General features: G+C 74.8%; 52 protein-coding genes and 1 pseudogene (2 of these 53 cut by a window edge). 24 read left to right on the top strand and 29 right to left on the bottom strand.

The window, feature by feature from the left end; all coding sequences use genetic code 11:
- Positions 1–31: the 3' portion of a type II 3-dehydroquinate dehydratase gene (aroQ, locus tag WCD41_RS00525; protein WP_337711414.1), read on the top strand. It extends 431 nt beyond the left edge of the window; only the last 31 of its 462 coding nucleotides appear in the window; its start codon lies beyond the left edge, outside the window; it ends in the stop codon at positions 29–31.
- On the opposite strand, the gene WCD41_RS00520 is transcribed toward aroQ, so the two are convergent.
- Entirely contained in the window at positions 22–972 is a 951-nt protein-coding gene (locus tag WCD41_RS00520; RefSeq protein WP_337711413.1) for an alpha/beta fold hydrolase, read from the bottom strand. The two genes, aroQ and WCD41_RS00520, sit on opposite strands and share 10 nt — an antisense overlap.
- A 5-nt stretch (positions 973–977) precedes the next feature.
- Positions 978–2,345 (bottom strand): NAD(P)/FAD-dependent oxidoreductase, encoded by a 1,368-nt coding sequence (locus WCD41_RS00515; RefSeq protein WP_337711412.1) that lies wholly within the window; start codon positions 2,343–2,345, stop codon positions 978–980.
- On the opposite strand from WCD41_RS00515, the pseudogene WCD41_RS31080 reads away from it, so the two are divergent.
- The 4 genes and pseudogenes from WCD41_RS31080 to WCD41_RS00490 all read left to right on the top strand — a co-directional run bounded on the left by WCD41_RS31080 (position 2,329) and on the right by WCD41_RS00490 (position 5,224).
- Positions 2,329–3,656 (top strand): annotated as a pseudogene (locus tag WCD41_RS31080) (SDR family oxidoreductase). The gene WCD41_RS00515 and the pseudogene WCD41_RS31080 overlap by 17 nt on opposite strands.
- Before the next feature lie 25 nt (positions 3,657–3,681).
- Entirely contained in the window at positions 3,682–4,539 is an 858-nt protein-coding gene (locus WCD41_RS00500; RefSeq protein ID WP_337711410.1) for a glutamate racemase, read from the top strand.
- 73 nt (positions 4,540–4,612) lie between these two features.
- The gene (locus WCD41_RS00495; protein WP_337711409.1) at positions 4,613–4,843 is read left to right on the top strand and encodes a three-helix bundle dimerization domain-containing protein; all 231 of its coding nucleotides are present in this window, start codon (positions 4,613–4,615) and stop codon (positions 4,841–4,843) included.
- Between the two features lie 21 nt (positions 4,844–4,864).
- The gene (locus WCD41_RS00490; RefSeq protein WP_337711408.1) at positions 4,865–5,224 is read left to right on the top strand and encodes a PRC-barrel domain-containing protein; all 360 of its coding nucleotides are present in this window, start codon (positions 4,865–4,867) and stop codon (positions 5,222–5,224) included.
- A gap of 89 nt (positions 5,225–5,313) precedes the next feature.
- Here the strand turns inward: WCD41_RS00490 and WCD41_RS00485 are convergent, their stop codons facing one another.
- Positions 5,314–6,072 (bottom strand): lytic murein transglycosylase, encoded by a 759-nt coding sequence (locus WCD41_RS00485; RefSeq protein ID WP_337711407.1) that lies wholly within the window; start codon positions 6,070–6,072, stop codon positions 5,314–5,316.
- Between the two features lie 275 nt (positions 6,073–6,347).
- Between WCD41_RS00485 and WCD41_RS00480 the strand changes: the two genes are divergently transcribed.
- On the top strand, positions 6,348–7,295 hold the full coding sequence (locus WCD41_RS00480; RefSeq protein ID WP_337711406.1) for an alpha/beta hydrolase: 948 nt from the start codon (positions 6,348–6,350) through the stop codon (positions 7,293–7,295).
- On the opposite strand, the gene WCD41_RS00475 is transcribed toward WCD41_RS00480, so the two are convergent.
- Positions 7,296–8,024: a beta-ketoacyl-ACP reductase gene (locus tag WCD41_RS00475; protein ID WP_337711405.1), complete on the bottom strand. Its 729-nt coding sequence runs from the start codon at positions 8,022–8,024 to the stop codon at positions 7,296–7,298.
- Between the two features lie 240 nt (positions 8,025–8,264).
- On the opposite strand from WCD41_RS00475, the gene WCD41_RS00470 reads away from it, so the two are divergent.
- The 5 genes from WCD41_RS00470 to WCD41_RS00450 all read left to right on the top strand — a co-directional run bounded on the left by WCD41_RS00470 (position 8,265) and on the right by WCD41_RS00450 (position 13,979).
- Positions 8,265–9,545 (top strand): alpha/beta fold hydrolase, encoded by a 1,281-nt coding sequence (locus tag WCD41_RS00470; RefSeq protein WP_337711404.1) that lies wholly within the window; start codon positions 8,265–8,267, stop codon positions 9,543–9,545.
- A 177-nt stretch (positions 9,546–9,722) separates the two neighbouring features.
- On the top strand, positions 9,723–10,901 hold the full coding sequence (locus tag WCD41_RS00465; protein ID WP_337711403.1) for an acetyl-CoA C-acetyltransferase: 1,179 nt from the start codon (positions 9,723–9,725) through the stop codon (positions 10,899–10,901).
- 288 nt (positions 10,902–11,189) lie between these two features.
- Positions 11,190–12,278, top strand: a complete 1,089-nt coding sequence (locus tag WCD41_RS00460; RefSeq protein WP_337711402.1) for an S-(hydroxymethyl)mycothiol dehydrogenase — start codon at positions 11,190–11,192, stop codon at positions 12,276–12,278.
- Positions 12,275–12,919: an MBL fold metallo-hydrolase gene (locus WCD41_RS00455; protein ID WP_337711401.1), complete on the top strand. Its 645-nt coding sequence runs from the start codon at positions 12,275–12,277 to the stop codon at positions 12,917–12,919. The genes WCD41_RS00460 and WCD41_RS00455 overlap by 4 nt, the downstream gene beginning before the upstream one ends.
- The gene (locus WCD41_RS00450) at positions 12,873–13,979 is read left to right on the top strand and encodes a gamma-glutamylcyclotransferase family protein (protein ID WP_337711400.1); all 1,107 of its coding nucleotides are present in this window, start codon (positions 12,873–12,875) and stop codon (positions 13,977–13,979) included. Before WCD41_RS00455 ends, WCD41_RS00450 begins: the two co-directional genes overlap by 47 nt.
- Here the strand turns inward: WCD41_RS00450 and WCD41_RS00445 are convergent.
- Positions 13,966–14,229 (bottom strand): hypothetical protein, encoded by a 264-nt coding sequence (locus WCD41_RS00445; protein ID WP_337711399.1) that lies wholly within the window; start codon positions 14,227–14,229, stop codon positions 13,966–13,968. The two genes, WCD41_RS00450 and WCD41_RS00445, sit on opposite strands and share 14 nt — an antisense overlap.
- A gap of 86 nt (positions 14,230–14,315) precedes the next feature.
- Here WCD41_RS00445 and WCD41_RS00440 point away from each other — a divergent pair, with 86 nt between their 5' ends.
- Entirely contained in the window at positions 14,316–15,287 is a 972-nt protein-coding gene (locus WCD41_RS00440) for an ABC transporter ATP-binding protein (RefSeq protein WP_337711398.1), read from the top strand.
- On the top strand, positions 15,284–16,477 hold the full coding sequence (locus WCD41_RS00435; protein ID WP_337711397.1) for an ABC transporter permease: 1,194 nt from the start codon (positions 15,284–15,286) through the stop codon (positions 16,475–16,477). The genes WCD41_RS00440 and WCD41_RS00435 overlap by 4 nt, the downstream gene beginning before the upstream one ends.
- On the opposite strand, the gene WCD41_RS00430 is transcribed toward WCD41_RS00435, so the two are convergent.
- On the bottom strand, positions 16,474–17,430 hold the full coding sequence (locus WCD41_RS00430; protein WP_337711396.1) for a TauD/TfdA dioxygenase family protein: 957 nt from the start codon (positions 17,428–17,430) through the stop codon (positions 16,474–16,476). The genes WCD41_RS00435 and WCD41_RS00430 overlap by 4 nt on opposite strands.
- A gap of 101 nt (positions 17,431–17,531) precedes the next feature.
- On the opposite strand from WCD41_RS00430, the gene WCD41_RS00425 reads away from it, so the two are divergent.
- A complete protein-coding gene (locus WCD41_RS00425) occupies positions 17,532–18,518 on the top strand; it encodes a glycine betaine ABC transporter substrate-binding protein (protein ID WP_337711395.1) in 987 nt (328 codons plus the stop codon).
- Between the two features lie 79 nt (positions 18,519–18,597).
- Here WCD41_RS00425 and WCD41_RS00420 read toward each other — a convergent pair whose 3' ends face one another.
- From WCD41_RS00420 to WCD41_RS00400, 5 genes are all read right to left on the bottom strand, one after another.
- Positions 18,598–19,968 (bottom strand): cryptochrome/photolyase family protein, encoded by a 1,371-nt coding sequence (locus tag WCD41_RS00420; RefSeq protein WP_337711394.1) that lies wholly within the window; start codon positions 19,966–19,968, stop codon positions 18,598–18,600.
- 44 nt (positions 19,969–20,012) lie between these two features.
- Positions 20,013–20,762 carry a phosphotransferase gene (locus tag WCD41_RS00415; protein ID WP_337712309.1) on the bottom strand — a complete coding sequence of 250 codons (750 nt, stop codon included), beginning with the start codon at positions 20,760–20,762 and terminating at the stop codon, positions 20,013–20,015.
- Between the two features lie 63 nt (positions 20,763–20,825).
- On the bottom strand, positions 20,826–22,130 hold the full coding sequence (locus tag WCD41_RS00410) for a citrate synthase (RefSeq protein WP_337711393.1): 1,305 nt from the start codon (positions 22,128–22,130) through the stop codon (positions 20,826–20,828).
- A gap of 218 nt (positions 22,131–22,348) precedes the next feature.
- On the bottom strand, positions 22,349–23,287 hold the full coding sequence (locus WCD41_RS00405) for a carbohydrate kinase family protein (RefSeq protein ID WP_337711392.1): 939 nt from the start codon (positions 23,285–23,287) through the stop codon (positions 22,349–22,351).
- Positions 23,284–24,183, bottom strand: coding sequence for an aldose 1-epimerase family protein (locus WCD41_RS00400; RefSeq protein WP_337711391.1), 900 nt, complete (start codon positions 24,181–24,183; stop codon positions 23,284–23,286). The genes WCD41_RS00405 and WCD41_RS00400 overlap by 4 nt, the downstream gene beginning before the upstream one ends.
- Positions 24,184–24,270: 87 nt before the next feature.
- Here WCD41_RS00400 and WCD41_RS00395 point away from each other — a divergent pair, with 87 nt between their 5' ends.
- Entirely contained in the window at positions 24,271–25,719 is a 1,449-nt protein-coding gene (locus WCD41_RS00395; RefSeq protein ID WP_337711390.1) for an NAD(P)/FAD-dependent oxidoreductase, read from the top strand.
- Here WCD41_RS00395 and WCD41_RS00390 read toward each other — a convergent pair.
- On the bottom strand, positions 25,617–26,975 hold the full coding sequence (locus WCD41_RS00390) for an MFS transporter (RefSeq protein WP_337711389.1): 1,359 nt from the start codon (positions 26,973–26,975) through the stop codon (positions 25,617–25,619). The genes WCD41_RS00395 and WCD41_RS00390 overlap by 103 nt on opposite strands.
- 18 nt (positions 26,976–26,993) lie before the next feature.
- Positions 26,994–27,659, bottom strand: a complete 666-nt coding sequence (gene pdxH, locus WCD41_RS00385; protein WP_373695056.1) for a pyridoxamine 5'-phosphate oxidase — start codon at positions 27,657–27,659, stop codon at positions 26,994–26,996.
- A 228-nt stretch (positions 27,660–27,887) separates the two neighbouring features.
- Here pdxH and WCD41_RS00380 point away from each other — a divergent pair, with 228 nt between their 5' ends.
- From WCD41_RS00380 to sepH, 3 genes are all read left to right on the top strand, one after another.
- Positions 27,888–29,009, top strand: coding sequence for a citrate synthase 2 (locus WCD41_RS00380; protein WP_337711388.1), 1,122 nt, complete (start codon positions 27,888–27,890; stop codon positions 29,007–29,009).
- A 128-nt stretch (positions 29,010–29,137) separates the two neighbouring features.
- Positions 29,138–30,274, top strand: coding sequence for a phosphoserine transaminase (serC, locus tag WCD41_RS00375; protein ID WP_337711387.1), 1,137 nt, complete (start codon positions 29,138–29,140; stop codon positions 30,272–30,274).
- 183 nt (positions 30,275–30,457) lie between these two features.
- Positions 30,458–31,537, top strand: a complete 1,080-nt coding sequence (gene sepH / locus WCD41_RS00370; RefSeq protein WP_337711386.1) for a septation protein SepH — start codon at positions 30,458–30,460, stop codon at positions 31,535–31,537.
- A 19-nt stretch (positions 31,538–31,556) separates the two neighbouring features.
- Here the strand turns inward: sepH and WCD41_RS00365 are convergent, their stop codons facing one another.
- Positions 31,557–32,228 (bottom strand): DUF2537 domain-containing protein, encoded by a 672-nt coding sequence (locus WCD41_RS00365; RefSeq protein WP_337711385.1) that lies wholly within the window; start codon positions 32,226–32,228, stop codon positions 31,557–31,559.
- A gap of 24 nt (positions 32,229–32,252) precedes the next feature.
- A complete protein-coding gene (locus tag WCD41_RS00360) occupies positions 32,253–33,065 on the bottom strand; it encodes a TrmH family RNA methyltransferase (RefSeq protein WP_337711384.1) in 813 nt (270 codons plus the stop codon).
- A gap of 180 nt (positions 33,066–33,245) precedes the next feature.
- On the opposite strand from WCD41_RS00360, the gene WCD41_RS00355 reads away from it, so the two are divergent.
- Positions 33,246–33,803 carry a bifunctional nuclease family protein gene (locus WCD41_RS00355; RefSeq protein ID WP_337711383.1) on the top strand — a complete coding sequence of 186 codons (558 nt, stop codon included), beginning with the start codon at positions 33,246–33,248 and terminating at the stop codon, positions 33,801–33,803.
- A 243-nt stretch (positions 33,804–34,046) separates the two neighbouring features.
- Complete coding sequence (locus WCD41_RS00350) at positions 34,047–35,561, top strand: glutamate-cysteine ligase family protein (RefSeq protein ID WP_337711382.1); 1,515 nt, start codon at positions 34,047–34,049, stop codon at positions 35,559–35,561.
- On the opposite strand, the gene WCD41_RS00345 is transcribed toward WCD41_RS00350, so the two are convergent.
- The 3 genes from WCD41_RS00345 to WCD41_RS00335 form a co-directional block, all read right to left on the bottom strand.
- The gene (locus WCD41_RS00345) at positions 35,507–36,811 is read right to left on the bottom strand and encodes an MFS transporter (RefSeq protein WP_337711381.1); all 1,305 of its coding nucleotides are present in this window, start codon (positions 36,809–36,811) and stop codon (positions 35,507–35,509) included. The two genes, WCD41_RS00350 and WCD41_RS00345, sit on opposite strands and share 55 nt — an antisense overlap.
- A 127-nt stretch (positions 36,812–36,938) precedes the next feature.
- Complete coding sequence (locus tag WCD41_RS00340) at positions 36,939–37,157, bottom strand: dodecin (protein WP_337711380.1); 219 nt, start codon at positions 37,155–37,157, stop codon at positions 36,939–36,941.
- A 96-nt stretch (positions 37,158–37,253) separates the two neighbouring features.
- Positions 37,254–37,877 carry a TetR/AcrR family transcriptional regulator gene (locus tag WCD41_RS00335; RefSeq protein WP_337711379.1) on the bottom strand — a complete coding sequence of 208 codons (624 nt, stop codon included), beginning with the start codon at positions 37,875–37,877 and terminating at the stop codon, positions 37,254–37,256.
- 65 nt (positions 37,878–37,942) lie between these two features.
- Between WCD41_RS00335 and WCD41_RS00330 the strand changes: the two genes are divergently transcribed.
- On the top strand, positions 37,943–39,328 hold the full coding sequence (locus WCD41_RS00330) for a molybdopterin-dependent oxidoreductase (protein WP_337711378.1): 1,386 nt from the start codon (positions 37,943–37,945) through the stop codon (positions 39,326–39,328).
- Positions 39,328–39,807: a hypothetical protein gene (locus WCD41_RS00325; protein ID WP_337711377.1), complete on the top strand. Its 480-nt coding sequence runs from the start codon at positions 39,328–39,330 to the stop codon at positions 39,805–39,807. The genes WCD41_RS00330 and WCD41_RS00325 overlap by 1 nt, the downstream gene beginning before the upstream one ends.
- Positions 39,808–40,216: 409 nt before the next feature.
- Here the strand turns inward: WCD41_RS00325 and WCD41_RS00320 are convergent, their stop codons facing one another.
- The 5 genes from WCD41_RS00320 to WCD41_RS00300 form a co-directional block, all read right to left on the bottom strand.
- The gene (locus WCD41_RS00320) at positions 40,217–41,026 is read right to left on the bottom strand and encodes a methyltransferase domain-containing protein (protein WP_337711376.1); all 810 of its coding nucleotides are present in this window, start codon (positions 41,024–41,026) and stop codon (positions 40,217–40,219) included.
- Positions 41,023–42,633 (bottom strand): AMP-binding protein, encoded by a 1,611-nt coding sequence (locus tag WCD41_RS00315; RefSeq protein WP_337711375.1) that lies wholly within the window; start codon positions 42,631–42,633, stop codon positions 41,023–41,025. The genes WCD41_RS00320 and WCD41_RS00315 overlap by 4 nt, the downstream gene beginning before the upstream one ends.
- Before the next feature lie 85 nt (positions 42,634–42,718).
- Positions 42,719–43,111, bottom strand: a complete 393-nt coding sequence (locus WCD41_RS00310) for a VOC family protein (protein ID WP_337711374.1) — start codon at positions 43,109–43,111, stop codon at positions 42,719–42,721.
- The gene (locus WCD41_RS00305; protein ID WP_337711373.1) at positions 43,108–43,392 is read right to left on the bottom strand and encodes an ArsR/SmtB family transcription factor; all 285 of its coding nucleotides are present in this window, start codon (positions 43,390–43,392) and stop codon (positions 43,108–43,110) included. Before WCD41_RS00305 ends, WCD41_RS00310 begins: the two co-directional genes overlap by 4 nt.
- A gap of 81 nt (positions 43,393–43,473) precedes the next feature.
- Positions 43,474–44,745 carry an IS110 family RNA-guided transposase gene (locus WCD41_RS00300; RefSeq protein WP_337711372.1) on the bottom strand — a complete coding sequence of 424 codons (1,272 nt, stop codon included), beginning with the start codon at positions 44,743–44,745 and terminating at the stop codon, positions 43,474–43,476.
- 327 nt (positions 44,746–45,072) lie between these two features.
- Between WCD41_RS00300 and WCD41_RS00295 the strand changes: the two genes are divergently transcribed.
- Complete coding sequence (locus tag WCD41_RS00295; protein ID WP_337711371.1) at positions 45,073–47,877, top strand: AAA family ATPase; 2,805 nt, start codon at positions 45,073–45,075, stop codon at positions 47,875–47,877.
- On the opposite strand, the gene WCD41_RS00290 is transcribed toward WCD41_RS00295, so the two are convergent.
- The 3 genes from WCD41_RS00290 to WCD41_RS00280 all read right to left on the bottom strand — a co-directional run bounded on the left by WCD41_RS00290 (position 47,874) and on the right by WCD41_RS00280 (position 51,256).
- Positions 47,874–48,308, bottom strand: a complete 435-nt coding sequence (locus WCD41_RS00290; RefSeq protein ID WP_337711370.1) for a YybH family protein — start codon at positions 48,306–48,308, stop codon at positions 47,874–47,876. The genes WCD41_RS00295 and WCD41_RS00290 overlap by 4 nt on opposite strands.
- 114 nt (positions 48,309–48,422) lie before the next feature.
- Positions 48,423–49,553, bottom strand: coding sequence for a dimethylsulfone monooxygenase SfnG (gene sfnG, locus WCD41_RS00285; RefSeq protein ID WP_337711369.1), 1,131 nt, complete (start codon positions 49,551–49,553; stop codon positions 48,423–48,425).
- Positions 49,554–49,810: 257 nt separating this feature from the next.
- Positions 49,811–51,256, bottom strand: coding sequence for an NCS2 family permease (locus WCD41_RS00280; protein WP_337712307.1), 1,446 nt, complete (start codon positions 51,254–51,256; stop codon positions 49,811–49,813).
- A gap of 79 nt (positions 51,257–51,335) precedes the next feature.
- Between WCD41_RS00280 and WCD41_RS00275 the strand changes: the two genes are divergently transcribed.
- Positions 51,336–51,605: a DUF2530 domain-containing protein gene (locus tag WCD41_RS00275; protein WP_337711368.1), complete on the top strand. Its 270-nt coding sequence runs from the start codon at positions 51,336–51,338 to the stop codon at positions 51,603–51,605.
- Here the strand turns inward: WCD41_RS00275 and WCD41_RS00270 are convergent.
- From WCD41_RS00270 to WCD41_RS00260, 3 genes are all read right to left on the bottom strand, one after another.
- Complete coding sequence (locus WCD41_RS00270) at positions 51,602–54,295, bottom strand: helix-turn-helix transcriptional regulator (protein WP_337711367.1); 2,694 nt, start codon at positions 54,293–54,295, stop codon at positions 51,602–51,604. The genes WCD41_RS00275 and WCD41_RS00270 overlap by 4 nt on opposite strands.
- A gap of 47 nt (positions 54,296–54,342) precedes the next feature.
- Positions 54,343–55,176: an NmrA family NAD(P)-binding protein gene (locus tag WCD41_RS00265; RefSeq protein WP_337711366.1), complete on the bottom strand. Its 834-nt coding sequence runs from the start codon at positions 55,174–55,176 to the stop codon at positions 54,343–54,345.
- Positions 55,177–55,241: 65 nt separating this feature from the next.
- Positions 55,242–57,083, bottom strand: the 3' portion of a protein-coding gene (locus WCD41_RS00260) for a sacsin N-terminal ATP-binding-like domain-containing protein (RefSeq protein ID WP_337711365.1). Its footprint extends 1,212 nt past the window's final position; 1,842 of the gene's 3,054 nt are visible here — the last part of the coding sequence; the start codon falls outside the window, past its right edge — the gene reads right to left on this strand; the stop codon is at positions 55,242–55,244.

Raw genomic sequence — 57,083 nt, 5'->3', positions numbered from 1 at the left:
CCTCGCCGAGCGGATCGTGCGTCAGGCCTGAGCGAGCCCCGCCCGGCCGGCCAGCGCCGCCAGCTCGCCGGCCAGGGCGTCGGGGAACTGCAGCGGCAGGAAGTGCGAGCCCGGCAGGCGCACGAGCCGGGCGTCGGGCAGCGCCGCCGCGAAGGCGGCCATGTCGGCGGGCGGGGCGAGGGTGTCGTAGTCGCCCGCCACGACCGTGACGGGCATGGTCAGCGCGCGCAGGGCGTCGTCGTCCGGGGCCTCGTGGCCGGCGGCGGCGAGCACCATGCGCGAGAACCACGTCCAGTCATGGCGGGCGAACTGCCGGGCGACCTCGGCGAGCGTGATCATCGGCGCGGCGGAGCCGGTGGGGTCGAACGCGGCGGGATCGACGCCGGCGCGGCCGAACGCCTCCCGTCCGGCGTCCATGCTGCGCGGGAGCAGGTCGATCACTCCGGAGATCGGCGGCCCGACGACGCGCAGCAGCCACCCGCCGAGCTGAGCGGCCCGCCGGTGCACGCCCTCGGGGACCCCGATCCCCGGCACGGCGCCCGGGAACGCGGGCAGCACGCGGAAGAGCCCGGTGGCGACGCCGCCGAGGGCGAGCAGGCCCGCGACGCGGTCGGGTGCGCGGCGGGCCGCCTCCACCGCCACCGCGACGCCCACCGACCAGCCGACGACCAGCGCGCGCTCCATGCCCGCGGCGTCCATGACGGCGAGCAGGTCGTCTGCGTGGTCGCCGATCCCGATGCGCGTCTCGTCGTCGGGACGGGCCGAGCCACCCAGGCCGCGGTGGTGCCACGTCGTGGCGTGGTAGCCGCAGCCCGGCCCGTGCAGGAACGGCCAGGCCGTCGGGCTCGCCCCCAGCCCGTTGGACAGCACGACCGGCACCCCCGCGGCGTCGTTGTCCCAGCGCCGCAGGAGCGTGCCGTCCGCGGTGAGCAGGTCCTCGACGTGCCCACCGGGACCCTCGGCGGTCGTCACGCCCTTCAGGATGCCGCAGCGGCCCGCTTCTTCATGTCCTCCTCGGAGAGGTAGTCGCGCGTCTCCTCGAACGACGACGTCTCGCTCTTGCGGCCGTGCAGGAAGCCGATGCGGATGAAGTCGTCGCCGCCGAAGAGGTGGAGGATCCAGTTGAAGACGACGCGGGCGCGCGTGCGGGTCTGGGGCAGCGCGTAGAGGTGGTAGCCCCGCGTCACGATCTGGGCGACGAAGCCCGTGAGGCGCAGCTTCAGCGGGTGCGCCACCGCCTGGGTGCCGCCGAGGTCGACCACGAGGCCCAGGTCGTGGTGCTTGTACTCGCGCAGCGGCTGGCCGCGCAGCGAGGCGACGACGTTGTCCGCCGCGATGACCGCCTGCCGCGTCGCGTGCTGCGCCGTGGGCGGGCAGATCGTCGACCCCGGCGGGGTCGCGGTCAGGTCGGGGACGGCGGCGGCGTCGCCGAGGGTGAAGACGTCCTCGTACCCGTCGAGGCGCAGGTCGGTGCCCGTCTTGACGCGGCCGCGGACGAGCTCGACGCCGAGCGTCTTGACCAGCGGGCTCGCCGTCACGCCCGCGGTCCAGACGAGGGTCTTGGTGGGGATGACGGTGCCGTCGGTGAGGGTGACGCTGTCGTCGGTCACCTGCTCCACGCCCGTCTCGAGGCGCACGGAGATGCCGCGGCGGCGCAGCAGGTCGAGGGCTTCCTCGCCGAGGCGCTGCCCGAGCTCCGGCATCAGCCGCGGCGCGATGTCGATGAGCGTCCACCGGACGAGCGTCGGGTCGAGGCGCGGGAAGCGCTTCATCGCCGCGTCGGTGAGCAGCTCGAGGCTCGCGGCCGTCTCGGTGCCCGCGTAGCCACCGCCGACCACGACGAAGCTGCAGCGGGCCGCGCGCTCCTCGGGGTCGGTCGAGGCGTTGGCCAGCTCGAGCTGGGAGAGCACGTGGTCGCGCAGGTAGGCGGCCTCGCCGAGGTTCTTCATGCCCAGGCCGTGCTCCTCGAGCCCGGGGATGTCGAACTGGCGGGTGACGCTGCCGGCCGTGATGACCAGACGGTCGTAGGGTAGGTCGACGACGGCCTCGTCGATCTTGCGGACGACCGCCACCTTGCGCTCCAGGTCCAGGCCGACGACCTGGCCCGGCAGGCGCTGCGCCCTCTTGATCGCCCGGGGCAGCGGCACGGTGACCGACTGCGCGGTGATCACCCCGGCCGCGACCTGGGGCAGCAGGGGCAGGTAGAGCATGTAGTCGTGGGGGTTGACCACCACGATCTCGACCTCGCCGCGCGACAGCTCGTCCTTGAGCTCACGTTCGAGGCGCTGGACGCACTTCAAGCCGGCGAACCCGGCGCCGACCACCACGATGCGTTGCGCACTCATTGTCGACCTCGTCCCTCCTGTCGCGCATGACGTCCTGCGGAGTCTGCCCTGGTGGCTCCGCCGCGACACCTTCCCGCGTCGACCCGTCCGGACCCATGACGGCGCTCACACGACCCGTCACCCCGAATCACGCAGCGCGACCGCGCCGGTTCGTGGTCTCCTCCCGGGCACCCGAAGGGGGCGGACCCCTCGGCCCGACACCGAGGAGACCCCCATGTCGAGGACCGTGCTGTTCACCGGTTTCCCCGGGTTCCTCGGCAGCGCGCTGCTGCCGCGCACGCTGCGCCGCTCCCCCGACGCCGCGGCCGTCGCCCTGGTGCAGGAGCGCTGGCTCGACCAGGCGCGCCGCACGCTCGAGCGCCTGGAGACCGCCGAGCCGGAGATCGCGGGGCGCACGCGTCTCGTCGTCGGCGACATCACGCGGCCCGACCTCGGGCTCGACGCCGCCGAGGCCGACGCGCTGCGGGCCGGGCCGCTGGAGATCTTCCACCTCGCCGCGGTGTACGACCTGTCGGTGCCCGCCGACCTCGCCTGGTCGGTCAACGTCGACGGCACGCGCCACGTCGTCGACCTGGCGCGGTCGGCGGGCGAGCTCGTCCGGCTGCAGTACGTCAGCACTGCTACGTCTCCGGGCGCTACGACGGGATCTTCGCCGAGGACGACCTCGAGCTCGGGCAGACGTTCTCCAACCACTACGAGCACACCAAGCACGAGGCCGAGCGCATCGTCGCCAAGGCGCGCGAGGCCGGTATGCCGGTGACGATCTACCGGCCGTCGGTGGTCGTGGGCGACAGCCGCACCGGCGAGACCCAGAAGTACGACGGGCCCTACTACGCGCTGCAGCTCATCGCGCGCCAGGGACGGATCGCGGCGATGCCGCTGCCCGGTGACCCGTCGCGCGTGCAGTTCAACCTCGTGCCGAGCGACTTCGTCGTCGACGCGATCGCCGCGCTCGCGCCGCACCCGCCCGCCGAGGGGCGCACCGTCGCGCTCGCCGCCCCGCACCCGCCGACCGTGCTGGAGATGTGCCGGGCGTTCGCGGCGCACACCGACAAGAAGCTGCGCGTCGTCCCGGTGCCGACGGGCCTGTCGCGGTTCGCGATCGATCACCTGCCCGGGGTGTCGGCGCTGTTCAAGCTCCCGTCCTCGACGCTCGACTACCTCACCCACCCCACCGTCTACGACGTCACCGCCAGCACGGCGCTGCTCGACGAGGTGGGCGTGCGGTGCCCGCCCTTCGCCGAGCACGTCGGCGCGATGGTCGCCTTCCACCGCGAGCACCCGGACGTGGGCAGCGCCGCGATGGTCTGAGAACGGGCGTCCTAGACTCGTCACGATGTCCCGTCGCGTGGCGCTCATCGACTCGGGGTGCGGTCTGCTGCCCACCGCCGGGTGGCTGCGCCACCTGCGCCCCGACCTCGCGCTCGACCTCTACCTCGACCCCGAGGGCATGCCCTGGGGCTCGAAGCCGTCGGAGTGGATCGTCGACCGGGTCGTCGGCACCGGCCGCCGCGCCGTCGCCCGTGGTGCCGACGCGATCGTCGTGCCGTGCAACACCGCGTCGGTGACGGCGGTCGTGCCGCTGCGGGCGGCCGTCGAGCCCGAGCGGCCCGTCGTGGCGACGGTGCCCGCGGTGAAGCCCGCCGGCGCGACCGGGCTGCCGTTCGCGGTGTGGGCCACCGAGCGCACCACCGCCAGCGCCTACCAGGCCGACCTGCTCGAGCAGTTCGCCGCGCCCGGCCAGGCCGACGCGGTCGCGTGCCCCGGGCTCGCGACGGCCGTCGAGCACGCCGACGCCTCTGCCGTCCGCGACGCGATCGCCCTCGCCGCGGCGCGGACCCCGGCCCGCGCCCGGTCGGTGGTGCTGGGCTGCACGCACTACCCCCTGGTCGTCGACGACATCCTCGCCGCGCTCCCGCCGGGCACCGGCCTGCACGACAGCTCGCGGGCCGTGGCCGGGCAGGCGCTGCGCCGCCTCGGCCTGCCCGAGGATCCCGCCGCCGAGCCCGCCGAGGTCCGCGTCCACCTCGGGGGCGAGGAGGGCCCGCTCCCGGCGGCGGCGCTGTCCTACCCGATCGGCCGGGCGCTGGCCCGCGGCGGGCGGATCGCGCGGGCCGAGCTCCCGGCCACCGACGAGTCCGGGCGCGGGACCGACCCGGACACCGCGGAGCAGCCGGCGCTGCGGGGAGTGTGACCTTCTCGGTCGGGGGTGTGAGCCTCTGATCATCGAGCTGCGCAACCGCTTGCGCCAGTGGTCGACTCGCACCATGACCACCACGCTCGACACGGCCGTCGGCGCCCGTCGTGACGCTTCGGCCGACACCGCGCTCGCCGACACCGAGGCCCGCCTGGTCGACCGCTGGACCGCCCAGGGCGTGCCCGCCGAGCACGTGCACCACCTCGTCGCCGACGCCCGCGAGCGCCTCGCCGGGGCCCGCATCCACGCCTTCCTCCCGATCCTCGTCGAGCGCGCGGTGCGCAACGCCCTGGCGGTCTGACGACCCCCTAGGGTCCTCGGTGTGATCCCCGCCGAGAACATCCGCGACTGGCGCGGCCGTCCCGTCGTCGACGTCGAGGAGACGAAGATCGGCACGCTCGAGGCCGTCTACGTCGACACCCTCGGCGACGAGGCGGTCTTCGTGACGGTGAAGCTGTCGTCGCTCTTCGGCAAGGCGCGGCTGGTGTTCGCGCCGCTCAAGGGCGCCGTGGTGACCCCCGAGCACCTCAAGGTGGCGTTCCCCCGAGATCTCGTGCGCGAGGCGCCGGGGATCGACACCGACGGCGAGCTGCACGCCGCCGACGAGCCGGGGGTGTTCACGCACTACGGGTTCGAGTACCGGACGGGGTCGCTGGGCGAGCGGCGGCTGGCGCGGCGCTGACCTCGCCGCGCGGCGACCCGCCCCGCGATCGCTGTTCCGGTGACGATCGCACTCACATCTGACATCGATCGTCACCGAGACGGCGATCGTCAGCTGACCCCCTCCGCCGCCCCCACCGCCTCGCGCCGCACGCGGTCGACGTAGGCCTGGGACCGGTTGTAGGCGAGCACCGCGGTGCGCCAGTCGTCGCCGCGGCGCAGGTCGCGGTCGTCCTCGCACAGGTAGCGGGCGGCGGCGAGGGCCGCGTCGTCGAGGTCGTCCGGGTCGCTCACGCCGTCGCCGTCCCCGTCGGCCCCGTAGAGCGCCCAGGTCGACGGGATGAACTGCAGCGGCCCGACGGCGCGGTCGTAGGTGGTGTCGCCGTCGAGGCGGCCGCCGTCGGTGTCGCGGATCTCGCGGTTGCCGTTCGTGCCGTCGAGCTCGGGACCGCGGATGGGGTCGACGGGCCGCCCGGCGTCGTCGAGCGCGGTGTTCCCGAACCGGCCGTGGTTCGACTCGACCCGCCCGAGGCCCGCGAGCGTCACCCATGACAGGCCGCACTCCGCCAGCTCGCCGCGGGCGGCGACCTCGGCGCCCGCGTAGGCGAGCAGCGCCCGGGCCGGCACGCCCGTCGGGCCCGACGCCGTCTGAGCCCACGGCGTCCGTGCCGCGGCGTCGGCCGGCACCGGCCCGGCGGCGGGCTGCGCGTAGGCGGGCAGCGCGTCGGGTCCTCGACGACTCACCGCCACGACCCCCGCGATCCCGGCCCCGATGATCAGAACGAGCACCACCGCCGCGACGAGCAGGTTCTCGAGCTGCCGGGCGTCCGGCCCGGCGCGGTCGCGGGACTCGGTCGGCGGCGTGCTCACCGTGCGGACGCTACGGAAGCGCCCGTCGGGGTCCGGTGGGGCGGGCGCCCGACCGCCGCCGACCGGAGCAACCGCCCGCCGGTGGGGTCGGGGGTGTCGTCGACGCGACACGCGCGTCACCCGCTCGTCCTCGTGCGACGGGAGCCGGTCACCGACAGGACCCGATCGATGCTCCGTTCGGGGCGCATCGGCCAGGGCTGATCGTGCAGGCTGTCGCCCTCCGCCGGGCGGCGTGGCCGGCGGGGGTCGCAGGAGGGCTCGCGGGAGGGGGCGCCATGGACATCGACGTCCGGCTGCGCGTGTTCACGTGGTTCGCCGACGTGTCGGGGGCCGTGGCGGTCAGTCGCATGGGTCCCGACGAGATCTCGCGGGCACGCTCGCGGCGCCTGAGCCACAACGTCGTCACCTCACGGGTGTTCGGGCCGATGCCGCGCGGGGTGTTCGTCACCGACCGCGTCGCCGACACCGACGTCGGGCCCCGCCCGGTGCGGCTCTACCGCCCGCACACCGCCCGCGCCCTGCCCGTCGTCGTCAACTTCCACGGCGGGGGCGGCACGCTCGGCAACCTCGACCAGTCCGACTGGCTGTGCGCGCACGTGGCGGCGCGCGTCGGAGCGCTGGTGGTGTCGGTGGACTACCGCCTGGCCCCGGAGCACCCCTACCCCGCCGGCCGCGAGGACGGGTACGCCGCCGTCAGCTGGGCCGCCCGCCACGCCGACGCGCTGGGCGCCCGCGCCGACCGCCTCGCCGTCATGGGCGACAGTGCCGGGGGCAACCTCGCGGCGGTCGTGTGCCTGCTGGCGCGCGAGGCCGGGCCGGTGATCGACGCGCAGGTGCTGCTCTACCCCGTGCTCGACCTGACCTTCGAGCGCGCGTCGGTCGACCGCTTCGCGAGCGGCCCGGTGCTCACCCGCGCCGACATGGACGTGTTCCGGGCCCACTACCTCGGCGAGGACGGCGACGCGACCGACCCCATGTGCTCGCCGCTGCTCGCCCCCGACGTCGGCGACCTGCCGCCCGCCCTGATCGTCACGGCGGGCGTCGACCCGCTGCACGACGACGGCGTCGACTACGCCGGGCGGCTCGAGGAGGCCGGCGTGCCCGTGCGGCACACCGACCACCCCCGGGCCGTGCACGGCTTCCTGTCGTTCCCCGGCGTCTGCCGGGCGTCGGCGGTCGCGCTCGACGACGTCTGCGCCGAGCTCACGACCCGTCTCTCCTGACTACATGTGCAGGCCACCGTTGACCGAGTAGACCTGCCCGGTGATGTACTCCGACTCGGGGTCGGCGAGGAACTCCACCACGCGCGCGACCTCGTCGGGCTGGCCGAGGCGCTTCATGGGGATGCCCGAGACGATCTTCTCGATGGCCTTCTCCGGCACCGCGGCCACCATGTCGGTCTCGATGTACCCGGGCGCGACGCAGTTGACGGTGACGCCCTTGCGGGCGCCCTCCTGGGCCATCGACATCGTCATGCCGAACAGGCCGGACTTCGTCGCGGCGTAGTTGACCTGGCCGGCGTTGCCCGCCTCGCCGATCACCGAGCTGATGTTGACGATGCGGCCGCTGCCCCGCTCGGCCATCTGCAGGTAGGCCAGCTGAGCCATGTAGAACGTGCCCGAGAGGTTGACCTGGACCACGCGGTCCCAGTCGTCGACCTCCATCTTGGCCACCATCTTGTCCGCGGTGATGCCGGCGTTGTTGACCAGCACGTCCACCCGGCCGTGAGCCCGGACGACCTCGTCGAAGACGCGCTCGCAGTCGCCGCGCTCGCCGATGTTGCCCTGGTGGATGGTGATCAGGTCGGGGAACTCGGCCTGGAGGTTCTCGGCCGACGTCGGGTCCGACGAGTAGCCGACGCCGACCTTCATCCCGCGCCTGGCGAGCCGCGTGCTGATCGCCCGTCCGATCCCGCGGGCCCCGCCCGTCACCAGGGCCACCTGTCCGGTCATGTCTCCCATGCGTGCTCCCTCGCTCGATGGTCCGCGTCGGGACTCTCTCTACCCGGACGGTGGCCCGCACCACACGACCCGGTGGCCATCGAAGTCGGGTTCTGCCGCCACCGGAAGGCCAGGACGCCTCCTACTCGTGGGTAGGACGTCGTTGCGAAACATCCCAAGCGGCCCGTACGGTCCATGCAGCACCCAACGCCGGGTGCAGCGAGCGCCCGCAGGGGCGCGAGGAGGTGCGCCATGACGGCCCCCACCGACGAGCACGCCGCCGACACCCCGGCCGACACCACCGCCGGCGACCCCATCGCGGCCCAGACCGAGGCCCCTTCCCCCGACCCCGCCGCGTACCTGCGCGGTTACCACGCCACGGCCGCTGTGCGCGGTGCGGCCGAGCTGACCAAGGGGGCGGGCTACGTGCTGCGCCGCGCCCTGGAGCAGTCGGCCTCGCCCGGGCGCAACACCCGCGACGCGCAGCGCTGGTGGCGACACGTCCTCACCCGGCGGCGCCCGCAGTGGCACAACGACCACGAGATCGTGTTCGAGACCCCGATCGCGCGGCTCCGGGACTTCTCTGGGCCTTCTCCCACCCACCCCGACACCGACGACGTCGTCCCGACGCTCGTGCTGCCGCCGCAGGCCGGGCACGACTCGTGCATCGTCGACTTCCAGCCCCGCCAGTCGCAGATGATGGTCATCCGCGAGGCCGGCCTGACCCGCGCGTTCACCCTGGATTGGGTCGGCGCCACCCGCGCCACCTCGGGCACGACGATCTCGGACTACATCGCGGTGGTCGACCGCGCGGTCGAGCACTGCGGTGGGCACGTGAACCTCGTCGGCGACTGCCAGGGCGGCTGGCTCGCGACGATCTACGCGGCGATCCACCCGGAGAAGGTCAACACGCTGACCCTGGCCGGCGCGCCGATCGACTTCCACGCCGGCGAGACGCCCATCGGCGCGTCGTCGCGGGTGATGACCCAGCGCTTCGGCCAGCTGCCCTACCGCGCGATGGTCGCCGCGGGCGGCGGCAACATGCCGGGGTCGTTCGTGCTCGGCGGCTTCATCGCCATCCGCCCCGAGGCGGAGATCGCCAAGCACGTCGACCTGCTGCGCAACCTCGACGACGCGGGCGCGATCGCCCGCTACGAGGCGTTCGAGGACTGGTTCAAGCACACGCAGGACGTGCCCGGCACGTTCTACCTGTGGCTGGTCGAGCACCTGTTCGCCGGCAACGAGCTGATCAGCGGCGAGCTCGAGGTCGACGGGAAGCGGGTGGACATGCGGAACATCGCGTGCCCGCTGTTCCTGCTCGGCGGGGCGACCGACCACATCACGCCGCCGGTGCAGGTCTTCGCCGCCGCCGACCACGTGTCGACCCCGGCCGACCAGGTCACCCGGCGCACCGCCCCGGGCGGGCACCTGGGTCTGTTCATGGGCAACCAGGCGCTGCGCCACGAGTGGCCGCCGCTGATGGCCGCGGTGGCCGAGCACTCCCGGTCGACGGGGGCGCGCCGCAGCGCTTGACCGATCGAGCACGACGGTGACGGGGCGCGCCCGACCCTGGGTATCGCCCCGTCACCCCGGGTACTTTCCGACCATCCGGCGCTGCGCACCGCAGTCGCCTGCCCGCGGGTCACCGGCGCGGTGACCCTCCAGGTGTCCCGGCCCATCGTCGGGCCCATCCGCGACCAGGAGGACCCCATGCCCGGTTCCGTCATCGTCTCCGGCGCCCGCACCCCGATCGGCAAGCTCTCCGGCGCGTTCGCCGGCCTGCCCGTCCAGACGCTCGGCACGGTGGCGATCAAGAAGGCCCTCGAGCAGGCCGGGCTCTCGGGCGAGCAGGTCGAGTACCTGATCATGGGTCAGGTCATCCAGGCCGGCGCGGGCCAGAACCCGGCCCGCAAGGCCGGCACCGACGCGGGCCTGCCGATGTCGACGCCGTCGTTCACGCTCAACAAGGTCTGTCTGTCGGGCCTCGACGCCATCGCCCTGGCCGACCAGATGATCCAGGCCGGCGAGTACGACATCGTCGTCGCGGGCGGCATGGAGTCGATGACCGAGGGCCCGTACCTGCTGCCGAAGGCGCGTCGCGGCTTCAAGTACGGCGCCGGCACGGTCGTCGACGCCACCGAGTACGACGCGCTGACCGACGTCTACGACCACGAGTCGATGGGCGCCTCCACCGAGCGCTTTTCGAAGTCGATCGGCCTGTCGCGCGAGGCGATGGACGAGTTCTCCGCCGCGTCGCACCAGCGCGCCGCCGACGCCGCCAAGAACGGCCGCTTCGACGCCGAGATCGCCCCCGTGGAGATCCCCCAGCGCAAGGGCGAGCCGATCGTCGTCACCGAGGACGAGGGCGTCCGCGGCGACACGACCGCCGAGGGCCTGGGCAAGCTGCGCCCGGCGTTCGACAAGGAGGGGGCCATCACGGCGGGCTCCTCGTCGCAGATCTCCGACGGCGCCGCCGCCGCCGTGATCATGTCGGAGAAGAAGGCCAAGGAGCTTGGCCTCGAGGTCCTGGCGACCATCGGGCACCACGGCTGGGTCGCCGGCCCTGACAACTCGCTGCTCTCGCAGCCCTCGAACGCAATCTTCAAGGCCCTCAAGCGCGAGGGGAAGAGCGCCACGGACCTCGAGATGCTCGAGATCAACGAGGCGTTCGCGGCCGTCGCGCTGCAGTCGACCACCGAGCTCGGCGTGGACCCGGAGCGCGTGAACCCCGACGGCGGCGCCATCGCCCTCGGCCACCCCGTCGGCGCCAGCGGCGCGCGGATCGCGGTGCACCTCGCGCACGAACTCCGTCGCCGCGGCGGCGGCATCGGTGCGGCCGGCCTCTGCGGCGGCGGCGGCCAGGGCTCGGCGCTGATCCTGCACGTCTGACCGGACGTCCGTCTCTTCACCCGACCACGGCGACGCGGCGGTCACCTCCCGAGGTGGCCGCCGCGTCGTCGTCACCGGATGTTCCCGCTGAGGGGAACCGTGGCGCGCGCCCGTGCGTCGAACCCGGTACGGGGCCGTGGCCGGTGGGAGGAGCCGGGCACGGCCCCGCCTCCCGATCCGCCTTCATGATCATGCTGACGGCGGTGACCATGGTCGGGTGCGCATGCCATGGTGGTCGTCCGGGCACAGGTGACCGGGAGCACATCCTCAGAACACGGAGGCCAGCACATGCCGCAGGAGGTCCGGGGCGTCGTGTCCCGGGAGAAGGGCAAGCCGGTGACGGTCGAGACGATCGTCATCCCCGATCCCGGTCCGGGCGAGGCCGTGGTGAAGGTCCAGGCCTGCGGGGTCTGCCACACCGACCTGCACTACCGCGAGGGGAACATCGAGGACGCCTACCCGTTCCTGCTCGGCCACGAGGCCGCGGGCACGGTCGAGGCCCTGGGCGAGGGCGTCCAGGGGCTCGAGGTCGGCGACTACGTGATCCTCAACTGGCGCGCGGTCTGCGGGGTCTGTCGCGCGTGCCGGAAGGGCAAGCACCACCTCTGCTTCGACACCCACAACGTCGCGCAGGCGATGACGCTCAAGGACACGGGCGAGGAGCTCAAGCCGGCTCTGGGCATCGGGGCGTTCGCGGAGAAGACGCTGGTGCACTCCGGGCAGTGCACGAAGGTCAACCCGGACATCGATCCGGCCCAGGCCGGGCTGATCGGCTGCGGGATCATGGCCGGCGCGGGTGCGGCGATCAACACGGGCGAGGTCAAGCGCGGCGAGACGGTCGCGGTGATCGGCTGCGGCGGCGTCGGCGACGCGGCGATCGCGGGCGCGGCGCTCGCCGGGGCGACCACGATCATCGCGGTCGACACCGAGGACCGGAAGCTCGAGTGGGCCAAGGGCTTCGGCGCCACCCACACGATCAACGCCAAGAACACCGACCCGGTGCAGGGCATCCGCGACCTCACCGACGGCTTCGGTGCCGACGTGGTCGTCGACGCCGTGGGCATCCCGGCCACGTGGAAGCAGGCCTTCGAGGCCCGCGACCTCGCCGGCCGGCTCGTCCTGGTCGGCGTGCCGTCGCCGGACATGAAGCTCGAGGCGGACTTCCAGCCGTTCTTCTCCCACGGCGGGTCGCTGCGCTCGTCCTGGTACGGCGACTGCCTGCCCAGCCGCGACTTCCCCATGCTGGTCGACCTGGCCCTGCAGGGCCGTTTCCCGCTCGACAAGTTCGTCACCGAGCGGATCTCGCTCGACGACGTCGAGCAGTCCTTCGAGAAGATGCATCACGGCGACGTGCTGCGTTCGGTGGTGATCCTGTGACGGCCGAGAAGATCGGCAACGGCGTCGAGCACCTCACGACGTCGGGCAAGTTCGAGATCGACGGCAATTCCTTCGACGTCGACAACAACGTCTGGATCATCGGTGACTCGTCCGAGGTGGTCCTGCTGGACGCCCCGCACGACGCCGAGGCGATCAAGAAGGCGGTCGGCGACCGCAACGTCGTGGCCATCCTGTGCACCCACTCGCACAACGACCACGTCAACGCCGCCCCGGCGATCGCGGCGGCCTACGACGCGCCGATCCTGCTCAACCCGGAGGACCGGGTCGTCTGGAACCTCACCTACCCGGACCGCGAGCCGGACGGGGAGATCCACGACGGCGAGACGTTCACCATCGGCGGGATCGACCTGCGGGCGATCCACACGCCGGGGCACTCCCCCGGCTCGACGGTGTTCTACGCGCCCGACATCGGCACGCTGTTCTCCGGCGACACCCTGTTCAACGGGGGGCCGGGGGCCACCGGGCCGTCGTACTCCGACTTCAGCGTGCTCATCGAGCAGCTGGCCGACAAGGTCTTCTCGCTGCCCGGCGACACCATCGTGCGCACCGGGCACGGTGACACGACCAAGGTCGGTGACGAGGCCGCGCGCCTCGAGGAGTACCGCGAGCGGGGCTACTGAGGTCCTGACCGCACATCCGGACGACGAGTACCCGGCCGACCCCTACCCCGGGGTCGCGCCGGGTTTCTCGTTCGTGCACCTCGACGCGGCGAGCCACCGGCTCGAGCCCTCCGACCGCGCCGCCGGCTGGACGGTCGACGGTGAGGACCTCGACCGCTGGCTCGCCGGTCGCGGGGCCGTGCCGATGACCGGCCGGGTGCCGGTGCTGGCGTTCGGCTCCAACCGCTGCCCCGGGAAGCTGACGTGGCTGCGCGAGCACCTCGGCCTGCGCGGGCCGGTCGTGGTGCTGCGCGCCCGGGTCGAGGGCCTCGCCGCGGTGTGGGCCGCGGGGCTGCGGGCGCGCGACGGGGCGCGGCCGGCGACGCTGGCCTCGGCACCGGGCGCGGTCGAGACCCACGCGGTGTGGATGGCGACGCCCGACCAGGTCGCCGTCCTCGACCGGTGCGAGGGCCGCGGGGAGCGCTACGACCTGGTGCGCCTGCACACCGGGCGCGTCGTCACCGAGGACGGGGCGCGCCTCGACGGCGTCTGGACCTACTGGGCCGGCGACCCGGTGCGCGCGCCGTTGCTCGTCGACGGCGTGCCGGTGCCGGTCGCGACGCTGGACCAGGCGCTCGCCCGCGACCTGGTCGGTACCCCGGCGGCACCCACCCCGGACCTCGTCACCGTCGAGCACGGCCGCCCCGACCCGTCGTCGTGGCCGGACCGCGTCTTCGTCTACGGGACGCTGCTGCCGGGCCGGTCGGCGTGGTCGTTGATGGCTCCCCACGTCCGCGGCGAGCCCCTCGAGGCGTCGCTGCCCGGCCGGGTGCACGACACCGGTCTCGGCTACCCGGCGCTCGTCCGCGGCGGTCCGGGACGGGCGCGCGGCGCGGTGCTGACGCTGGCCGACCCACCCCGCGCCCTGCCGCGCCTCGACGAGTACGAGGGGCCCGACTACCGGCGCGAGCGGGCGGTCGCCCACACCCCCGCCGGCCCCGTGCCCACGTGGGTCTGGACCTGGCCGGGGCCGGTGCGCGGGGAGCCGCTCGGGGAGGCCTGGCCCGCTACCGGACCGTGACGGCGATGCCCGGACGCACCGTGGCGAGCGGCGCGGCCGGCGCCTCGACGGGCGTCTCGCCACGGCGCCGCTCCGACCGGCCGAGCGCGAGCAGCGCCAGGCCGACGACGAACGCCGTCCCGGCCAGGACGAGCACGCCCAGGGCCACGAGCTCCGGGATGCCGTGCAGCCGGGGCACACCCGGCACCGCCAGGGGCACCGCACCGAGCAGCAGGACCACCGTCACCGCCGACACCACGAGCACCCGCACGTCCCGACCCCCCGTTTCCGTGGATCTCCATCGTCCTCCGGTCGTCGCGCCGATGACCAGCGCTCGTTACCCCTGTCGGGGTCACGATGCGGTTCCGGTCCGGCTCCGACATCCTGATCACCTGCCCGAGGACGGGGGAGAAGATGCTCGAGATCGACGGGGTGTCCAAGCGGTTCGGGGCCACGGTCGCGCTGGACGGGATGTCGTTCACCGTCCGGCCCGGCGAGCTCTACGGGTTCGTCGGCGCCAACGGGGCGGGCAAGACCACGACGATGCGGATCGCGCTCGGCGTGCTCGCCGCCGACGCCGGCGAGGTCCGGCTCGGCGGGCGCGCGCTCGACGCGGCGTCGCGCCGCCGGATCGGCTACATGCCCGAGGAGCGCGGCCTCTACCCGAAGATGGCCGTCGGCACCCAGCTGCGCTACCTCGCCGAGCTGCGGGGCCGCTCGGCCGCCGACGCCCGCGAGGCCGCCGACCGCTGGACCGAGCGCCTCGGGCTCGCCGAGCGCCGCGGCGAGGAGGTCCAGCGCCTGAGCCTCGGCAACCAGCAGCGCGTCCAGCTCGCCGCCGCGCTCGTCGCCGAGCCCGACGTCCTGGTGCTCGACGAGCCGTTCTCCGGGCTCGACCCGATGGCCGTCGACGTCATGACCGAGGTCCTGCGCGAACGCCGTGACGCGGGCGCGCCCGTGGTGTTCTCCTCGCACCAGCTCGAGCTCGTCGAGCGCCTCTGCGACCGCGTCGGGATCGTGCGCGCCGGGCGCCTCGTCGCCGAGGGACCGGTCGCGGAGCTGCGCGCGGCGTCGGCGGTCGAGGTCGTCGTGGACGCGCCGCACGCGCCGCCGGGGTGGGCCGACGCCGTCCCGGGCGTCGCCCGCTCCCGCGACGCCGACGGGGGGACGGTGCTGACGCTGTCCGACGCGTCCGAGGTGACGCTCGGCGCGGTCCTCGACGCCGCCCGCCGTTCCGGGCCGGTGCACGAGTTCCGGCGCCGCCGCCCGAGCCTCGCCGAGATCTACCGCGACGCCGTCTCCGACCAGCACGCCGGGGCGGCGGCGTGACCGGGGGCCTGCGCCCGGTCGGGCTGATCGCCCGGCGGGAGTTCGCCTCGCGGGTCAAGGGGCGGGCGTTCGTCTTCGGCACCCTCGCCGTGCTCGTCCTGCTCGGCGTCTACGCCGCGGTCCTCGCGACGATCGCGTCCGGCGAGGACACCGCGCGGGTCGGCGTCACCGGCCCGGCCACCGCGCTCACGGGCCCCCTCGAGCGGGCCGCGCCCACCGAGGGCCTCGCCCTCACCGTCGTCCCGCAGCCGGACGTCGCCGCGGGCGAGGCGGCCGTCCGCGCCGGGGACCTCGACGCCCTCGTCGGCGGCGACCCGGCGCGTCCGCGGGTGTTCGTCGAGTCCGAGCCCGACGCCGCGCTGGAACGCGTGATCGTCGACGCGACGACCTCCGTGGCGCGGGACGGCTACCTCTCCGGTCGCGGTGTCGACCCGGCGACGCTGGACGCCGTGGTCGCGGAGTCCGGACCGGTCGTCGTCGCCGCCGAGCCCCCGGACCCGCAGGCGGGCCAGCGGCTGGGCCTCGGGCTGACGGGGGCCTTCCTGCTGTTCTTCTCCATCCAGAGCTACGGCGCGATGGTCGCCCAGGGCGTCGTGGAGGAGAAGGCGAGCCGGGTCGTCGAGATCGTCCTGTCGTCGGTGCGGCCGTGGCAGCTGCTGCTCGGCAAGGTGCTCGGGATCGGCGCGGTGGGCCTGCTGCAGCTCGTGATCCTCGGCGGGGCCGGCCTCGCCGTCGCCGGCGCGGCCGGGGTGCTCACCGCCGGCGCGGGGGTGATCACGACCCTCGTCTCGGTGCTGGTCTGGTACCTGCTCGGGTTCGCGCTCTACGCGACGATCTTCGCCGCGGCGGGGTCGCTGGTGTCCCGGCAGGAGGACACCCAGAGCGTGCTCTCCCCGGTGACGATCACCGTGCTGCTCGGGTTCGTCGTCGGCTTCAACTTGCTGACCTCCGACCCGCGCGGCACCGGGATCACCGTGCTCTCGCTGCTGCCGCCGTTCAGCCCGCTGTTCATGCCGGCGCGCATCGCGCTGGGCGTCGCGCCCGCGGGCCAGGTGGTGCTCGCGTTCGTGCTGACGGTCGCGTTCACCGGGGCCGTCCTGGCCCTCGGCGGGCGCATCTACGCGAACTCGGTGCTCCGCACGGGTGCCCGGGTGTCGCTGCGCGAGGCGCTGGGGCGCGCGCGGGGCTAGAAGGGCCGGTCCCCGGCGATCGCGACGCGCTCCGCGACCCGGCGGTGCGGGTGGTAGTCGCCGACCGCGTAGTGCTGGGTCGCGCGGTTGTCCCAGAACGCCACCGTGCCCGGCGCCCACCGGTACCGGACCTGGTACTCGGGGACGTGGGCCTGGGCGAACAGGTGGCGCAGCAGGGCGTCGGACTCGGCCTGCTCGAGACCCTCGATCCGCGTCGTGAACGCGCCGTTGACGTAGAGCGTGCGGCGCCCGGTCTCCGGGTGCGTGCGCACGACCGGGTGGCGCACCGGCGGGAAGACGTGCTGGAGCCGCTCGAGCTTGTCCTCGGGGAGGAAGCGGACGAAGCCCGGCACCATGTCGTGCACGGCCCGCGCGCCGTCGATGCGGGCGAGCACGTCGGGGTCGAGGTTGTCGTACGCGGCCGCCATGTCGGCCCACATCGTGTCGCCGCCGCGGGGCGGGGCCTCGATCATGCGCAGCATCGCGCCCATCGCCGGGTTCGGCCGGAACGTCGTGTCGGCGTGCCAGATGTTCTCGTAGGTCTGGGGGCCGTCGCCGCCCTTGGTGAACCGCACGGTGGCCGGGTCGTCGCCCTGCTCGAGCAGGGGGTTCGTCTCCAGCTCGCCCCAGTGGCGGGCGAGGTCGCGCTGGTCGGCGGGCGCCATGTCCTGGCCGGGGAAGAACAGGACCTTCCACTCCAGCAGCGCGCGGTGGATCTCCGCGCGGAGGGCCGCGTCGGTGTGCGCGAGGTCGACGCCGCGGATCTCCGCGCCGAGGGTGGCCCCGACGGGAATGAGCTCGAACGCGGTCTCGGACGCGGTCTCGGACGTGGTGGAGGGACAGCGCTCGGCGCCGTCGCCGGGCAGCCGGCGCAGGACGCGGCGTCCCTCGAGGAGATCGATGGCCGGGGTGCTCGTCGGCCGGTCGGTTCCCGCAGCAACGGTGCTGGTCACGATCAGCCACGCTCACCGTGGCGGACCACGGACGTCAACGCAATGTGGCGGAGATCGTTTCCCCCCTCGCCTTTACCTCCCGGTGGTGCAACGATCCCGCGATGCTCACACGTTCAGGGCGGGTGGTCGGCGCGACCATCGCCGTGCTCGCGTTCGTCCTCGCCGGCTGCGGCGGCCTCTCCGGCTCCGGTCAGCCCCAGGCCTCCGGCGGCAGCCTCGCCGCCGGCGGCATCAACCTCGCCGGCCAGACGTACACGGTCGGCGGCCAGGAGTTCGACGAGCAGCTGCTGCTCTGCAAGATGAGCGTCGCCGCCCTGCAGTCGGTCGGCGCGACCGTCAACGACCGGTGCAACATCACCGGCTCCGCCGCCGCGCGGCAGGCGCTGGTGTCCGGCGAGATCGACATGGGCTGGTCGTACACCGGCACCGGGTGGATCACGAACCTCGGCAACACCACGCCGATCCCCGACTCCCAGCAGCAGTACGTCGCCGTGCGCGACCAGGACCTGCAGCGCAACCAGATCGTCTGGACCAACCCGACGCCGTTCAACAACACCTACGCGATCGCCACGACGCGGGCCTTCGCGGACGCGAACAACATGCGCACCACCACCGACTGGGCGAACTTCATCAACAGCGGCAACCCGCAGGCCACCACCTGCGTCGAGGCCGAGTTCGCCAGCCGCAACGACGGTCTGCCCAACCTGCTCCAGACCTACGGCGTCACCCGGCCCTACGACGCCCCGCCGGCGCTGACCGTCCTCGACACCGGTGCCATCTACCAGGCCACCGCGAACGGCAACCCGTGCTTCTTCGGCGAGGTGTTCACCACCGACGGCCGCATCCCGGCGCTGAACCTCGTGTCGCTGGCCGACGACCGGAACTTCTTCCCGAAGTACAACGCGTCGAACACGATCCGCAAGCAGGTCGTCGACCGGAACCCGGCCGTCGTCCAGGTCTTCGACCAGATCTCCCCGCGCCTGACCGACGACGTCATGCTCCAGCTCAACGGGCAGATCTCCTCGCAGGGCCGTGACGCCGGGCAGGTGGCCACCGAGTTCCTGCAGCAGCAGGGCCTCATCGGCTGATCGTCCGCCGTCCCCGGTACCGACCGAAGGGCCCCTTCGCTCGATCTCGTCGAGCGGGGCCCTTCGGTCGTCGGCGTCGTCAGAGCTTGTTGAAGCGGTCCAGCGCCTCCTGGCGCTCGGCCTTGTGGTCGACGACCGGCTCCGGGTAGTCCGCCGGGGGCTCGGGGAGCTTCCAGGGCTGGTGGACCTTCTTGCCCGGGACGTCCGCGAGCTCCGGCACCCAGCGGCGCACGTAGTCGCCCTGCGGGTCGAAGCGCTCCCCCTGGGTCACGGGGTTGAACACGCGGAAGTACGGCGCGGCGTCGGTGCCCGTGCCGGCGGCCCACTGCCAGCCGTGCTGGTTCGAGGCGAGGTCGCCGTCGACGAGGAGCTCCATGAAGTGCCGGGCGCCCCACCACCACGGCAGGTGCAGGTCCTTCACCAGGAACGACGCGACGGCCATGCGCATGCGGTTGTGCATCCACGCCTCGCCGCGCAGCTGGCGCATCGCCGCGTCGATGGCCGGGAAGCCGGTGCGCCCCTCCTGCCAGGCGCGGAACTTCTCGTCCGCCGCCTTCCCGGAGTCGAGCGGGATGCGGTCGAACTTGGTGTCGAAGTTCTCGCGCGCCGAGCGCGGGAAGAACCAGAGCACCGAGGCGTAGAAGTCCCGGAAGCACAGCTCGTTGCGGTAGGACGTCGGGCCCTGCCCCGACCCTCCGAGGTCGGCGAGCAGCGTGCGCGGGTGCACCACCCCGTACTTGAGGTACACCGACATCCGCGAGGTGGCCGGGCGGTCGGGGCGGTTGCGCAGCTCGTCGTAGTCGTCGAGGTGCTCGTCGACGAACGCCGCCCACTGCTCCCGCGCGGCGCGCTCCCCCGCGGCGGGCAGCTCGGCGTCGGGCGCCTCGTCGTCGGGGACCTTGACGGCGCGCGGCCCGCCGTCCTTCTCCGACGGGTCCAGCCAGGTGACGGTCGACGCGTCGGTGTCGGCGGGCTCCCGCCAGCCGTGCTGCGTCCAGACGCGGCTGAACGGCGTGTAGACCTTGTAGGGCTCGCCGTCGGACTTCGTGATCCGCCCGGGCGCGACGGCGTACGGCGAGCCGGTGCGGACGAGCTCGACGCCGTCGAGGGCCTTCTCGACGGCCTCGTCGCGCTCGCGGCCGTAGGGCCCGAAGTCGGCCGCGACGTGCACGCTGCCGGCCCCGACGGCGTTCGCGAGCTTCGGGATCGCCTCGGCCGGGTCACCGCGGACGACGAGCAGCCGCCCGCCCAGGGACTCGTCGAGGTCCCGGAGGCTGCGGTACAGGAACGTCCGGCGGGCCTTCCCCGCCGGCCCGAGCAGCTTCTCGTCCAGCACGAACACCGCCAGCGACCGTTCCGCCCGCGACGCCGCCTCGAGGAAGATCGGCTGGTCGTGCACGCGCAGGTCGCGCCGGAACCACACGATCGCCGTGTCGTCGAGATCGCTCATGGGTTCCGGCTACCCCGGCGGGCGGACACTACGCCCGGCCGGCCTCACGCCACCGCGAGCTGTGCCAGCGAGGCGCCGACGAGCGCGTCGTCGCCGGTGTCGAGCCCGTGGACGACGGCGTAGCACGGAGCGACGGCCCGCCAGTCGTCGGCGCGCGCGGTCAGGTCCGCCCCGTAGGCCTCGACGACCGCCGCCGCGACCGCCGGGCCGTGCCCGAGCAGCGGCCAGACGAGATCCTTCGCGGGATCGCCGGCCCGGGCGTCGGACCAGTCGATGACGCCGGTGATGCGACCGCCGACGGCGAGGACGTGGTCTCCCCGCAGGTCGCCGTGCACGGGCGTCGACGCCGGGGCCGCGCGCAACCGCTCGAGGCGCGACGTCAGCGGTCCGGGATCGGGCAGGCGCGGCAGGACGTCGGCCACGAAGCGGTCGAACGCCGCGTCCCGCCAGCCGCGGGTGATCTCGGGAGCCGGCAGGCCGTGGGCCACCGCCTCGTCCATCGGCACGGCGTGCAGGAGGCGCAGGAACGCCCCGAGCACGGCGCCCTGCTCGGCGTCGAGCGCGACGAGCGCCGTCCCGGGCAGGAACCCGTGCGACACCACGAGGGGCGACCCGCCGACGACCACGGGCCGCGGCACGGGCAGCGGCAGGCGGTCGGCGAGCCACGGCAGCAACTCCGCCTCACGACGCAGCCCCGCGGCGGCGCCGGGCCGGCGTGCGGTGCGCTCGACCCGGCGGCCGTCGACGAGCACGGCGTCGCTGTCCCACCCGGAGCCGAGCGGGACGCGCGTGATCGACGGGGACTTCCGACGCCTAGAAGCAGCGAGATACCCGTTCGCTGCAGCAGGAGGACACGCCTACCGCTGGTCCATGCCCACGTAGGAGCGCTCGGTCGGCCCCGTGTAGACCTGGCGCGGGCGGCCGATGCGGGTGTCCGGGTCGTCGATCATCTCGCGCCAGTGGGCGATCCAGCCGGGCAGGCGGCCGATGGCGAAGAGCACCGTGAACATCTCGGTCGGGAAGCCCATCGCCTGGTAGATCAGGCCGGTGTAGAAGTCGACGTTCGGGTAGAGCTTGCGCTCGACGAAGTAGTCGTCGTGGAGCGCGTACTCCTCGAGGCGCATCGCGATGTCGAGCATCTCGTCGCCGCCGCCGAGCTTCTCGATGATGCCGCGGGCGGTGTCGCGCACGATCGCGGCGCGCGGGTCGTAGTTCTTGTAGACCCGGTGCCCGAAGCCCATGAGCCGGACGCCGGGCTCCTTGTTCTTGACCTTCTTGACGAACTCGTCGGCGTTGCCCTCGTTGTCGCGGATGCCCTCGAGCATCGTGAGCACCGCGGCGTTGGCGCCACCGTGCAGCGGGCCGAACAGGGCGTTGATGCCCGCCGAGATCGAGGCGAACAGGTTGGCCTGGGCGGAGCCGACCATCCGCACCGTCGACGTCGAGCAGTTCTGCTCGTGGTCGGCGTGCAGGATGAGCAGCATGTCCAACGCCTTGGCGACGTCGGGGTCGATCTCGTAGTTCTCCGCCGGGAGCCCGAACGTCAGGCGCAGGAAGTTCTCGACCAGCCCCAGGTTGTTGTCCGGGTAGAGGAACGGCTGGCCGATCGAGTTCTTGTAGGCGTAGGCGGCGATCGTCGGCACCTTGGCCAGCAGGCGGACGCTGGAGAGGTCGACGTTCGGCTCGTCGAACGGGTCGAGCGAGGACTGGTAGAACGTCGAGAGCGCCGACACGGCCGACGACAGCACCGGCATCGGGTGCGCGTCCTTCGGGAAACCGTCGAAGAACTTCTTCAGGTCCTCGTGCAGCATCGTGTGCCGCTGGATCTGGTCGGTGAACGTCTCGAGCTGCTGCTTGTTCGGCAGCTCGCCGTACATCAGCAGGTAGCTGGTCTCGACGAACGTCGAGTTCTTCGCCAGCTCCTCGATGGGGTAGCCGCGGTAGCGCAGGATGCCCGCGTCACCGTCGATGTAGGTGATGTCCGAGCGGCAGGCGCCGGTGTTCACGAAGCCCGGGTCGAGGGTGATCAGGCCCGTCTCGCCGAGCATCTTCCCGAGGGAGACGCCCGAGGAGCCCTCGGTCGCCTCGACGATCTCCATGGTGTGCTCGCCGCCCGGGTACGACAGCGTGGCGGTGCGCTTCTCGGAATCCTCGCTGGCCATCGGCAGTCAGTCCCTCTCGCGCGCGTCGTGAGCGGGGAGGGCGGCGGCGCCGGCTCGGCGAGCGAGGTGCCGGGCCGCCCGGCCGCCGGGGGTGTCCCGCGGCGCGCTCCCGCAGCAGTGGTCGTTCGAGCGCGAACCGTAGCGCCCGCGAGGTCCGCGACGCAGCACGAGTCCCGGCGCCGCGTGGCGTGGGCCCCGTCACTCGGGTGACGACGGTGTTACGCGGCCCGCTCGAGCTCGTGGCGCCACGGGGGTTCCGCACCCGCCCGCGAGACCGTCCAGGCCGCGACCCGGGACGCGAACTCGAGCGCCGCGGCCCACGCGTCGCCGTCGAGGCGCGCGACGGCGTCGCGGGAGAGCGCGTCGTGGTCCGCGAGCCACGCCAGCAGGGCGCCGTGCACGCTGTCGCCCGCCCCGATGGTGTCCACCAGCGGCCCGACGCTCGCCGCGGGCGCCGACACCTCGCCGGCCGGGGTGTGGGCCGTGAGGCCCGAGGAGCCACGCGTGAGCACCACCGCGCCCGCCCCGGCGTCGAGCACGTCCTGCGGGGAGCGGCCCCACCGGTCGGCGTCCTCGTCGGACATCTTCACCAGGCCGGCCACCGCCGCGATCCGGTCGAGACGGGCGACCACCGCGTCGGGGTCGTCGACGAGCCCGGGCCGCAGGTTGGGGTCGAGGCTCACCAGGCGCCCGCGCCCGGCCTCCCGGACGGCGAGCTCGGCGTAGCGCGACGCCCCGGGCTCGAGGACCAGCGACAGCGTCCCGACCGAGACCGCGGCCGTGTCGCGCGGCAGCTCGCCGGGGTCGTCGACCAACCGGTCGGCGCTGCCGGCGACGTGGAAGGAGTACCGGGCCGCGCCGTCGGCGTCGAGGGTGACGACGGCGAGGGTGGTCGGTTCGGGCCCGCGCTGGAGCAGCGTCGTGTCGACGCCGTTGGCCTCGAGCCGGTGGACGAGCGCGTCGCCGAAGGAGTCGGTGGACAGGCGCGTGAGCATCGTCGTCGGGACCCCGAGGCGCCCGAGGCCGACGGCGGTGTTGAACGGCCCGCCGCCGAGGCGCGGGGCCAGCGGGGTCAGGGCGGGCTCGTCGGGGTGCCCGTCCCCGGTGGGGACCAGGTCGACGAGCGCTTCACCCCCGACGACGACGCGGCCGGTCATGGCGTTCCTCCCGGGGAGATCCCCCATCGGACGGTCCAGGTCTCCCCCGGCGCGAGCACGTGCAGGTCCTGCCCCGAGTTCGCGGCGTCGGCCGGGCAGGTCATGGGCTCGACGGCCACGGCGCGGCCCCGGCCGGCGAGGTCGTCGGGCGTGAAGACCATGACCCAGCGGATGTTCTCGTCGCCCCACAGCGCGGTGGCGCGGCCGTCGGGGGCGTGGAGCACACCCAGCACGCCGTCCGGCCCCGGGGCGGCGCCGAAGCAGGTGTCGAGCGCGAGGTCGCCGACGCGGCGGCCCCCGCGGAGGTCCTCGTCCGGCGTCACCGGGCGCACCCCGGTCGGGATCATCCGCTCGTCGGTGTCGACGACCCGGTCGGCCGCCAGCGTGAGCGTGCAGTCGGCGGGCGCGACGTCGCCGACGCGCAGGTAGGGATGGGTGCCCACGCCCGCGGGGACGTCGACGTCGCCCGTGTTCGTCAGCGCGTGGGTGACCGTGAGCCCGGCCGGGGTGACGGCGTAGGTGGTCTCGACGTGCAGCGGGCCCGGCCAGCCCGAGGAGGCGTCGACGTCGGCGGCGAGCCGCACGGCGTCGTCGGCGCGCTCGGCCACCCGCCACGGACGCCGTCGCAGCAGGCCGTGGATGGCGTTCCCGCGTGCGGCCTCGGTGACGTCCAGGCGGTACTCGCGGCCGCGCCACGTGTAGGCCGCCCCCGCGATGCGGTTGGGCCAGGGCACCAGGACACCGCCGGCCCCCATCGGCGGGGTCTCCTCGACGTCGAAGGTCTCGACGCGGTCGAGCCCGTCGACGGACAGGGCCCGCAGCCCGCCGCCGACCTCCGTGACGACGGCGCGGGTCGCGCCGGCGACGAGGTCGATCTGCTCGCCGGTCGGGTGCACGGCGGCACACGCTAGCGGTGTGACGATCGGTTTGCGTGTGCCCGCGAGGGGTTTCGTCCCCCGGCCGGAACGGTCACTGGACCGGACATGAGGAGCGAGGAGGACACCGGGTCCGGCCGCGTGCCGAAGGTGGTGGTCGTCGGGGGCGGGTTCGCCGGCTTCCAGGCGGCGCGATCACTCGCGCGGCGCATGGGCGACGCCGTCGACATCGTGCTCGTCAGCCCCACCAACTACTTCCTCTACCTGCCGCTGCTGCCCGAGGTCGCCGCCGGGATCCTCGAGCCGCGCCGCATCTCGGTGGCCCTGGCCGACGCGCTGCCGCGCTGCGTGCGCCACGCGCCCGGCGAGGTGGACGAGCTGGACCTCGACGCGCACCGCATCGGATGGCTCGACCCCGAGGGCATCCACCACGAGACCACCTGGGACCGCCTGGTGATCGCCGCGGGCAGCGTCCACAAGGTGCTGCCGGTGCCCGGCGTCACCGAGTACGCGCAGGGCTTCCGCGGCGTGCCCGAGGCGCTCTACCTGCGTGACCACCTCATCCGGCAGGTCGAGCTCGCGGCGGTGTGCGACGACCCGGAGGAGCGGGCCGCCCGCCTGACCACGGTCGTCGTCGGCGGCGGCTACACGGGCACCGAGGTCACCGCCCAGGGCTTCCTGTTCACGAAGGAGCTCGCGGCGGGCCGGGGGCTGGCGGAGGTCCCGCAGTGGGTGCTGGTCAGCCGCGGTGAGCTGCTCTCCGGGCTCGACCCGCACCTGGGCCGCAACGCCGACCGCGTGCTGCGGGAGCGCGGGATCGACGTGCGCACCCACGAGCAGGTCGAGGAGGCCACCGGCGGCGGGGTGCGCCTCCGCTCGTCGGGCGAGCACGTCCCGACCCGCACCCTGTTGTGGTGCGTCGGCGTGCGCCCCGACCCGATCATCGACGACCTCGGGGTCGAGGTCGACCAGGGCCGGATCGTCACCGACACCCGGCTGCGCGTGCCGGGCCACCCGCACGTGTTCGCCTGCGGGGACGCGGCCGCCGTGCCCGACCGCGCCCGCCCCGGCGAGTACACCGCGATGACCGCCCAGCACGCCGAGCGCCAGGGACGTCTGGCGGGCCGCAACGTCGCCGCGTCCCTCGGGCGCGGCCGCGGCAAGGCCTACAAGCACCGCGACCTCGGCTTCGTGGTGGACCTCGGCGGCTACGACGCCGCGGCGAACCCGCTGGGCGTCAAGCTGACCGGCGGGCCCGCCCACGTCGTGGCCCGCGGGTACCACCTGCTGGCGATGCCGGGCAACCGCGTGCGCACCGCGGTCGACTGGCTGATGGACGCGCTGCTGCCGCGCCAGACCGCGCAGCTCGGGCTGGTGCGCTCCCCCGCGGTGCCGCTGGACTCCGCGTCGCCCGAGGTGCCGCAGCACGGCCTGGGGTTCCCGCACGCCCCGGGTCAGGCGTCCGATCCGTCGTCGCGGGCCACCTTCCCGCCCCGGTCCGGCGGGTCGGCCGAGGCCGCGTCCCCGGAGGACTCGTCCCCCACCGGCGCCCGGTAGCGCCAGAAGACCGGGAAGATCGCGACGACCAGGACCGTCAGCACGATCACGCCGATGCCGCCGACGAAGGTCGCGGCGCCCGTGCCCCAGGCGTCGGCGGCCGGGCCGTGCCACAGGTCGCCGACGCGCGGCCCGCCGGCGACGACGACGGTGAACACGCCCTGCATGCGCCCGCGCATCTGGTCGGTCGCGACCACCTGCAGCATCGTCTGCCGGAACACCGCGCTGACCAGGTCGGCGGCGCCGGCCACGGCGAGCAGCGTCACGGCGAGCCAGAGCATCGAGGTCAGGCCGGACAGGGCGACGCCCAGGCCCCACACGCAGATCGCGATCGTCACGGCGACGCCCTGGCGCCGGATGCCGTGCAGGCGCCCCGAGAACAGCCCGCCGAGGGTCGCGCCGATCGCGATCGAGGCGAACAGTGCCCCGAGGGCGAAGCCGCCGCCCGGTGGGTCGCCGAACACCCGCTCGGCGGCCTCCGGGAACACCGCCCGCGGCATGCCGACCGCCATCGCGACGATGTCGACGAGGAACGACACGAGCAGCACCTGGCTGGTCGCGATGTAGCGGAAGCCGGCCAGGACGTCGGCGAACCCGGCGCTGCGGCGCACCGCGCGGAACGCGCCGCGCACCCCGCCGGGGCCGTCGCCGACCGGCAGGCGCGGCAGGTTGAACGCCGCCCAGATCGCCGCGGCCAGGCAGGCGGTGTCGACGAAGTAGAGGATGCCGACCGAGCTGAAGGTCAGGACGACGCCCGCGAGCAGCGGGCCCGCGATCGCACCGACCTGGTTGACCGTGAACAGCAGCGTGTTCGCGGCCGGCAGCTCGTCGTTCGGCAGGATCCGGGGCAGCACCGCGGCGCGGGTCGGCTGGTTGATCGCGAGGAACGCGGTCTGGACCGCGTAGAGCGTGAGGATCGTCCAGGGCCCGCCGATGTTCGTGACGGAGACGACGCCGAGCAGGGCCGAGGTGATCGCGATGCCCGTGCCCGTGAACACCAGCAGGCCGCGGCGGTCCACGGCGTCGGCGATCGCGCCGCCCCAGAGCCCGAAGACGATCAGCGGGACGAGCCCGAACAGGCCGACCAGTCCGACCCAGGCCGACGAGCCGGTCAGCTGGTAGAGCTGCGTCGGGACGGCGACGACGGTGAGCTGGGCGCCGACGACCGTGACGATCGCGGCGATCCAGAGTCGCTTGAACGCCGGGGTGCGCAGCGGCGTCGTGTCGGCGAGGAAGCCGCGCCCTGTTCGTGCCACGGCGCAGATCGTGCGCCTCTACGGCGCGAGGCGCTCCACGACCCACCCCTGATCGGTGCGCCGGAAGCGCATCCGGTCGTGCAGGCGGTCGGTGCGGCCCTGCCAGAACTCGACGTGCGTCGGGACGATCCGCCAGCCGCCCCAGTGCCGCGGCGGGGGGATCTCCTCGTCGTCGGCGAAGCGCTCGGTGACGCTCGCCAGCAGCTCCTCGAGGGCCGCGCGGTCGCGCAGCACCCCGGACTGCGGCGACGCCCACGCCCCGAGCTGCGAGCCGCGCGGGCGGGTGCGCCAGTACTCCGCGGTGTCCTCGCGCGCGAGGAGCTCGACCGTGCCGATCACCGTCGCCTGGCGCTGCAGCGCGAGCCACGGGAACGTCGCCGACGCCTGGCGGGTCTGGCGCAGCTGGTGGCTCTTCTCCGAGGTGTAGTTGGTGAAGAACGTGACGCCCCGGTCGTCGACGTCCTTGGCGAGTACCGTGCGGGTGGTCAGGCGGTGCTCGTCGTCGCCGGTCGCCAGCACCATGGCGTTGGCGTCGGGCAGGCCCGCCGCGCGCGCGGCACCGATCCAGGCGAGCAGCTGCTCGTGCCAGGTCGGGGCGAGGTCCGCGACGTCGAGGGTCGCCGACCGGTAGTCCTCGCGCATCCCCGGCAGACCCGTGTCCTGCCCTGTGACCTGTTCCGCCACCCGGCCTCCTCGTCGCGGTCGTGTCCGGTGTCCCGCCGCACCGTAGGCGACCTGCGGGTGGGCACCCAGTGAGCAGCGACACAGACCGCTGCGTTGCCCTCGGAGCACGCCGCGGAGCAGCGTGCTGCTGGGCTCGCCCACGTCCGCCACACCCCGGCGGACCGGCGCGCCGAGGTGGGCGACGGGGCCCCGACCGGGTCCCCGCGCCCTCGCGCGAGGAGGTCACCCGTGAGCACGGCCACCCCCGTCGTCCCCCCGCCACCCCCGGGCTTCTCGCCCGGCCTGGAGGGCGTCGTCGCGTTCCGCACCGAGATCGCCGAGCCGGACCGCGACGGCGGCGCCCTGCGCTACCGGGGCGTGGACATCGAGGACCTGGTCGGCACGGTCGGGTTCGGCGAGGTGTTCGGGCTGCTCGTCGACGGTGACCTGGGACGCCCGCTGCCGCGCGAGGAGCCGGGGCTCGAGCCGCCGTTCAGCGGCGACGTCCGCGTCGACGCCCAGGCCGGGCTCGCGCTGCTCGGGGCGCGGTGGCAGCTGCCGCCGCTGCTCGACGCCACCCCCGAACGCGCCCGCGACGACCTCGCCCGTGCCGCGGCCGCGGCGCTGGCCCTGGTGGCCCGCTCGGCGCGCGGGTCGGAGCGGCCGGCGGTGCCCGCGACCGTGCTGGACCCGATCGACGATCCGGTGGCGCGGTTCCTGACGCGCTGGCGCGGCGAGGCCGACCCCGTCGGGGTACGCGCGCTCGACGCCTACTGGGTCTCCGCCGCCGAGCACGGGCTCAACGCCTCCACGTTCACCGCGCGGGTGGTCGCCTCGACCGGCGCCGACGCGGCCGCGTCGCTCTCGGCCGCCGTCGGCGCGATGTCGGGCCCGCTGCACGGCGGTGCCCCGGCCCGCGTGCTGCCGATGATCGCCGAGGTGGAGCGCACCGGGGACGCCGAGGGCGTGGTGCGCGGCATCCTGGACCGCTCCGAGCGCCTCATGGGCTTCGGACACCGGGTCTACCGCGCCGAGGACCCCCGGGCCCGCGTGCTGCGCCGCACCGCCCGCGAGCTCGGCGCCCCGCGCTTCGAGGCCGCGGCGGCGCTGGAGACCGCCGCGCTGGCGGCGCTGCGCGAGCGCCGCCCGGACCGGGCGATCGAGACCAACGTCGAGTTCTGGGCCGCGGTGATGCTCGACCTCGCGGGCGTCCCGGCGCCGATGATGCCGGCGATGTTCACCTGCGCCCGCACGGCCGGCTGGGCGGCGCACGTGCTCGAGCAGCGCCGCACCGGGCGCCTCGTGCGCCCGTCGGCGCAGTACATCGGCCCCGGCCCGCGGGGCGTGGACGCGGTGGCGCGCACGGCCTGAGGGCACCCCGTTCGGTGATCGTGGGGGCTTTCCTGACGTTCAACGTCAGCGTGGCCGCCAGGCTGGAACACCCCGGGAACGTGGCCCACGCGACAGCATCGCGGAGGGCGCGCTGGGAGGATGTCGCGGTGACCACGTCGACCGACACGCTGCAGATTCCCGCCGAGCTCCTGCCCAGCGACGGCCGGTTCGGGTGCGGGCCCTCGAAGGTGCGCCCCGAGCAGCTCGCCCGCCTGGCCGAGGCCGGCGACGTGATGGGGACGTCGCACCGGCAGAAGCCGGTCAAGTCGATCGTCGGGCGCGTGCGCTCCGGGCTGCGCGACCTGTTCTCGATCCCCGACGGCTACGAGGTCGTGCTCGGGGTCGGCGGCACCACGGCGTTCTGGGACGCCGCGGCCTCCGGGCTCGTGCGCGAGCGCAGCCTGCACCTGACCTACGGCGAGTTCTCCTCGAAGTTCGCCTCGGTGACCAAGGGCGCGCCGTTCCTCGCCGACCCGATCGTCGTCTCCGCCGACCCGGGCAGCGCCCCGGAGCCGACGTCCGACCCGAGCGCCGACCTCATCGGCTGGGCCCACAACGAGACCTCCACCGGCGTCGCCGTCCCCGTCACCCGCCCCAGCGGCTCGGGCGACGCGCTCGTCGCGGTCGACGCCACCTCGGGCGCGGGCGGCCTGCCGGTGCAGATCAGCGAGTCCGACGTCTACTACTTCGCCCCGCAGAAGTGCTTCGCCTCCGACGGCGGGCTGTGGATCGCGATCATGTCGCCGGCGGCGCTCGAGCGCGTCGAGCAGATCGACGCCGACAAGCCCGGCGGGCGCTGGATCCCCGAGTTCCTGTCGCTGTCGACCGCGCTCGACAACTCCCGCAAGGACCAGACCTACAACACGCCGGCCGTGGCGACGCTGCTGCTGCTCGCCGACCAGATCGAGTGGATGAACGCCGGCGGCGGGCTCGACTGGGCCACGGGGCGCACGAAGAACTCCTCGGACCGGCTCTACGAGTGGGCCGAGAAGTCGTCGTTCGCGACGCCGTTCGTCGCCGACCCGGCCCACCGCAGCCAGGTCGTCGGCACCGTCGACTTCAGCGACGACGTCGACGCCGCGGCCGTCGCGGCCACGCTGCGCGCCAACGGCGTGGTCGACACCGAGCCCTACCGCAAGCTCGGCCGCAACCAGCTGCGCGTCGGCATGTTCCCGGCGGTCGAGCCGGACGACGTCACCGCGCTCACGCGCTGCATCGACTGGGTGGTCGAGCGCCAGTCGTGAGCAGGACGCTGCTCCATCCGGGCTAGACGCGGTCCCGCCCGTGTTCACGGCCGCGTGAGACGCGTGGACACGGGCGCGGCGCGCCTCCCTCGTCCGAGGAGATCCCTCGCCTAGCGTCGGACGGCGAGCACCGAACCCCACCGGACCTGCGGGGCGAGGGCCGCGAGCCGACGGGGAGGCCTGATGCGTCAGCTGCGCGTCGTCGGCCTGGGTGACGACCACGAGACGGTGATCCTCGAGGACCCGATCCGCCACGAGCGCTTCACGGTCGCCGGCGACGAGCGGCTCCGCGCCGCGGCGCGCGGCGACGTGCGGCGCCTCGGCCAGATGGAGATCGAGGTCTCCAGCCCGCTGCGCCCCCGCGACATCCAGCAGCGTGTGCGCGCCGGCGAATCGGTCGACGAGGTCGCGGCGGCGGCCGGGGTGAGCACCTCGCACGTCGAGCGCTTCGCGTACCCGGTGCTGCTCGAGCGCGCCCGCGTCGCCGAGATCTCCCGCCGCGCGCACCCCGTGCTGCCCACCGACCCGACGCGCACCGACGGGCGCACGCTCGGCGAGATCGTCGCCGCGACGTTCGCCGCCCGCGGCCAGGACCTCGACGACGCGCGCTGGGACGCCCACAAGGGCGACGACGCGCAGTGGGTCGTCACCCTGTCCTGGCAGGCCGGGCGCTCGGACAACGTGGCCCGCTGGTCGTTCCGCCCCGGCAGCGCCGGCGGCACGGTCGACCCCCGCGACGACCCCGCACGCGAACTGCTCGGGCGCGAGCCGGTCGGCGGCGGCCCGCGGCGCGTCGACGCCACGGCACCGGAGCCGACCCCGGAGGCGGAGCCCGGCGACACCCTCGAGGAGACCCCCGCGCTGGCCGTCTCCGGCGACACGGCCCCCGCCCGCCGGGCGAGCCCGTCGACGCACGCGGCCGCGACGCACGCCGCGTCCGGCACGGCGTCCACGCGCCGGGCCGAGCGCGGCTCGCCCCGGCGCGGCGCCTCCCGGGGCGAGCGCCGGGGGTCCGGGAGCACGACGCCGGCCACCCCACCCGCCCCACCCGCCCCACCCGCCCCACCCACAGCACCCGCTGTCCCCGCCGCGTCCGACGACCAGGTGCCGACGCCCCGCACGGCCCGGAACGACGCCCCCGCCGCCGAGAGCCCGGCCGTCCCCGCCGAGGCCGCCGAGGGCACCCGCCGCGGCAAGCGCTCCCACCCGATCGTCCCGTCGTGGGAGGACGTGCTGCTGGGCACGCGCTCGCCGCGCAGCTGAGTCCCGGGGTCGCGAGCCGCTAGAAGGCCGCGACGGCCAGGACCACCAGCGCGAGGCCGGTGCCCGCGAACGTGCCGTGGACGGCCCAGCGCCAGGTCGGGACATGGCGGTTGAGCCACAGCGCCGGGACCAGCCCCGCGACCACGGCCGCGTCGACGATCAGCCCGATCGCCCCGAGCCCCGCGATCAGCGGCGCGGCCAGAGCGAGGTTGGCCAGCAGGACCACGCCCGCGACCAGCGCGCTCAGGGTCAGCCCGACACCCCACGGCGTCGGCTCCGCGGCCGCCGTCACCGCCGTGGGCTCGGCGTCCTCGGCGACGGGGTGGGGCGCGGGGTCGACGGCGTGGCCGTTGCGCGGCAGCGGCGGCACCGGCGGCGGGTGCGGGGTGCGGGTGACACCACGCAGGGCCACGCGGTGGCCCGTCACGGGATCGCAGTAGTCGACGGGTGCGGCGAGCTCCACCGACAGCCGCGCGGCCAGCTGACGCCCCCGTCGGCTGATCGTGTCGACCGTGGGTGCGGCGCTCGGCACCGTCCCGGCCGGGACCGTCGCCGCCACCCGTGCCCACTCCTGCAGCGCCTCGACGAGGTCCGGCGGCAGCCCCCAGGTCCGGCCCTCGCCCCCGGCCCCGAGCGGCACCCCGGCGACCACCGCGCGCCCCTGCTCGGCGCGCACCTCGACGACCCTCATGGTGCGGCCCTCACAGTGCGACCCTCACGGTGCGACCCCCACCGCGTGGCCGGTCGCGTGGAAGGCGACGGCCGCCGCGGTGGCCACGTTCAGCGAGTCGACGTCGCCGGTCATCGGGATGCGGACGCGGACGTCGGCGCGCTCGAGGGCCTCGGCGGACAGGCCCGGGCCCTCCGCGCCGAGCAGCAGCGCCACCCGCTCCTGCTCGGCGAGGCCCGTGAGGGCGCCGGGGTCGCCACCGGGGGTGAGCGCCGCGACGACGAAGCCGGCCGCGCGCAGGGCCGTCACGGCCTCGGCGAGCCCGCACGTTGCGAAGGGGACCCGCAGGACGTGGCCCATCGAGACCCGCACGCTGCGCCGGTAGAGCGGGTCGGCGCAGCCCGGGCCGACGAGCACCGCGTCGACACCCAGCGCCGCGGCGTTGCGGAACAGGGAACCGAGGTTCTCGTGGTCGTTCACCCCCTCGAGCACGGCGACGCGGCGCGCCCCGGCGAGCAGGGGCGCGAGGTCGGGCGCCGGGGCGCGGTCGGCGCTCGCGAGCACCCCGCGGTTGAGGTGGAAGCCGACGACGTCGGCCATGGTGCCGGCGTCGGTGACGTAGGCGGGCACGTCGACGGCGGCGAGGTCCGGCCCCAGGTCCTCGACGCGGCGGGCGACGCCCAGCAGCGCCCGCGGCGGGTAGGGCGAGGCGAGCAGCCTGCGCACCACCACGGTGCCCTCGGCGAGCACGAGGCCGCGGCCGCCGGGACGATCGGGCCGCCGGTCGGCCCGCGAGAGATCGCGGAAGTCGGCGAGGCGCGGGTCCGCCGCGTCGTCGACCTCCACCACACGCGCCACGTGCGCATCGTCCCAGACCCGCGACGGCGGGCCGGACGACCCGTCGCCCGGCGCGGGTGTCGACGGCTCCCGGCGGGGCACCCGGGGGTCGGGCCCGGACGCCGCGCCCGTCGCCACCTCGCGGCGGACGAGCGGAACGCAACCCCGTCGCCGGGCCCGCGAACGTGGGAGGCTGGGGTCGTGAGCGAGATGCGGGTGGTCGGGGTCCTGGCCGTCGACGACGCGACACAGCAGCAGGGCGGCTCGTCGGGCTCGGGCGAGAGCCGGCACCCGGTCGTCCTGCTGCAGGAGACCGACGGGAAGCGCTGCCTGCAGATCTGGATCGGGCTGGCGGAGGCCGAGGCGATCGCCCTCGAGCAGCAGGGCCGCCTGCCCGAGCGCCCGCTGACCCATGTACTGATCTCGGACGTCGTCGCGGCCCTGGGGCGGCGGCTGGAGCGCATCGAGATCACCGAGGTGCGCGGCGGCACGTTCTACGCCGATCTCGTGTTCGACCGCGGGCTGAGGGTCTCGGCGCGGCCGAGCGACTCCATCGCGATCGCGCTGCACGCCGACGTGCCGATCCACGCCACGGAGGGCGTCCTCACCGACGCCGGGGTGGTCGTCGAGGACGACGAGTCCGACGAGTCCACCGCCGCGGCTGCCGCCGGCGCGTCCGGCACCGACGAGGACGAGGTCGACCGCTTCCGCGCGTTCCTCGACAACATCTCGCCCGAAGACTTCGGACGAAGCGGCTGACCACCGGACGAATGACCCGTCGTGTCGACGGGCCAGAGGTCACCCTGAGTCGCCCAGCGGTCGGGGTCCGCGGTGCCCTACGCTGAACGGACGCTTTCCACGGGCGGACGGCGCCGGTGGCTGGCGTGATCCCGACGGCTGTGCCAGCGTGGCCGCTCGTCGGGGCTCACGGGAGGTGCCGTGTGCCGCCGTACGGGCGGGACGCGGTGATCGGTCGGATCGTGGACGGGAGCCGGGCGGGTAATGGGCCAGCACCTCACCGCCACCCTCTTCACCGCCTCGGACCAGGCTCGGTACCGGCAGCGGATCCACCGCTGCCTCGAGGCCTTCGGGACGATGGTGACCGAGGGCCGGTTCGCGGGCGCCGAGCCCAGCACGGGCGTCGAGATCGAGCTGGCGCTGGTCGACGAGGACATGCGCCCGGCGATGCTCAACCACGCCGTGCTCGACCGCTCCGCCTCCGACGTGCTCACCTCGGAGCTGGGCCGCTGGAACCTCGAGATCAACCTGCCCCCGCGGCTGCTGCCCGGCGCCACGGCCCGAGACCTCGAGCAGGACATGCTCGACGCGACGTGGTCGGCCGGCGACTGCGCCCGCGACCTCGGCGCCCGGGCGGTGACGATCGGCATCCTGCCGACCCTCGCCGCCGAGCACCTCGCGTCCGACCAGCTCACCGAGGACCCGCGCTACGCGCTGCTCAACCGCCAGATGCTCACCGCGCGCGGCGAGCCGTTCCGCCTCGACATCACCGAGCCGCCCGCGTCCCGCCACGGGCCCGTCGACGGCGGGCCCGCCGAGCACCTCGTCCTCGACGTCGACTCGATCGCGCCGGAGGCCGCCTGCACGTCACTGCAGCTGCACCTCCAGCTCACCCCGGACCTCTTCCCGGCCTACTGGAACGCCGCGCAGGCGATCGCCGGGCTGCAGGTGGCGCTCGCCGCGAACTCCCCGTTCCTGCTGGGCCGCCGGCTCTGGGCCGAGACGCGCATCCCGCTGTTCACCCAGGCCGTCGACACCCGGCCCGTCGAGCTGCGCAACCAGGGCGTCCGGCCGCGGGTGTGGTTCGGCGACCGCTGGGCCCAGTCGGCCTACGACCTGTTCGAGGAGAACGTCCGCTACTTCGGGTCGCTGCTGCCCCTGGCCGAGGACGAGGACCCGTTCGCCGAGCTCGACGCGGGCCGGGCGCCGAGCCTGCAGGAGCTGCGGCTGCACAACGGCACGGTGTGGCGCTGGAACCGCCCGGTGTACGACGTCGCCGACGGCGTCGCCCACCTGCGCCTGGAGAACCGCGTGCTGCCCGCCGGGCCGACGGCCGTCGACGCCGTCGCGAACGCGATGTTCTTCTACGGCCTGATCCGCGCGCTCGCCGAGTCCGACCGCCCGCCGTGGCAGCTGATGTCGTTCGACGCGGCGGAGGCCAACTTCACCGCGGGCGCCCGGCACGGCCTCGAGGCGGCCCTCTACTGGCCCGGCATCGGCACCGTGCGCGCCGACGAGCTCGTGCTGCGGCGCATGCTGCCGCTCGCCCAGGAGGGCCTCGCCGCCTGGGGCGTCGACTCCGAGGCCGCCGACCGCTACCTGTCGGTGATCGAGCAGCGCTGCGTGCGGCGCTCCACGGGCGCGACCTGGCAGGTACGCGCCGTCGCCGCGGCCGAGCGCCGCGGGCTGGACCGGGGCAACGCGGTGATGGAGATGATGAAGCGCTACCTCGAGGGCATGGAGGCCAACGTGCCGGTGCACGACTGGCCGCTCGACTGACGGCCCGACCGACGCCGCCGCAGCACCAGCCACACCCCGGCGACGAGCACCGCGGCGACCACCGACGCGGCGCCCCCGAGCACGAGCGGCGCGCGGCCGCCGAGCTCCTCGGCGAGCCAGCCGAGCGCCGGACCGCCCACCGGCGTCCCGCCGAGCAGCACCACCATCCACAGGCCCATCACCCGGCCGCGGACCTGCTCGTCGACGCCGAGCTGCACCGCCGCGTTGGCCGCGCTCGTGAACAGCAGCTGGGCCGCGCCCGTGGGCACCAGGAGCAGGGCGACCAGGGGGTAGCTGGGCATGAGGCCCGCGGCGACCTCGCAGACCCCGAAGACGACGGCGGCCACGACGACGGTGCGCAGGCGCGGGCGCCCCACCCGGCGGGCGGCGACGAAGGCCCCGAGCAGGCAGCCGACGGCGAGGGCCGAGGTCAGCAGGCCGTACGACTCGGCGCCCCGCCCGAACACGTTGCGGGCGACGATCGCGAGCGTCACGAAGAAGTTGATGCCGAGCGTGGAGACGAAGAAGACGAGCACGAGCAGCAGCACCACGTCGGGGTGGCGGCGGACCTCGCGCAGACCGGCCCGGACCGCGCCCCGCTCCCGCGGGGCGCGCGCGTAGGCGAACATGTCGGCGGGGCGCATGCGCTGCAGGCCGACGAGCACCGCGACGAACGTGACCGCGTTGACGAGGAAGACCCAGCCGGTGCCGACCCCGGCGATGAGCAGGCCGCCGACCGCGGGGCCCAGCACGCGCGCGGCGTTGAACGTCATCGAGTTGAGGGCGACGGCGTTCGCCAGGGCCCCGGAGCCGACCATCTCGCCGGCGAACGACTGGCGCACCGGCCCGTCGAGGGCCGAGAAGCAGCCCAGCAGCACGCACAGGACGTAGACCTGGGCGATCGTCACCAGGCCCGTGACGTCGAGCAGGCCGAGCACCAGCGCGCAGGCGCCCATGGCGACCTGCAGGCCCATGAGCAGGCGTCGCTTGTCGTAGCGGTCGGCGATCGACCCGCCCCACAGGCTCAGGAGAAGGGTGGGGCCGAACTGCAGGGCCGCGGCGACGCCGAGGGCCACCGGGCTGCCGCCGGAGAGCTCGAGGACGAGCCAGTCCTGGGCGACGCGCTGCATCCACGTGCCGACCAGCGACACGACCTGCCCGGAGGCGAAGAGGCGGTAGTTCCGGACGCGCAGGGCGGCGAAGACGCTGCCCCGCGCACGGTCGGTGTGCGTGCTGTCGACCTCGCTCACCGGAGATCGCCACCGCACGCCACGGTAGTGAGCTTACCTAACCACTTCCCGTCGAGTGGTGTCAGCGGAGTGACTCCGCAGACGATGAGTGTCCGCAGAGCCACTCCGTCGACGCCACCGCGCACCCTCAGGGCTTGGTGTCCTCGAGGGCGAAGCCGATGTTCAGCGTCACCTGGAAGTGTCCGACCTCGCCGTTCTCGACGTGCCCGCGGATCTCGGACACCTCGAACCAGCTGACCTGGCGCAGGGACTCCGACGCCCGGCGCACCGCGCCGCGGATGGCCTCGTCGACGCTCTCCGCGGACGTCCCGACGACCTCGGTCTTCCGGTAGATGTTGTCAGCCACCCAGGGGCTCCTTCGCTCGGAGGGGATTCGGTCTTCCGTCGAACCGGTACCCGTTCTCCCCCGGACGCCCACGTGTCGCGCGCCGCGACGCCTGCCTCAGCCGGGCCGGGGACGGACGTGGTCGACAGCAGCATCGAGAGCGAGAGCGAGCACGTGGAGGTCGCGATGGACGCGCGCGAGCATCAGGCCGCCCTGCAGCGCGGCCAGGACGGCGACCGCCATCTCGCCGGCGTCGCGCGACGGGTCCACACTGCCCTCCCGCTGGCCGCGGACCAGCAGGGCGGCGATGCGCCGCTCCCACTGCGCGAAGGCCGCGGCCTGGTGCTCGCGCCATCCGGGGTCGGCGTCCACCTGCCCACTGAGCACCCCGAGCGGGCAGGCGAACGGCCCGCCGCCGTCCCGCTGGAGCTCGTAGATCGACGAGGCCCAGGCCCGCACCTCGTCGCCGGGACCGCCGCCAACCCCCTCCCCCAGCGCCGGCTGGGCGGCGAGGACCTTCTCGAGCTGGCGGTCGATGACGGCGAGGACGAGCTCCCGCTTGCCCCGGAAGTAGTGGTAGAGCTGCGACTTCCCGGTGCCGCTGACGCGCAGGACGTCCCCGAGGCCGGTCGCCCCGATCCCGCGGGCCTCCATCAGCCCGGCGGCGGCGTCGACGATCGCCTCCCGTGTCCGACGACCCCGGTCCGTCGGCGGCACGGTCGGCGCCTGGTCGGTCGTCACGTCGTCAGGCTAGCCCGACGGCGACCGACTGTACCGATAGGTACAGTCTTCGCTAGGGTCTCGCCATGACCACCACCGGCGCGCCCGTCGCGCCCGGGGAGGACGACGCACCCGCCCCGTCCGAGCCGCGGTACGGCTTCCCGCAGGCCCTGTGGCGCGGGATGGGACGGATCCCGGTCCCGCCGCCGCTCACCCCGCGCACGTGGCGCAGCCCGCTGCGCGGACGCTGGCTGACGTCGGTGTTCGGCGTCGTCCTGCTCGTCGGGCTGCCGATCGTGATCCTCACCGGACTGCTCTCCTACATCGCCTACGGCCCGCAGTTCGGCCAGGCGATCCCCGGCGACGTCGGGTTCCTGCGCCTGCCGCTGTTCGACTGGCCCACCTCGCCGTCCTGGCTCTACCGCCTCACCCAGGGGCTGCACGTCGGCATCGGCCTCGTCCTCGTGCCGGTGATCCTGGCCAAGCTCTGGTCGGTGGTGCCGAAGCTGTTCGCCTGGCCCCCGGTGCGCTCGATCGCGCAGCTGCTCGAGCGGATCTCGCTGCTCGCGCTCGTCGGCGGGATCCTGTTCGAGCTGGTCACCGGCATCATGAACGTCCAGTACGACTACTCGTTCGGCTTCGACTTCTACACCGCGCACTACTGGGGCGCGTGGGTGTTCATCGGCGGGTTCGTCGCCCACGTGGCGATCAAGCTGCCGACGATGGTGCGGTCGCTGCGCACCGGCGGGCCGGGGCGCTGGCTGCACGACACCACCGCGGAGACGGTGCCCGAGCCGCTCGACGACGAGCCCGGCCACAGCCTCGTGGCCACCGATCCGAGCCCGCCGACGATGAGCAGGCGCACGCTGCTCGGCACCGTCGCGGGCGGGAGCGCGCTGGTCGGGGTGCTGACCATCGGCACGACGGTCGACGCCCTGCGTCCGCTCGCGGTGCTCTCGCCGCGCGGGCGCTCCTACGGCACCGGCCCGAACGACTTCCAGGTCAACCGCACCGCGTTCGGCGCCGGGATCGCGCCGACCGTCGGCGACGGCTACGCCCTGGTCCTGCGCGGGGGCCCGGCCGGCGAGGTCCGGCTCGACCGCGCGGCACTGGCCGGGATGCCCCAGCACACCGCGACGCTGCCGATCGCGTGCGTCGAGGGCTGGTCGGAGACGCGGACGTGGAGCGGGGTGCGGCTGCGAGACCTCGCGGCGCTCGCCGGGGTCCCGGAGCCGGCGAACGCGTTCGTCCAGTCGCTGGAGCGGGCTGGGCCGTTCGCGCGGGTGACGCTGCAGGGCAACCAGGTGCTCGACCCGGACGCGCTCCTGGCGCTGCGCGTCGGCGACGACGACGGGGGCCCCATGGCCGACCTGTCGCTCGACCACGGCTTCCCGGCCCGCGTGATCGTCCCGGCGCTGCCCGGGGTGCACAACACCAAGTGGGTCGGCGCGATCGACTTCCGGAGCGCGTGATGGGCTGGTTCCGGAGGTTCTACGGCGAGAACCCGCTGCACCTGCTCGCCCTGCTCGGCTGCTTCGCGCTGGTGGGCGCCGCGGTGCTCGCCCTCTACCCCAACCCGAGCGCGCTCACGATCGCGATCTGGTTCGCCGCCGCGGTGATCGGCCACGACCTCGTGCTCTACCCGCTCTACGCGCTCGCCGACCGCTCGCTGGTGCTCACCCGCTGGGTCCGCCGGCGGGTGTCGTCGCGGCCGGTGACGGTCGCGGCGACCAACCACCTGCGCCTGCCGGTGCTCGGCTCGGTGCTGCTCGGGCTGATCTGGTTCCCGACGATCTCGGGCGGCGGGGCCGGGGTGCTCTTCTTCGCCGCCGGCCTGCCGCCGGCGATCGACTACGTGACGCGCTGGCTGCTCGTCACCGCCGTCCTCTTCCTCGCCAGCGCCGTCCTCTACGCCGTCCGCCTGGGCCGTGCCGCCGTCCGGTCCACGTGAGTGAAATTCGGTGCTATGGCACCGAACTTCACTCACGTAGGGGTCACGCCGGGTCGCGGTAGGGCGCGCGCCAGTCCGGGGCCTCCCAGGGCGGCCGCCGTAGATCGTCTCGCGGACCACGAGGCCGTCGCGGAACTCCAGGATCGTCACCCCGAACATCGGGTCGGCACCGTCGTAGCGGGTCTGGCCCTCGCCCACCCAGAGGTCGCCGCCCCCGACGAGGCGCCGCATCGTCATCGTGACCTCGGCCGGGTAGCGCGACCGCCACGCGAGGATCGTCTCCCGGCCGGTGAAGCGCTCGCCGGACTGCGGGAACTCCAGCACGGCGTCCTCGGCGAAGATCTGGTGCCCGAGCGCGGGGTCGGTGCCGGTGGCGTGCAGGTAGCGCAGGATCGCGGCCCGCGTGTCGTCATCGCTCACGGCGCGCCACCACGGCGAAGATCGCCATGAGGACCTCCGGACGCTCGACCCACGCGTCCATCGCGTCGGCCGCCGCGCCCCAGCGCGCGATGTCCGCGGCGTCCGCGAGCCCGGCCGCGACGAGCGTGTCCCGCGCGGCCCAGGCCGGTCCCCGCATCCCGACGGGCAGGGGCTGGATGTCGAACCAGCCGCGGAACGCCGCCACCTCCAGGCCGGCGCCGCGGGCCAGGCCCGCGAGGCGCCGCCCCACCCGCACGTCGTTGCCGCGGTCGGTGTGCCAGCGCGTGTAGCGCTCCGTCATCTCGTCGATCTCGGGCGGCGCCGGGGTGATGCCGGCCGCGGCGGCGTCGACGTCGAGCAGGTAGACGTGCCCGCCGGGACGCACCAGCGAGGCGAGGTGCTCGACGATCCGCCCTTCGGCGCCCCCGTTGTGGGCCAGGACGTGGCGCGTCATCGCGACGTCGTAGCCGCCCGCGGGCAGCCCGGTCGCCTCGGCGCGGCCCCGCCGGACCCCGGCGCGGTGCACGCCCGCCCCGGCGAGGACGGCGCGGGCCGTCGCGACGGCCTCGGGGTCGGCGTCCACCCCGGCGACCACGCCGTGCGGGCCGACGCACTCGGCGAGCACCGGCAGCATCGCGCCCGGGCCGCAGCCGACGTCCACCACCCGGGCACCGGGGCCGATCCCCGCGAGCTCCCACAGCGCGGCCTCGTGCTCCCGCGCCCGCTGCGCCATCAGCCGGTAGCGGGCGAGCTCGTCGTCGGAGAGCCGCAGCCCGTAGCCGGTCTCGACGGTTGTCATCGCGTCGCCACCACCGGTTCCGCGACGGCCGGCAGCGCCCCGGCGCGGTCCTGCGCCACGAGCAGCCGGCGCAGGATCTTCCCCGACGGCGACACCGGGATCGCGTCGACGAACGCCACCTCGGTGATCCGCTTGTGCGGGGCGACGCGGGACGCGACGTGGTCGACGATCTCCGCGGCCGTCACGGGCCCGGCCGCCACGACCACCGCCTTCGGGCGTTCGCCCGCGCGCTCGTCGGGCACCGGGATCACGGCCGCGTCGGCCACACCGGGGTGCGTGCGCAGGACCGCCTCGAGCTCCGCGGGCGCCACCTGCAGGCCCTTGACCTTGACGAGCTCCTTGAGCCGGTCGTCGACGAAGAGGTTGCCGTCGGTGTCGAACCGCGCCAGGTCGCCGGTGTGCAGCCAGCCGTCGGCGTCGATCGTCGCCGCCGTCGCGTCGAGGTTGCCCAGGTAGCCGGCCATCAGCTGGGGCCCGCGCACCCGCAGCTCCCCGGTCTCGCCGGCCGGGAGGTCCTCGCCGGTCATGATGTCGACGATCCGTGCCTCGACCCCGGGCAGCAGCACCCCGGCCGACCCCGGCACGACGGGCTCCGCGGTGTCCACGAGCGTGATCGCCGCGACGGCCTCGGTCATCCCGTAGCCCTGACCGACGGGGCATCCGACGCGCGCCGCGCACTCCTGCTGCAGGTCGGCCCCGAGCGGGGCGGCACCGCAGCCGACGAGCCGCAGCGAGGACAGGTCGTGGCGGTCGACCGCCGGGTGGCGCGCCATCGCGAGCACGATCGGCGGCACGACCACCGCCAGCGTCGCCCGGTACGTCGCGATCGCGCCCAGGTAGGCGTCGACGTCGAAGCGGGGCAACGTGACGAGGGTGCCCCCGGAGCGCAGCGTCACCCCGGCGACGACGTTCAGCCCCACGGCGTGGAAGAACGGCGCCACCGCGATCGCCCGGTCCTCGGCGGTCTGGTCGAGCGCGGTCTGCATCTGCTCGATGTTGGTGACGATCGCCCGGTGGGTGAGCATCACGCCCTTGGCGAGGCCCGTGGTCCCCGACGAGTAGGGCAGCAGAGCGAGGTCGGCGGCCGGGTCGACGAGCCCCGCCGGCAGCTCCCCGTCGGCGCCGTCGGCCAGGACGTCGGCGAACGACGTCGCCCCCTCGGCCTGCCCGACGACCAGGACGTCCGGCTCGACGACCCCGGCCGCCGCCGCCCGGACGAGCGGGAGGAACGGCGGGATCGTCAGCACGTGCCGCGCCCCGTGGTCGCGCAGCTGCGGGGCGATCTCGTCGGCGGTGTACAGCGGGTTGATCCCCGACACGCAGCCGCCCGCCGCCATCGCACCGAGGCACGCGACGAGCCACTCCGGGCTGTTCGGCGCGACGATCGCCAGGACGTCGCCCACCCGCAGTCCGCGCCGGCGCAGGCCGATCGCGCACCGTCGCACGTCCCGGCGCAGCTCGGCGTAGGTCAGCGTGCGCCCGGACGGGGCGTCGATGACCGCCGGGGCGTCGGGACGCTCGTCGGCCATGCGGAGGAGGAAGTCGGGCACGGTGAGGTCGGGAACCCGCACGGCAGGCCACCGACTGGCGACGACGTGGGCGGACATGGTGCCTCCCGGAGGGTCGGACGTTCCCGACCATCCGACCTGCCCCGCGATGTCCGCGGCGTCGGGGACGCACCCCGAGAAAGCGTCAGACGGGCTTCGCCGCCACGATCTGGACGAGGTTGCCGCACGTGTCGTCGAGCACCGCCGTGATCACCGGCCCGGCGTCGGTGGGCGGCTGGGTGAACGCGACGCCCCGGGCGACCAGGCGCTCGTGCTCGGCGTGGACGTCGTCGACGGCGAACTGCACGAGGGGGATGCCGTCCTCGACGAGCGCGTCGCGGTAGGGCTTCACCGCCGGGTGGCCGGCCGGCTCGAGCAGCAGCTCGGGGCCGTCCGGGTCGTCGGGCGAGACGACGGTGAGCCAGGAGTCGTCGCCGAGCGGGACATCGTGGCGCACGGTGAAGCCCAGGATGTCGGTGTAGAACGCCCGCGCGGCGCGCTGGTCGTCGACGAAGATGCTGGTCAGGCGGATTCTCACGGGGTGTCCTCCCGGCTGGTGGGCCACCGCGCGGCGATGGTGGCGAGCGGTGCGCCGTCGAAGTGATGGATCTTGGTGCGGCCGCGGCGCTCGGTGACCACGAGCCCGGCGTCCTCGAGCACGGCGAGGTGCTGCGAGATCGCCTGGCGGGTGGAGGAGACGCCGTGGCGGGTGACGAGCGTCGTGCAGATCTCGAAGAGCGTCTGGCCGTCGCGGGCGACGAGCTCGTCGAGGACGAGGCGCCGTGTCCTGTCGTCGAGAGCCCGGAACACGTCGGCCACGCCGCCAGCATAGGCAAGCAGCGGCTTGCCCCTCAAGGGCAAGCGACCACTTGCCTGTGAAGAGAATCGACCGCAGCTGGCCTACGCGACTTGTTCGAGGGTGACTCGGTAGCCCAGGTTGTGGAGTTGGTTGATCAGGCGGTCGCGTTGGCGGTTGGTGTTGCGGCGGGTGAAGTAGTCCCCGCCGAGGTCGTCGTAGTCGGTGTCGTCGCGCAGCAGGTGCCAGCAGATCACCAAGATGGAGTGGGCGACCGCGACGGCGGCCTTCTTCTTGCCGATCCGTCGGGCCAGCCGCCAGAACTGGGCGGACAGGTAGGTCTCGCGGGTGCGGGCGGCGCACCAGGCGCTCTGGGTCAGGATGTCGATCAGCCAGACGTCGCCCTTGGTGGTCTTGCCCGAGCCGCGTTTGCCGCCGGTGATGTTGTTGCCCGGCGCGACGCCGGCCCAGGAGGCCAGGTGCGCGGCGGTGGGGAACCGAGACATGTCGACCCCGATCTCGGCGATGATCGTCTCGGCGGCCCGTTTCCCGACTCCGGGGATGGTGTCGAGCCGGTCACGGGCCCGAGTGAAAGGGACAGCGCTGACACCGCCCTCGCTGGTCGCGGTGGCGAACAGGGCGTCGACGCGCTCGTCGAGCCGCCCGATCGCCGCTTCGAGGTGCGCGGTGTGCTCCAGCGCGAGCCCGATCAGCAGGGCGTGGTGCTCGCTGAAGCGCCCGCGCAGGGCCTGACGCAGGGCGGGCAGCTTGCGGCGCAGCACGCCGCGGGCCAGCTCGGCGAGCACCTCGGGGTCACGTTCGCCGGCGACCAGCGCGGCCAGCATCGCCCGCCCGGAAACCCCGAGCACGTCCGAGGCGACCGAGTCCAGCTTGATCCCGGCGTCCTCGAGGGTCTTCTGGATCCGCTGACACTCGCTGGTGTGGGCCTGGATCATCCGCTTGCGATACCGGGTCAGGTCGCGTAGCTCGCGGATCGTCTTCGGCGGCACGAAGCTGCCCCGCAGCAGACCGTGCTCGAGCAGCTCGGCGAGCCACTCGGCGTCGAGCACGTCGGACTTACGCCCGGGCAGGATCTTCACGTGGTGGGCGTTGACCAGCAGCAACTCCCAGCCGGGGTGCTCCTCGAGGAGGTACCACACCGGTTTCCAGTACGAGCCGGTCGCCTCCATCACCACCGCGGTCACTGCCTCGGCGGCGAACCACTCGAGCATGGCTTCCAGCGAGGCGGTGAAGGTGGTGAACGTGCGGGTGGTCTTGACCCGCCCCCGACCACCCGGCCTCGGGGTGCGCACGCACGCCACGACCTCGTCCTTGCCGATGTCGATACCCGCGCACCGCTCGATCAACGTGTCCATCAGCGGCCTCCTCGCCCACGCACGAACAGGGTGGAGGTCGGCAGGGCCAACCGTTCAACGACGCTGTGAAGCGTGTACGAGGACAACAGTTCGAGGTGCCGGGAAGGCCCCAGGCGTCAGTCTCTGAGACGGGTTCAAGTGCACCAAGCAAGAACGAGCTCAGCCGACCCCGACACCGATTCTCAGCCGTCGAGGCGGCCCAAGGAAGGGCCATAGGGTCTCTGAGGGATCCGGACCCCTCCACTGGTCCACTCCGCTGCTGGTCGGACCGGGGACGGGGCTCTACGGTCGTCGTCAGGGAGAGGCTCGCGAGCACGGGGGGTCGCCATGACCCTGATGCCGCCGGCGGCGCGAGGCACGGCGATCCTCGAGCGCGACCGGGAGCTGGCCGCACTGGCCGCCGTGGTGGCCGCGGCCGGTGCGGGGCGCGGCGCCCTGGCCTGGGTGGAGGGCCCGCCGGGGATCGGCAAGTCCCGGCTGCTCGAGGCGGTCGCCGCGCAGGCGTCCGCGGCCGGGCACACCGTCCTCACCGCACGGGGCGGGCGCCTCGAGCGCGACTTCGCCTTCGGGATCGTGCGCGGCCTCGTCGAGCCCCTGCTCACCGGGGCGGATGCCGAGCAGCTGCTCGCCGGCGCGGCCCGGCTGGCCGTCCCGGCGGTCGCGCCCGGGCGGGTCGGGGTGGGCGGGGACGGCGTCGGGGACGGCGACGGGGACGGGGCCGTCGAGCTCGACGCGGCCAGCACCCTGCACGGCATCTACTGGCTGGTCGCGAACCTCGCCGAGCGCGGCCCGGCCCTGCTCCTCGTCGACGACGCCCACGTCGCCGACGCCGCGTCCCTGCGCGCGCTGGCCTACCTCGCCCGGCGGGTGGCCGAGCTGCCGGTCGCGATCGTGCTCGGGGCCCAGAGCCCGGTCGAGCACGTCGATCCCGGGGTCGTCGACGCCCTGCGCGAGGCCGGGTCGGTGCTGCGTCCCGGGCCGTTGAGCGCGGTCGCGGTCGGCGCGCTGGTGGCCGCGCGGCTCGGGCCCTCCCCCGCCGCGTTCGTGACGGCCTGCCACGAGGCCACCGGCGGGAACCCGCTGCTGCTCGCCGCCCTGCTCGACGCCGTGCTCGAGTCGGGGGCGGCGCCCGCGCCCGGGATGGTGGCCGAGCTCGCGCCGGGCGTCGTGGCGACGTTCGTGGCCCGCCGGCTGCGCGAGGCCGGGGACGACGCCGCCGCGGTCGCCGAGGCCGTGGCCGTGCTCGGCGGGTCCGCGGAGCTGCGGCACGTGGTCGCCGTGTCCGGGCTCGACCCCGACCGCGCCGCGCGCGCCGCCGAGACGCTGGTCGCCGTGCGGCTGCTGCGCGAGGGGCGGCCGCTCACCTTCGGGCACTCGCTGGTCGAGCAGGCCGTCACCGACCGGCTCGGGCCCGCCGCACGCCACCGCGCCCACCGCCGGGCCGCCGAGGTGCTGGCCGCCGAGGAGGCGCCGGCCGAGGTCGTCGCCACCCACCTGCTGCGCACCGAGGCCCTCGGCGACCCGACGGTCGTCGCCCGGCTGCGCGAGGCCGGGCACCGGGCGCTGGCGACGGGGGCACCGGAGGCGGCGTGCGTGTACCTGCGCCGGGCCGTCGCGGAACCGCCGCCGGCCCCGGAGCGGGCCGCGGTCCTGCACGAGCTCGGGACCGCGACGGCGCGCGTGTCCTACCGGGCGGGCGTCGAGCTGCTCGAGGAGGCCTTCGCGGTCGCGGCGCACCCCCGTCGGCGCGGCCTGGTCGCCCTCGAGCTCGCCCGGGCGCTGAGCGTCACGCTGGCGTTCGACCGGGCCCTGCAGGTCCTCGACGAGGCCGCCGCCGGGCTCGACGACGGCAGCGAGCTCGCGGCCGAGCTGGCCGCCGCCACCGTCAGCCTCGCGCGGCGCGACCCGGCGCGACGGGCCGCGGCGGCCGAGCTCACCCGCACCCTGCGCCGCGACGGCCGGCTCCCGCCCCGCGGCGGGCCGGCGCTGCTCGCGTTCGCGGCCCTCGACGCCCAGCAGGGCGGGGACCCCGCCGCCGTCGACCTGGCCCGGGAGGCGCTGGACGCGACGCTGCGGGAGAACGCGCCCGACCCCGGCGTCGTGCTCCCGGCGACGATGGTCCTGGTCGCGATCGACCACCTCGACCCGGTGCGCGCCTGCGCCGAGGGCATGCTCGCCAGCGCGCGCCGGCGCGGCTCCACCTACGACTTCGTCTCGGCCAGCGTCCTGCGCTGCCAGACCCGGTACCTGGCCGGCGACCTGGACGAGGCCGAGGCCGACGCCCGGCTCGCCGACGGCCTGGCCGCGGAGCACGAGGTCCACGCCGCCCGCCGCTACACGGTGGCGTGGCTGGTGATCGTCCTGGTCGACCGGGGACGCGCCGACGAGGCCGAGGCGGTGCTCGCGGGCAGCGGCGTCCGGGGCGAGCTCGCCTACCTGCTGGCCGCGCGGGGCCGCCTGCACCTCGCCCGCGGGCGGCCCGAGGAGGCCGCAGCCGCCTTCCGGGCGTGCGGCGAACGCCTCGAGCACCGCGGCATCCACCACCCGGGCCTGCTGCCGTGGCGGGCCGGGCTCGCCGCGGCGCTGCACGGGCTGGGCCGGCCGGACGAGGCACTCGAGGCCGCGGACGCCGCCGCGCGCACCGCGCGCCGCTTCGCCGCCCCGCGCGCGCTGGCGATCGCCCTGCGCACCCGGGGCCTGGTCGCCGGCGCGGTCGAGCCGCTGCGCGAGGCCGTCACCCTCCTGGGGCCGACGCCCGCGCGCCTCGAGCTCGCGCGGACGCACGTCGAGCTCGGCGCCCTCCTGCGCCGGACCAACCAGCGCGTCGCCGCCCGCGCCGAACTGGCGATCGGGCAGGACCTCGCCACGCGGTGCGGGGCGCTCGGCCTGGTCGAGCAGGCCCGCGACGAGCTGCACGCGGCGGGCGCCCGGCCCCGCCGGGTGGCCGTCACCGGGGTCGCCGCCCTCACCGCCGGCGAGCGGCGCGTCGCCGAGCTCGCCGCCGACGGCCTGACGAACCGGGAGGTCGCGCAGGCCCTGTTCGTCACCACCAAGACCGTCGAGACCCACCTCGGGCACGTGTACCGCAAGCTGGGGGTGACCGGGCGGGACGAGCTCGCCGAGCAGCTCTAGGTCGTGGCCTTCCGGGGGTCGGGTGGCGGGAAGTCCGCGTGGCGGTGGGTCAGTCGCCAGGCGCCGTCGAGGCGCCGGAACCCGTGCGTCACGCGCAGCACCATCGGCGCGGGCTCCCCGCCGTCGACGCGGACGACGCCCCGCTCGAAGCCGACGGTGTAGGCGAGATCGCCGTCGACCACGACGACGCTCGGCTCCTCACGCTCCCGGGTGCCGTCGCTGAAGCGCGAGCCGACCCACGCGAACGTCCGCACCACGTCCGCGTGGCCCTTCTCGACCGTGCCCCAGCCGCCGCAGAGGGTGACGTCGTCCCGCTCGGCCCAGAGGTCGGCGTAGGGCCCGGGGTCGCCGGTGAACATGGCGTCGAGCGCGGTGTCGACGCGGTCGAGGAACGCGAGCAGGTCCGCGGGCACCTCGGTGGCGGTGGTCATGGCCCCGAGGCTCCGCCGCCCCCCGGGGCGCCGGCGTCGGGGCACCACCCCGAGGTTGCCGCGGTATGTGAGCGAACTTCGGGGCTATAGCCCCGAAGTTCGCTCACATGGGGGTCAGGCCTGGGCCAGCGCCGGGGCCGGTTCGGCGTCGGGGAGCTCGGCCTCCTTCTCCCGGATGATCGGGAGGACCTTGTCGCCGAACTGCTCGATCTCCTCCTTCACGTGCAGGAAGCACAGGAGGTTGAGGTCGACGCCCAGCTTCTTGTACTCGATGACCCGGTCGGCGACCTGCTCCGCGGTGCCGATCAGCTGGGTCTTGAAGCCGTCGTTGTACTGGACGAGGTCCTCGAACGACGACTCCGCCCACATGCCCTTGCCGTCCGAGGCCGACGCGCCGGCCTGCTGCACGGCGTCACGGAAGCCCTGGACCTGCTCGACGTTGGCCTTGTCGACGATCTCGCGCAGGGTGTCGCGGGCCTCCTTCTCGCTGTCCCGGACGATCATGAAGCCGTTGAGGCCGAAGTTGACCGTGCGGTTGTTCGCGGCGGCCTCGGTGTTGACGTCGTGGAGCTGCTCGACGACGCCGTCGAAGTCCTTGCCGTTCGAGAAGTAGAAGTCCGACACGCGGCCCGCCATCTTGCGCGCGGCCGTGGAGTTGCCGCCCTGGAAGATCTCCGGGTGGGGACGCTCCGGGGTGTTCAGCGGCTTGGGCTTCAGCGAGTAGTCGTGGAACCGGTAGAAGTCGCCGCGGAACTCGAAGTTGTCCTGCTCCCAGATGCCCTTGAGGCAGGCGATGAACTCCTCGGTGCGCCGGTAGCGCTCGTCGTGCTCGAGCCACGGCTCGCCGAAGGCGGTGAACTCCCCCTTGAACCAGCCCGACACGACGTTGGTGGCGAAGCGCCCGTTCGTCAGGTGGTCGGCGGTGGCGCCGAAGTTGGCGAACACGCCCGGGTGCCACATCCCCGGGTGGACGGCCGCCATGACCTTGAGCCGCTCGGTGGCCATCATGATCGCCAGCGACAGCGACGTCGACTCGTGCTGGTACTCCGCGGAGTAGCTGGCCATGTAGCGGACCTGGGAGAGCGCGAACTCGAACCCGGAGTTCTCGGCCGCGATCGCGGTGTCGCGGTTGTACTCCCAGTTCCAGTCGGTGCGCTGCTCGATGCCGCTGGTGACCAGACCCCCGGAGACGTTGGGGACCCAGTAGGCGAAGCGCAGCGGCTTGGTGGGGATGCCGACGGACACGGCGGGGTTGCCTCCTCGACGAGGGGGTGGGGACGCGCGGGGGTCGCGCGGGGAACGGGCGAGAGGGGACGAACGGGGATCAGCGACAGAGCGCGGTCGCGAGCTTCCCGTGGTCGACGTGCCGGCGGCGCGTCAGTGGTGCCCTACCCATCGCGCCCGACGCTTCCGGTACCGACGGACCCTGTCAACCGGTGACCGGCCCGCGTCACACCGTGGTCAGGGCCGCCGCCACACGTCGCGCCACACAGGCAAGTACCTCACAGCCCGAACAGCACCCGCAACGGCGTGACGGCGAAGTAGAGGACGAACGCGACGGCGACGACCCACATCAGCGGGTGGATCTCCCGCACGCGGCCGGTGGCGGTGCGCAGCAGCACCCAGCTGATGAACCCGGCGCCGATGCCGTTGGCGATCGAGTAGGTGAACGGCATGACGACGATCGTCAGGAACACCGGCAGCGCGACCGAGAAGTCCGACCACTCGACGTCCCGCACCCCGCCGATCATGAGGGCGCCGACGATGACCAGGGCGGGCGCCGCGGCCTCGACCGGCACGACCTCGTAGAGCGGGGTGAAGAACATCGCGGCCAGGAAGAGCACGCCGGTGACGACGTTGGCGAGGCCGGTGCGCGCGCCCTCGGCGATGCCCGACGCCGACTCGACGAACACGGTGTTGGAGCTCGACGACGCCACACCGCCGGCGACGGCGCCCGCGCCCTCGACGACGAGCGCGCGCCCGACGCGGGGCAGCTGCCCGTTCTCGTCGAGCAGGTTCGCCTGGCGACCGAGGCCGGTCATCGTGCCCATCGCGTCGAAGAAGTTGGCCAGCACGAGCGTGAAGACCAGCAGGCTCACCGCGAGCGCGGGCAGCCGCGCGAACGCGCCGAACGAGACGTCGCCGACCAGGGAGAGGTCCGGCAGCGACACGACCGACGACGGCAGGCCCGGGTAGCCGAGGTTCCAGCCCTTGGGGTTGGTGCCGTTGGACGGGCCGGCCTGCACGATCGCCTCGATGACGATCGCCAGCACGGTCGTGCCCAGCACCCCGAGCAGGATGCCGGCACGGACACCGCGCGCGACGAGCACGCCGGTGAGCAGCAGGCCGACGCAGAACACGGCCGTCGGCCACGACGCGATCGAGCCCTCGATGCCCAGCCCGACCGGGACGGTGGTGTTCGCGGCGTCGGGCAGGCGGCGCACGAAGCCGGCGTCGACGAGGCCGATGAAGGCGATGAAGGCGCCGATGCCCGCCGCGATGGCGATCTTCAGTGGATCGGGGATGGCGTTGAACACCGCGGTCCGGAAGCCCGTGAGCCCCAGGATCACGATGATGATGCCGTTGACGACCACGAGGCCCATCGCCTCGGGCCAGCTCACCTGCGGTGCGATGGTGACCGCGACGAGGGTGTTGATGCCCAGGCCGGTGGCCATGGCGAACGGGAAGTTGGCGACCAGGCCGAAGATGATCGTCATGACGCCGGCGACCAAGGCGGTCACGGCCGCGACCTGGGGCACGGTGAGCGTCGCGCCGAGCACGTCGCGCTTGGCCGACGGCGACGCCGGGTCCAGGCTGCCGAGGATCAGAGGGTTGAGGACCACGATGTAGGCCATCGTCACGAAGGTGACGAGGCCGCCGCGGACCTCACGGGCGACGGTGGTGCCGCGCTCGTCGAGGCGGAAGACACGGTCCAGCACGGGCGGCAGGCTATCTGGATCACGCCGACTTCATGTGAGTGATGTTGACGGCTATAGCCGCGAATGCCACTCACGTAGGGTGCGGCGCGTGGCCCGTCGCTTCGACCTGCACGCCGAGCCGCCGCCCCTGCCCCGCCGGCTGACCGACCCGGTCCCCGTCGTGATCGCGGGCTCGGCGGTGTGGCTGGTCGTCGCCGTGGTCCTCGGGGTGCTCGCCGCGACGGGCACGCGACCCCTCGACGTCTGGTTCGCCGCCGCGCTCGTCGGGGTCGGGCTCGGCGCGGTCGGCCTCGGCGTGCTCGCCCTCCAGCGCCGGGCCCTGCAGCGCGGGGTCCGCGGCGCCCAGAAGACGCTCTAACGGGCCGTGAACACACCCCGCAGCTCCGCCCGGCCCTTGACGCCCAGCTTCGCGTAGGCCGACCCGAGAGCGTTGTCGACGGTGCGCACCGACAGCACCAGCCGGTCCGCGATCGCCCGGCTCGACATCCCGGACGCGGCCAGCTCGGCGATCTCCCGCTCGCGGGCGGTCAGCTCGGCCGCGACGCGCACGCGCAGGGCCGGGGTGTCGGCCTCCTCGCACGCCGCGAGCCAGGCGCGGGCGCGCTCGGCCGACGCCATCGCGGCCCCGGACCGGCCCGCCGCTCGGTGCGCGGCGGCGGCCGTGGTGGCCACCTCGGCCGCGAGCAGGAGCATCCCGCACCTCGCGTAGCCCTCGGCGACGTCGTCGAGATCCTCCGGGGAGTCCGTCGACGCCGCGTGCCGAGCGTGCAGCGACGCCAGCGGGCTGTCGACGCGCGCCGCGACCTCCGCGAGCCGCTCGGCGACCGCCGCCCCCTGCCCGCAGCGCACCGCCACGTGCAGCGCGTCGACCTCGTAGCAGAGCTGCCCGGCCGACGCGGCCTCGTCGGCGACCTCCCGGGCCCGCACAGCCGCCGACTCCACCCGTCCCGCCGCGGCGTGCACCCACGCCTCGCCGAGGTCGCGCCAGGGGCGGAAGTGCACGAGGTCGCGGACCTCGCCCCGCTCGACGCGCTCCTGCCAGGCGGCCGCCTCCTCGGCGCGGCCGGCCTGGCCCAGGGCCGCGATCATCTCGCCGGCGAGCTGCGGGCTGCAGGGCAGGTCGCGCAGCGGCGCCTGGGCGGCGGCCTCGTGGATCCACCGCACCGCGGTGGTCAGCCGGCCGCGGCGGGCGGCGTCGACACCGAGCAGCAACGCCCAGATGGCGCGCGGGACGGCGGCCTCAGCGGTGCCGGTGCCGCGGGTCTCCTCGTACCAGGTGCGGGCGAGCGCCGCGGCCTCGTCGAGCCGCCCCTGCCACAGCCGCGACATCCACAGCCCGCCCGCACGGATCTGCAGGCGCAGGCCGGCCGAGAGCCCCGAGGCGTCGCGGCCGATCAGCTCCAGGGCCCGCCCGGCGATCTCCGCGCCGTCCGCCAGCCGCCCGATCATCGGCCGCACGCTCGCCGCGACCATCAGCGCGGGCAGCTCCGTCGGCGAGCCCGGCGCCAGGCGCGCGAGCACCGGGTCGAGCAGGGCGTCGGCCTCGGCGTACTTCGCGCCCTCGAGCAGCAGCATCGCCCGCAGCACCGCGAGCCCGTCGGGGACGGGACCGGCCCCGACCCGCGCCGCCAGCTCGTCGTGCACCCGCACCGCCCCGTCGGGGTCGGCGAGCGCCCAGGCCAGCAGCATCGCGCGGGTGACCGCGAGGTCGGCGTGCTCCTCGTCGGAGGCGTCCTCCGCCGCCGCGCGCGCGTGCGCCTCGGCCGCCTCGAGGAACCGCCCCCGCAGCGTCCGCACCGCCGCCAGACGCGCGAGCGCGACGAACCCGCCGTCACGGTCGGCGGCCTCGCCGAACAACCGCTCGGCGAGGGCGGGGTCGTCGCCGACGACGTGGTCGCCCGCGGCGACGAGCTCGCCGGGCTCCACCGGCTCGCCGCCCGCGACCCGCCAGGTCAGCAGCCGCACGGTGTCGTCGCCGCGCCGGTCCCCGCCGTACCCCTCGAGCGCCGTCGCCAGCGCCGCCGCGAGGCGCCGGTGCGCCATCCGCGCGCCCAGCGGCGAGAACGTCGCACGCAGGACCGCGGCGTCGAGGCGGCGGGCCAGGGCGATCTCGAGGCGGCGCCCCGCCGCCCGGGACACGACGACGCCCGCGCGCTCCAGGGCCCCGACCTCGTGCCCGCCCGGCAGCGCCTCCACCACCTCGAGGCCGAGGGGGCCGCCGAGCGCCAGGAGCTCCGCGAGCTCGCGCTGGGCCGCGGTGAGGTCGGTGATCCGCGCGAGCACCACCTCGCGGAGCCGCGGCGGCGGCGTGACGTCGTCGTGCCAGCGCCACACCGGGCCGGAGCGGCGCAGCGCACCCTCCGCGCGGCCCGCGTCGAGCAGCTCGCGCAGCAGGAACGGGTTGCCGCCCGACAGCGCGCCGAGCTCGTGGCGGGTCGCGCCCTCGACCGGCCCGCCGAGGGCGCGCTCGACGAGCTCGTCGGCCTCCGCGCCGGCCAGGTCGCCGACCTCGACGCGCTCGAGCAGCCCGTCGACGCGCAGCGCGAGCACGGGCTCGGGCAGCGTCGCGCCCGCGCGGGCGGTGAGCACCACGAACGCCTCGCGGTGGCGGGCGAGGTCGTGCACGAGCCGGGCGGAGAGCGCGTCGAGCAGGTGCACGTCGTCGACGACGAGCAGCACCCGCTCCGGCGTCGGGTCGACCTCCGCTCCGCTGCGTCTCCCGGCATCACCCCGCACCGCCGACCGCGCCCGCCGCAGCGCCGTGAGCTCGTCGTCCCCCGCGGGAGCCGCCTCGGGCAGGCGCGCGGCGACGGCACCGAGCGGGGTTTCGCGGGTCCACGGGGTGGCGGTGACCGCGAGGACCCGCGTGCCCGGGCCGGCGAGCGCGCGGGCCGCCTCCCGCGCGAGGCGGGAGCGCCCGCTGCCGGGCGGCCCGACGAGCAGCACGCCCGCGGCGCGGCCTGCGGCCGCCCGCACCGCGGCGAGGTGGGTGTCGCGCCCGACGAGCGGCCACGCGCCGGGGCGAGGTGGTTCGTCGCCCACCGTCACCTCCGTCACCCCGGCGGCGGTCCGTCCGGTGCGGCCACCCTAGGAGGTCAGCCGGGGACCGCCCGGAAGGCGTCGGCGTTCTCCCGCGCCCAGGCGGCGAAGGTCCGCGGCGGGCGGCCGGTCACCTCCGCCACCGTGCCGACGGGCTGCGAGCCGACCACCGGCGGGTCGCTCTCCAGGGCGATCGTGAACTCGATCATCTCCGTCTCCAGGCCGGCCGCGGTCAGGTCGGCGCGGGCCTGCGCCTCCGAGAGCCGGGTCAGCGTGATCGGCTGCCCGGTGGCGTCGGAGACCGCGGCCAGCTTCTGCTCCAGGCTCACGGTCTCGCCGCCGGTGAGCAGGTACTCGCGGCCGGTCGGGGCCGCGCCGGTGAGGACGGCGAGGGCCACCGCGGCGATGTCGGCCTCGTGGACCGCGGGGCTCGCGCGGCCCCGGTCGAACGCGCGCACCTCGCCCGTCGTCCGGATCGCCTCGGCGTGGTCGCCGAGCGTGTTCGCCATGAACTCGGTCGGCGAGAGCAGCGCCCACGCCACCCCGGCGGCGTCGAGCGCCGGCTCGACGGTGCTGGTGTCCCAGCCGCCGAGCACGCTGACCCGGGCGACGCCCGCCGCGACCAGCGCGTCGACGATCTCCGGGCCGTTCGTCAGCGTGTCCCCGAACTCCCCGCTGAACGTGATCAGGTGCGCGGCCTCGACGCCCGCGAACGCCCCGGCCAGGGTCGTGACGTCGGTCAGGTCGCCCCGCACGACCTCCGCCGCGGCCGGCAGGTCCGCCCGCGCCGGGTCGCGGGTCAGCGCGCGCACCGCGTGCCCCGCCTCCAGCAGCTGGTCCACCAGCGAGCGCCCGACCGTGCCCGTCGCCCCGGTCACCAGGATCGTCATGCGGTCTCCCTCGTCGATCGGCATGACCCGATCGTCGCGGGAGGGGCGGACAGCTCCGGTCCTCCTCAGCCGGCGAGCGCGGCGAGGAGTCCCCGGATCGGGTCATCGGCGTGCACGACGCCGTCGTCGTCCACCCAGGCCGACGGGGTGTACTCGACGGGGGCGCCGCCGCGCTCGTCGTCGACGACGAGCACGCGCAGACGGTCGTGCAGGACGAGCGCGCCGTCGGGCAGGGGGCGCCCGAGCGTCGAGGCCCAGGCGACGACCGTCGGCAGCTCCTCCCACGGCACGGCCCGCCCGCCCTCGCGGACGGTGACGCGGACGCGCTCGGAGGCCCGAGCGAGGTCCAGCAGGTCGGCGAGCAGCGCGGGGTCGCCGCCCCCGGGCAGCACGAGGACCGCGGGCGGGAGCACGCCGGCGAGCTGGGCGCGGTCGAGCACGGCGGGCGGGACGCCGCGCGACGGGTCGGCGTCGCGCACCGCGCCGTCGGCGGTGCGCACCCGGTCGGGTGGCTCGACGTCGGCGACGGACACCCGCCCGGCGGCGACGGCGTCGGCGAGCGCGGCGTGGGCCGCGGCGGCGCGCGCCGGGGGCACCGCGCGGGCGGGCTCGGCGAGGCGGGCGAGCAGGTCGGTGGCGTCGTCGGTGGACGACACCCGTGCCCGGGTGCGCACGCCGATCGCGGCGAGGAACGCGGGGTCGAGGCGGGCGGCGACGTCGTCGGGCACCGGGTCGTACAGCCCGGCCACCGCGCTCGCACCCGGCAGCCGCCACGTCGTGGGCGGGCGGCCCGCGAGGCGCCCGTGCCGCCCCAGCCACCACGCGGTGTAGGGACGGGGGCCGTCGCCGGCGTCCGGGTCGAGCGCCTCCACGGGCCGGGCGCCGCCGAGGGCCTCGCGGACCTCGCGGTCGCCGGCCAGGACCGGCCAGGCGGCGTCCCACCGGTCGTCGGCCACCAGCTCGAGGTCGCGCACGGCCACGAGCGGGCCCGGGGCGTCGCCGTCGGGGCCGTCGGGACGTTCGGCGACGGGGTCGACCTCCTCGGCCCACCACGTCTCCTCGTCGTCGAGGTCGTGGTCGGGCCCCGCCGGCGCGTCGTCGCGCAGGACGGCGAACCCGTCGAGCACCCCGACAGCGGTGAGCACGTGGCGCGGGTGCGCGGCCGCGACGGCCGGGTCGAGCACGCCGAGCGGCCCGTCGGGGTCGACGAGACCGCGCAGCTCGCCGTCGGGCAGGACCAGCTCGTCGGCGCGTCGGTGGCCACCGTCGGCGTCGCGCAGCGCCACCGCGCCGAGGTCCCGGTCCACCGCGCCCCCCGCCGCGACCAGGGCGAGCACGAGGGCCGCGAGGGCATCGAGGGCCTCGAGGGCCTCCGGGCCGCCGCCCGCCTCCGCCTCGTCCACGGACCGGTCGACGGCCTCGCGCAGGGCCGGGTCGGCGAGCAGCGCCGGCCCGTCGATCCGACGGGCCCCGAGGGCGACGAGGAGGTCCCGTGCCGCCGGGTCGTCGTCGAGCGCCGGCGCGGCGACCCGCAGCCCGGGCACGTCGGCGGCGGCGAGCCGTGCCGCGATCTCCGCGTCGCCGCCCGCCAGCAGGACGCCGCGGGCGCCGAGCACCAGCCGGCCGTCGGCCAGCGGGACGGGCAGGGCGGCGAGCTCCTCGCGTGCCGTGGGCGCGACGAGCACGGCGAGCCGCGCGAGCAGGCCGCGCCACCAGGCCGCGGGACGGTCGAGCCCGGCGAGCGCGTCGACGAGCGCGGCGGGCCCGACCCGCGTCACCCCGACGGCGGCGAGGGCGGGGGCGTGGCGGGGCCGGGCCAGACGGGTGTCGACGAGGCCGGGCAGGACGTCCGCGAGCTGCTCCCCGAGGGCGGCCAGCACGTCGGGGGGGCCGTCAAGGTCGAGCAC

Source organism: Actinomycetospora aeridis (assembly GCF_037400275.1).
GTDB classification, from domain to species: Bacteria; Actinomycetota; Actinomycetes; order Mycobacteriales; family Pseudonocardiaceae; genus Actinomycetospora; species Actinomycetospora aeridis.
Note: the sequence above shows the minus strand (reverse complement) of the source record. Positions and strands in the feature narration are given on the sequence as shown.

Bases quoted from the DNA above. Each gene is read 5' to 3' on its own strand.
- WCD41_RS00290 (WP_337711370.1), bottom strand. From the start codon at position 48,308: ATGACCACCGCCACCGAGGTGCCCGCGGACCTGCTCGCGTTCCTCGAC.
- WCD41_RS00495 (WP_337711409.1), top strand. From the start codon at position 4,613: ATGACCACCACGCTCGACACGGCCGTCGGCGCCCGTCGTGACGCTTCG.
- WCD41_RS00475 (WP_337711405.1), bottom strand. From the start codon at position 8,024: ATGACCGGACAGGTGGCCCTGGTGACGGGCGGGGCCCGCGGGATCGGA.
- WCD41_RS00395 (WP_337711390.1), top strand. From the start codon at position 24,271: ATGAGGAGCGAGGAGGACACCGGGTCCGGCCGCGTGCCGAAGGTGGTG.
- WCD41_RS00330 (WP_337711378.1), top strand. From the start codon at position 37,943: ATGACCACCACCGGCGCGCCCGTCGCGCCCGGGGAGGACGACGCACCC.
- WCD41_RS00480 (WP_337711406.1), top strand. From the start codon at position 6,348: ATGGACATCGACGTCCGGCTGCGCGTGTTCACGTGGTTCGCCGACGTG.
- WCD41_RS00515 (WP_337711412.1), bottom strand. From the start codon at position 2,345: ATGAGTGCGCAACGCATCGTGGTGGTCGGCGCCGGGTTCGCCGGCTTG.
- WCD41_RS00320 (WP_337711376.1), bottom strand. From the start codon at position 41,026: ATGACAACCGTCGAGACCGGCTACGGGCTGCGGCTCTCCGACGACGAG.
- WCD41_RS00365 (WP_337711385.1), bottom strand. From the start codon at position 32,228: ATGAGGGTCGTCGAGGTGCGCGCCGAGCAGGGGCGCGCGGTGGTCGCC.
- sepH (WP_337711386.1), top strand. From the start codon at position 30,458: ATGCGTCAGCTGCGCGTCGTCGGCCTGGGTGACGACCACGAGACGGTG.
- WCD41_RS00420 (WP_337711394.1), bottom strand. From the start codon at position 19,968: ATGAGCGATCTCGACGACACGGCGATCGTGTGGTTCCGGCGCGACCTG.
- WCD41_RS00465 (WP_337711403.1), top strand. From the start codon at position 9,723: ATGCCCGGTTCCGTCATCGTCTCCGGCGCCCGCACCCCGATCGGCAAG.
- WCD41_RS00460 (WP_337711402.1), top strand. From the start codon at position 11,190: ATGCCGCAGGAGGTCCGGGGCGTCGTGTCCCGGGAGAAGGGCAAGCCG.
- WCD41_RS00410 (WP_337711393.1), bottom strand. From the start codon at position 22,130: ATGGCCAGCGAGGATTCCGAGAAGCGCACCGCCACGCTGTCGTACCCG.
- WCD41_RS00470 (WP_337711404.1), top strand. From the start codon at position 8,265: ATGACGGCCCCCACCGACGAGCACGCCGCCGACACCCCGGCCGACACC.
- WCD41_RS00295 (WP_337711371.1), top strand. From the start codon at position 45,073: ATGACCCTGATGCCGCCGGCGGCGCGAGGCACGGCGATCCTCGAGCGC.
- WCD41_RS00325 (WP_337711377.1), top strand. From the start codon at position 39,328: ATGGGCTGGTTCCGGAGGTTCTACGGCGAGAACCCGCTGCACCTGCTC.
- WCD41_RS00350 (WP_337711382.1), top strand. From the start codon at position 34,047: ATGGGCCAGCACCTCACCGCCACCCTCTTCACCGCCTCGGACCAGGCT.
- WCD41_RS00425 (WP_337711395.1), top strand. From the start codon at position 17,532: ATGCTCACACGTTCAGGGCGGGTGGTCGGCGCGACCATCGCCGTGCTC.
- WCD41_RS00315 (WP_337711375.1), bottom strand. From the start codon at position 42,633: ATGTCCGCCCACGTCGTCGCCAGTCGGTGGCCTGCCGTGCGGGTTCCC.
- WCD41_RS00265 (WP_337711366.1), bottom strand. From the start codon at position 55,176: ATGACGATCCTGGTGACCGGGGCGACGGGCACGGTCGGGCGCTCGCTG.
- WCD41_RS00500 (WP_337711410.1), top strand. From the start codon at position 3,682: ATGTCCCGTCGCGTGGCGCTCATCGACTCGGGGTGCGGTCTGCTGCCC.
- WCD41_RS00405 (WP_337711392.1), bottom strand. From the start codon at position 23,287: ATGACCGGCCGCGTCGTCGTCGGGGGTGAAGCGCTCGTCGACCTGGTC.
- WCD41_RS00440 (WP_337711398.1), top strand. From the start codon at position 14,316: ATGCGGTTCCGGTCCGGCTCCGACATCCTGATCACCTGCCCGAGGACG.
- WCD41_RS00300 (WP_337711372.1), bottom strand. From the start codon at position 44,745: ATGGACACGTTGATCGAGCGGTGCGCGGGTATCGACATCGGCAAGGAC.